Genomic DNA, 57,137 nt, shown 5'->3' on the forward strand with positions numbered 1-57,137 from the left:
AGCCGCCCCTCAGCCACAGTCTGCGCCACCGCTCCGGTCCAACCTCGGTCAGGTCGAAGCCCCCAAGTTCATGAAACGATATTCTGCCCGCGAGCGACTCCGACCCCTGGCGAAGCAACTCGGGCGATGCGCTGCCCAGGACGAGAAAGCGCGCGGGTCTCGGCCTGCGGTCCGCGAGCACCCGAAGCACGGGGAAAAGGTCCGGCCTGCGCTGGATCTCATCGATGATCACCAGACCGCGGAGCCGCTCCAGGGCGAGGGTCGGTTCATCGAGTCTGGCGAGGTCGCGCGGATCTTCCAGATCGAAGCTCGTGACGGAACGGCTCCGCTCGGCGAGGGTGCTGGCCAGCATTCCGGCGAGGGTCGTCTTACCGACCTGCCGGGCGCCGAGCAAGGCGACCACCGGGTTGGCATCCAGCTTCCGGACGAGCTCGGAGAGGTGCGCGGGGCGATTTATCATTCGTGAAATATGAACATCCAATGCTCATATTTCAAGACATTGAACTCCCGCTACGGCCCCACTACCCGCGTGGCGGGCGCTCGAAGTCGACGATGTTCTCCCACTCCTGCGCGTCCGAGCGCGCGACGACGGCTACGACCGGTTCCGTGTCGCTGAGGTTGAACACCTCGTGCGGCACCCCCGGCTCAATGAAGATGAAATCGCCCGCCTCGTTGTCGAGCGTCTTCTCCAGCCGCGGCCCGAACTCGTGCCGGACGTGTCCCTCGAGGATGTAGAGCATCACCTCGAAATCCACGTGGATGTGCGCCTTGGCGACGCCGCCCGGCGGGATCATCGCCACGTTCATGGAGAGCGCGCCGGCACCGACGTTCTCCGCCCACATCCCCGTCTTGTATTCGATCCCGTTCCAGGCCCGGTGCCGGCCGCCGCCGCGCACCGTGATGATCCCGTCGTGGCGCTCCACCACGCCGGGCGCGCTTCCGTTCTCGGTCATCGTCGTCTCCATCAGTTGCCGAAGCTGGCGGCGATTTCGGCCAGCCCCTGCTGGATCTCCTCCTCGGACTTCCACACGCCGCGCACCATGACGCCCGCGCGGTCCGCGACGTTCGCCACGTCGTCGAGCGGGTTGGCGTTCGTCAGGATGAGGTCCGCCCGCCGGCCCGCGGCCACCGTCCCGAAGGTGTCGTAGCCCTGGAAGTACTCCCCGACGTTGCGGGTGCCGCTGACGAGGATCTCGTACGGCGACATCCCGGCCTCGGCCATCGCGGCGAGCTCGCGGTGCAGCGAGAAACCGGGGACGCTGAACATCTGCGGCGAATCGGTGCCCATGAGGATGCCGACGCCGGCCTCGTTCATCATGCCGAGGAGACGCGTCCGGTTGCTCGCGTGCCGCCGCGCCTGTTCCACGTCCCATGCGTCGCGCGCCTGGACCGCCTGGAGGCGGTTCTTCCAGCCCTCGACGCCCTGCGGAGGCCAGTAGCGCATTTCCGGATAGGCCGCGAGCGCGTCCGGGTCGCCGAGGCCGATTACGCCCACTTCCCAGAGGACCATCGTGGGGACGACCCAGGCCCGGGCGCCGATCGTCAGCGCGAACAGTTCCTCCAGCTTCGCCGAGTCCATGGGGCCGCGGATGCCTCCCGCCTCCTCCATGTAGCCGTCGAGATGGTCGAAGGTCTCCTGTCCCATCAGGATCGCATGCCGGATCCCGACATCGGCCGGGACATGGCCTCCGAAGCGAATGCCGGCCTGTGCGGCGGCGGCGGCGACCGCGTCGTATTCCGCCACGGCGAGTCCGGGGTGGATCTTCAGGTGATCCCACCCTTCGCGCTTCTGCACCCACACGCGATCCGCTCCCTGCGACGGAGAAGTCACCGTGTTGCCGTTGAAGCTCGGACCCGCGAGGTAGAGCGTCGGCCCCCAGATCTCGCCGGTGTTCGTCTTCGCCTTCAACTCGAGGTCGCCGGGCAGTCCGAGCATCCCGCGCACCGTCGTCACGCCGTTCGCGGCGTACAGAAACATCACCTGCTCTCGGAACGTGTCGCTCGGGAAGCCGCCCGGCGTATGCCCGTGCATCTCCGACAGCCCCGGCATCAGGTACCTCCCGGCACCGTCGATGCGGCGGGCGCCGTCCGGCACGTCGATGTCGGCGGCCGGCCCGACGGCGACGATCCTGTCTCCGCGCACGAGGACCGTGTGTCCGGTGAGGACCCGCTCGGAATCCATCGGAATCACGTTCACGTTGACGAAGGCAATGGCGCCGGCCTGCGATGCCTGCTCGCAGGCTGCGGCGAAGGGAGCCGCGGCGCACGCGGCGAGGGCGAACCCCAGGGACAGCCGGGCGGATTTCATGTGACCTCCTCGGACACGATCGTCCTCGATCGTGTCGACCTTGACGATGATAACGATTATCGGTATTGACAGGGCGCATCCGACGTGTCGGACATGATCGCAGATTACGGCATCGTCCGCCCGATGGGACCCCCTCACCGCAAGGAAGGACGGCTTTTGACCGCACCCGATTACAGGCGCTCCGGCCTCCGCGCCCGCTTCGCCGCAGCGTGTCTGATCGTGCCGGCTTCGCTCGTGTCCCCGCAAACGGGCCAGGGCGCGCAGGCTGCGCAGGGCGCCCCGGACGGTATGGCGCTCTACGAGGCCGGGTGCGCGAGTTGCCACGGGTCGGACGGTCGCGGGGCCGCGGCGGACCGGATCGCGTTCGACGACCCGTTGCCCGACCTCACGGATTGCAGCTTCGCCTCGCGCGAGCCGGACGCCGACTGGATCATCGTCTCCAAGGCCGGCGGGCCGGTCCGCGGCTTCAGCGACGTGATGCCGGCGTTCGCCGAGGCGTTCGACGACGACCAGTTGCAGGCCGTCATGGACTACATCCGGACCTTCTGCACGGATCGCGCCTGGCCGCGCGGAGAACTCAACCTCCCCCGGCCGCTGTTTACGGAGAAGGCGTATCCGGAAGACGAATGGGTGTGGACGTCGGGAGTGAACGCAGAGGGCCCCGGCGCCGTCATCAACGAACTCCTGTACGAGAAGCGCTTCGGTTCGCGGAACCAGATCGAGATCGCGCTCCCCTTCGGCTTCACAGAGACGGTGTCCGCGCCGGCCGGACGAGACGAGGGGCTGGCGTCGGATTGGGGCGTCGGCCTCGGCGACATCGAAATCGGCTACAAGCGCGCGCTGCTGCACAACCTGCGGACGATCTTCAGCCTCGGCACGGAATTCAAGCTCCCGACCGGCGACGAGGAGCGCGGCCTCGGGAGCGCCGAGTTCCAGGTCGAACCGTTTCTCGCGCTGGGACAGATCCTTCCGGGCGACGCCTTCGTCCATCTCCAGGCAGGTGCGGGACTCCTCGCGCGCGGACACCAAGAGGCCGTGGGCGCAGGCGAGCAGGGCGAAGCCGTGCGAGAAGCGTTCTTTCACGCCGCGGTCGGGCGCACGTTCACGAGCGGCGAGTTCGGCCGTTCGTGGTCCCCCATGATCGAAGTGTTGGGGAGCACGCAGCTGGCCGAAGGTTCGCGGCCGCAATGGGACCTGGTCCCGCAGATGCAGGTCACTCTGAACACACGGCAGCACGTGATGCTCAACGTCGGGGTACGACTGCCGCTGACCGACGCCGACGTGAGGAGCACGCAATTCCTGGTCTACTTCCTGTGGGACTGGTTCGATGGAGGTCTGTTCGATGGCTGGTAGGTGGGGGCGAGACCCGGTTCTGGCGTGCGCCGTCGCGGTCGCCGTGGTCGGGACGGGCTGGACGCTCGATGGACGCGGGGCGGCGGACGCGGCCGAACCCGGCGCGATCACGGGCCGCATCGTCGTGACCGAGGGACAGGTGCGCTTCGCCGGGGAGCCGCCGGCCGGCGCCGCGATCGACATGTCCGCCGACGCCTATTGTCGAGAACAGCACGACGAGACCCTGATCGACCGTCCGGTGCGCGTCGGTTCGGATGGCGGCCTGGCGGACGTGCTGGTGCGGATCGTCAACGCGCCCGCGTCGGGTGTGGCGCCGGAGGCCGAGGCCCTCCTCGACCAGGCCGGCTGTTTGTATACGCCGCGGTCGGTGGCCGTGCGCGCGGGCCAGCCGCTCGTCATCCGCAACAGCGACGCGACCCTTCACAACGTCCGCGTCGTGCCTGCCTCGAACCCGGGATTCAACCTCGGCCAGCCGATCCGCGGGATTCAGAGCACGCGTTCTTTCGAGACCCCGGAGATCGGGATACCGGTACGCTGTGACATCCACGGCTGGATGACCGCGTCAATACATGTGCTCGACCACGAATTCTTCGACATCACCGGCGAGGACGGGACGTTCACGCTCCCGACGCTGCCGCCGGGAGACTACGAGATCGAAGCCTGGCATCCCACGCTGGGGACGGTGACGGGCCGCGTCTCGGTGACCGCCGGGGCGACGCCTCCGCTGACGCTCGAGTTCTCTTCCAGCTAGCGGATTTCGACGTAACGGGCGAGACGCTCCACTTCGTCTTCGTCCACGTATTTCCCGATCTCACGCCGGAACTCGGCCATCGACGTGTACGGCCGGTACTCCTCGAACTCGTGCTGCATGCGCGCCCCGACGCCGGGGATGCTCAGGATCGCCTCCTCGGAGGCGGTATTCAGATCGATCCGTACGTAGACGTATTGAGCCAGCCGCGCGAGTTCCTCGTCATCCACGTATTTCCCGATCTCGCGGTGGAACTGAGCCAGCGCCGCGTAGGGACGGTACTCCTCGAACTCGTGCAACATGCGGTTCCCGACACCGGGGATGAGCAGGATCTCGTCGTCCGTCACGTCGTTGAGGTCGATGGGGACGAACAGCGCACGGTACACGGCCTCGTGTCCCTCCGGCCCGACGTGCTCCGCCACGACTGCGTGCAGGTCGGCCATCCGCAGGAACGGCCGGGCTTCCATCAAGGCTCCGATTGCTGCCGCGTCCAGACCCGGTAGCGCCGCGAGTTGTTCTTCGGTGGCCAGGTTCGGGTTGAGGAGACCGAGATTTTCGCCCACCTGGGCACGCGCGGGCGCCGCGGCCATCAGGATTGCGACGAGGGCGCCGACCGTGCCGATCTGAATTCGCGATTTCATTCCGTTCCTCCGCTTTGCGGCGATCCCGGCTTCAGCAGGGCCGGGTGGCGGAGCATGACGAGAAAACCCAGCAGGCCGAGTTGGATCATGTGACCGGGCGCCAGAGCCGGCATGGCGCCCATGAGGACGTCGACCGCCAAGTCGAAGCCGCCCACGGCGGGGTTCAGTTCTCGTTCGAACTCCACGTTGGATTTCAGGTGCAGGTACATGCCGAGACCGCCTGCCGGCATGAAGAGCCACATCAGGTAACGGAACACCCGGAAGGCGCCGGGCGTGGCATGAACCGCCAGGACGACGCCGCCCGCGAAACCCGCCCCCAGGAGCGCGATCGGCGTCCATTGCCACGGATCCTCGAAATGCTCGAGCAGGAGCAGTTCCGCCGCAGTGCCGCCACAGCCTATCAGGAAGAGTCCGAGCGCAAGGCGCCGCCACAGGGGCGACAGACGATGCGCGTCGGGTGGCGTTTCGTTAGTCATGCCCAAAGCTAGCGCGTAACGCCGGGCCTTCGGAAGCCGCTGTCTACTCCGTCTCCGGCGGATTGCCGATCGACCTGTCGGGCGAGCGCCCGGACGCCGGGCGATGGCTCGACCCGGAAGGGAGCGCGGGCTGACACGAGCTCTCTCAATCCGTCCGGGAGGAGCCGCAACGAGCTTCGGACCTGGTCCCGGACCTCTTCCAGCACGGGATCCGGCCGCAGTCGTTCTCCCGCACGCATCACGGGCACCAGGAGAGCTTCTCCGGTCAGTCTTTCATCCTCGAGTCCCAGGACATCGCGGGCGAGCGATCCGTCGCTGCACGTCCGGAAGACCTGCTTGCGGCCCGGCCATGTCGCCTTCCTTCCGAGCGCTTGCGGCGGGCCCGGCCGGCGTACTCCTGGAGCTTGTAGACGCTGTCGAGCGTCGGCGCGTCGGCGGAAACCGTAAGGGCGGCGCCCACGCCGAATCCATCGATCGGGGCGTGAGCCAGCCGGGCCACGCCGTGCTCGTCGAGCGAACTGCTCGCGAAGATGCGGACGTCGGGACAGCCGCCTTCATCCAGAATCCTGCGCACGCACCGGGCGTGGGCCGCGAGATCGCCGGAATCCAGCCGCACAGCCTTGATCTCGATGCCTTCGGCGCGGAGACCGGGCGCGATCTCGACGACCTTCGCCGCCGCCGCCTCGGTGTCGTAGGTGTCGATGAGCAGCACCACGTTCTCGGGATGGGCGCGGGCGAAGCGAATGAAGGCGTCGGCCTCGCTGTCGTGCGCCTGGATGAACGAATGGGCCATCGTGCCGAAGACGGGGATCCCCCAGCGCTGTCCCGCCAGCACGGTCGCGGTGCCGTCGAAGCCGGCGATGTAGGCGGCCCGGGCGGCGAGGAGCCCGGCTTCCGAGCCGTGTGCCCGCCGCAGGCCGAAGTCCACGATCTGGGCCCCGGGAGCCGCGAGCGTGAAGCGGACTGCCCTCGAGGCGATGAGAGACGAGAAATTGAGCAGCGAGATAAGGCGTGTCTCGACGAGTTGCGCCTGTGGAAGCGGCGCGGTCACCCGCAGCAGAGGTTCTTCCGGAAAGAAGACGGTACCCTCGGGCATGGCGTCCACTTCCCCGGTGAAGCGCAAACCCGCAAGCCAGTCGACGAAGCCGGAGGGGAAGCCGGGCTGCTTGCCCAGCCACTCGAGTTCGTCCGGCTCGAAACGCAGGCCTTCCAGATAGTCCAGGGCCTGAGCGAGGCCCGCGGCCAGCAAAAAATTGCGATTCCGGGGGAGACGGCGGACGAAGAACTCGAACACCGCCGTCTCGTGCATCCCGTGTTCCCAGTACGCCTTGAGCATGGTGAGCTGGTAGAGATCCGTGAGCAGGGCCCGGTCGTCCGGATCCCGCCCCGAGGCGGCCTCGGCGTCCCCCCGTTCGGGTGACCGGATCCGCATCAGTTCTCCTTCCGCGTATTGCCGTTTGACGTCCACGGCTTCCAAGGCCTGCAATGGCGTCCGGCCTCACTTTAGCATGCGTTGCCGGGCGGTGCGAAACTGTGTTACAGGTGCCCTCCCCGGCGGGGTTCCGCGCATCGTGAATTCGCTTTCAGGAGGTAGGAAATGGGCCGTAGGGCGGTCGTCCTTCTCAGCGGTGGACTGGACTCGGCGACTGCGCTCGCGATCGCGGTGGAGCAGGAATACGAGCCTTATGCGCTCACGCTCCGCTATGGACAGAGACACGAGCGCGAGGTGGACGCCGCCTGTCGCGTGGCGAAAGCGATGCGAGTGATCCGGCACGTGGTCGCCGACGTCGATCTGCGCGCGTTCGGGGGCTCGGCGCTCACCGCCGACCTGGAGGTACCCAAGGCAGGGAGCGGAATCGCGGATTCCGAGGAGATCCCCGTCACGTACGTTCCGGCGCGGAACACGATCTTCCTCTCGATGGCTCTGGCGTGGGCGGAGGCTCTCCGGGCTTCGGACATCTTCATCGGTGTCAATGCCGTCGACTACAGCGGATATCCGGACTGCCGACCGGAGTTTCTGGATGCGTTCGAGGGACTGGCCTCCCTCGGTACCAAGGCGGGGGTCGAGGGGCGTCGGCCGTTCCGGATCCATGCACCTCTGATCGACCTGACGAAGGCGGAGATCATTCAGCGCGGGCTCGCGCTGGGCGTCGATTACGGGATGACGCGGAGTTGCTACGATCCCGATGAGTCGGACGCGGCCTGTGGAGAGTGTGACTCGTGCCGCCTGAGGCTCACGGGATTCGCGGCGGCGGGAGCCCGGGATGCGGCCCCGTATCAGCCCCGTTAGCGGGCGGCGGCGCGGCGCCTTCGGCCAGGAGTGTCCGGGCTGCGGTGGCTCCGAGTCCGGGCAGGCGCCTGTGAACCGTCTCCGCCATGCCGCGTGACCCGAACGAGCAACCGGTCGATCGTCGCCCGTTCGCCGGTCCCCTTGTTCATGGCATGGACGATCCGGCCACTCTCGCCGATCCATAACGTGTCGGCGCCGAATTCGCCGATGAACCAGCTCTGGAGCGTGTCGGCGGAGGCTTCATCGATCTCCGTGACGCGCGGTCCGTCGAGGATCCAGCAGCGCGCGCCGAAGCACACCGTGAACGCAAGCGCGATGCACGCGAGATTCACCGATTCATCGTCCCATGGGGGGCATGCGGCCCGCCTGGGCTGCGAGGAGCCAGGTTTCCCGGGCCGGAGAGAACAGGATTCGCGTCATCTTTGTCAACCTTGCAGCGACTCGTACGCGATACATCGCGGTCCAACCGCGATGTCTCAACCTAGGAGACGCCCTACGCTTTCACTAGTGCTATGTCGGAATCCGCCGGCTACCGAGAGTGCCGGGGGGAGCGCTGCCTGCAGCACCGGCGCGATGGAGGCCGGAGGAGGAAACTGCGGGGGGGATTGACTCACCTGCTTCGCAGATTCGTCGAGCTCGCGCCCGTTGGTCGCTCGGTTGGCTTTCTCCCGCTGCGCGGGACTCGCCGAGCTCGCTCCCTTCGGTCGCTCGGTTCGAACCCCTTCTTAGCGGAGAGGGGGGGATTGGCTTCCTCCCGCTGCGCGGGACTCGCCGAGCTCGCTCCCTTCGGTCGCTCGGTTCGAACCCCTTCTTAGCGGAGAGGGGGGGATTCGAACCCCCAAGCCCGTGAGGGCGCCGGTTTTCGAGACCGGTGCATTGCCGTTCTGCCACCTCTCCGAGTGCCGGGCACCGGGATGCTGGCGAAAGCTGCTGAGACACCCGATACGCGCGGCCGGGGAAGGTGCTCCGGGAGGGCTCCTGCTGTCAAACTTTCGGAGCTGCCGGGGGCTGTGCGACGGACGGGGTGTCCGTCCCTCCGCCACCGTCACAAGGGGATATCCCACGCGAATGTTCGCCGGGATGCACACGAGAACGGGAGGTCGACGTGCGCAAGGACCCTCTTCACGGCCTCTCGTCCTTGAGCGCGGCAGTTACTCGTACCGTCTTGTAGGGGTTAGACAAGTGGTTCGGCCCGGCCGGATTGGACTACGCGGTCCAGATCAGCACCAGATTGCACCTCTCATCGTATCGCGGCAGACCCGTCGGCAACAACGACGCGGGGACGGGGGCCCGGTATACTTCGACGCCGACGGCTTCGCTGGGCATGACCCGCCGCTCGATGCTCGCGCTACTCCGTCTCATGTTGTCACGGTACACGTTGAGGCAGTCGCCAACGGTCTGGAACGTCAGGCGATGGTTAGATCGCGATCTTGTCGGCAGCCCCAACTGCTGCGCTATGAGTTGACCCAGGTCAGTCGGACGCCAGCTCTCCAGATATTCGGGGGCAAGAAAATCGCCGATACCAAGCATCTCGCCCCAGTACTGCCGCTCGTAGAATCCCTGTTGCTCGAGCCTGCGCGATCGAACGGTCGTCGCGACGAGAGGCTCCATCTCGACGGGATCCGGCACGAGGCCGGTGTCCACCTGCGTGGTGAGTCCCGGCTTGACGGTGACGACGTACTGGAGGGGTTCGTACCCCATGCGGCGGACCTCAAGTCTCTTCGCCCCCGCGGGGACACCCGTGAGGATGTACCGTCCCCAGCGGTCGGTCTCGACGGCGGTCGCGCGACCGGCCACGGTCACGGCGGCGGTGGTGATCGGGTCCTTCGTTACGGCGTCGAACACGCGCCCCTCGAGGCGCCCGGCGTTTTCTTCCGCCAGGATCCGGAGTTCGACCGCACTCGTCTGGCCGGGCATCAACTCGACGGACGCCTGCTCGCTCGACCCGTCCCGGACCTCGGCCCACACCGTCGCCTCCATCGCGTCCCGCGGAGCGCAGAGCGTGACGCGGCCGTCATCGCCGGCACCTTGGCGCACAGGCCTATGGACAGCGTCGGTCCAGCGAATCCGCACGTCGGCGCCGCTCGCAGACACCATCCCCGTCGCGTCCAGCACTTCGATGCGGAGCCCAGCGCCGTCGCACTGCGTCTCCTGGCCCGCCAACGCTCCGGCTCCCGACAGGCTGTGAAGCGCCGCGAAAGCGACCCCAGCCACCACGGCCCGCGTGCTCGAAGCCGGACCCGCAACTGTCCACCGTTCCATTCCAACCCTCTCGTTCTTGCCGGCAACTCTTCGACGGCACGCGCAAATCGCTCGGTTCGAACCCACGAGGGGCAGCCTCTTCGGCCTGCCTCGTGGATACTGCTCAACGGACGGGGTGGGATTGACTCACCTGCTTCGCAGATTCGTCGAGCTCGCGCCCGTTGGTCGCTCGGTTCGAACCCACGAGAGGCAGCCTCTTCGGCCTGCCTCGTGGATACTGCTCAACGGACGGGGTGGGATTGGGTCGCTTCGCTCCCCGAGCTCGCTCCCTGCGGTCGCTCGGTTCGAACCCACGAGGGCAGGCGTTTTGGATCCCTGCCTCGTGAAACTGCTTCTACGGACGGGGTGGGATTCGAACCCACGAGGCAGGGTTGCTGCCCACACGCTCTCCAGGCGTGCGCCTTAGTCCGCTCGGCCACCCGTCCAAAAAAACGCCTCCGGGTGTGCCGGAGGTTCTGCTGCAGGCGGAGGGGGTGGGATTCCCTTCCAGGCGGAGGGGGTGGGATTGACTCACCTGCTTCGCAGATTCGTCGAGCTCGCGCCCGTTGGTCGCTCGGTTCGAACCCACGAGACTCTTTCGAGTCTCCCACACCTTCCTTCCAGGCGGAGGGGGTGGGATTCGAACCCACGAGACTCTTTCGAGTCAACGCCTTAGCAGGGCGCCGCCTTAAGCCACTCGGCCACCCCTCCGCAGGTGCTGCTGTGCTGATTGGCCCGCCAGGACTCGAACCTGGAATCTTCTGGTCCAGAGCCAGACGTGTTGCCAATTCCACCACGGGCCAACGTCCCAATGAGTTGGGTCGTCGATAATACTTGTGGCGGGTCGCGGCTTCAAGCGCGACACGCGTCTTCGGAGTGGGATGTCGGAGGTCCGGACGACTCCGGCTGGCGCAGGATGAAGCTGGGGAGGCGCTCGTCGGGGCGCTTATTCGTCGGGGCTCGAGCGTTCGCGAAGGTTGGGGAGATTGTCCAGTTCTTCCCTCACCCTTACAAGCGTCGGGTAGCCGTCCCCGGAGCGGGGAGCGTTTTCGTCGGCCGCCGGGACGAGGTACCAGCGATCTGCGCGATCGTCAGGCCGATCCATGTAGTGCCCGCGCTCGAGTCGGTACCCTGCGAGGTTGGCACGGAAGCGGAGCGCCCTCAGCATCACGCCGGGATCGAAGTTGGAGGAAGGCGCCATCGCTACACCGGGCCGGAATCTGTGGACAACATCCGGATGCGCACCTCGCACGACTTCCAGATGAATGGCACGCCGCGGCAACGCGCCGTCGTAATGCGGGCTCCACTTTCGGAATAGTCGGCCGGATGGAGCGTGTGCGTCTTTGTCATTATGGCAGGGAAGCCCGGGACGCCGGTCAGCGCATCGAGTACGAGTAGTCCTCCCACGATCAGCCAGATCTGTTTCTTTTTCACAATCCCAATAACTCCGTGGCGGGGCGACACCGGCAGTGCCGCTCCTAAACTAGGGGTTAAGGCGCGCATGGGCTATGACCGCCCCGGGTGTGCCGCCCCGTACGAGGCGGATCCGCCGTGATCGCCTGCGGGCCGGTCCGTCCTGGAGAGGTACGTGCGGAGGCGTTCCATCTCTTTGGGCGCGAGGAGTGTGATCGGCACGGCCGGAGCCATTCCGGACGTATACCGGGACATCGGGACGAGTCGGTCATGAAAGATGATCGTTGCCGCAGCCACGGCTCGCTGCACGGCCTGCGCGTCGAGGTGCGGATCGAGGGCCTTGAAGTTGATTCCGAGGGCAAAATCCCGCGCGGCGAGTTCCGCGGCGAACACGCGCACGGTCTCGCTTCGGGAGAGAAGCACGACGAATCCGCGACGTATTCGATGGCGGACAAGTTCGCGCTCGCGGGTGCCCCCGGCAAGGGAAATGGGCACGCACTCGACGGTGCCGGATCGGCGCATCCGTGACAGCAACTCTCGCCGCAGGACCACCGGGGAGTTCTCCGGTATCTTGCGGGCGGAGTCGACGGCGTGAACGACGAATCCGCAGGCATCTTCCAGTTCCGCGGCGAGTACGGCCCGCAACCCGGCGCGAGGTTCGCACAGCGTCACGGGGTACGGATCCGGGCTCCGGGCTCCGCCCACGATGCGCTCAAGTTCGTTGAGAAGCCGCCAACGCGAGAAGCCGCCCGCGTGCGCGCGCCTCAGCAGATCCAGGGCAGCCGCCCTCGGCGCCATCTGCACGGCGGGCGACGGCCGGAGGGGACGCGGCCGTATGGATACGCGGGGGCGCTGCCCCTTCCCGAGTTCGATGAGGTTCCTCCGCCGCAGTCGCGCGAGCGCGGCTCCGACCGTCCCCCTGTCGACGCCGAGTCGACGCGCCATGTCTCGGGACGACGGAAGCGGGGCCCCGGGTCGCACGTGTCCATCCCGGATCCCTGCCTCCAGATCGGCCGCGAGTTGCCGGCGGAGCGGGATGTTGTGATCCCGCGAGAGCGGTGCGAGTCCGCATCCACGCGCCATGTGTCCGAGCCTCCGTCCCTGGGGTCCCACTTGTCGGCCGTGTCGACGGGAGTATGGGGACGGGGTCTCAACGGCGGATCAAATCACCGGCTTTCCGCGAAGAGCGGCCAGGAAATCGTCCACGCCACGCGTGTTGAGGACGTGTTCCGGAGTGAGCCACGCGCGGCGCGCCTGCTCGATGCCGTAGTGCGCCAGATCCAGATCGTCCGGCCGGTGCGCGTCGGTCGTGACCACGACGGGTACGCCCAGTTCTCGCGCGCGCCAAAGGTGGCTGTCCTTCAGGTCCAGGCGGTGGGGGTGCGAGTTGACCTCGACGGCAACGCCGAACTCGGCGCAGGCGTGCAGAATATCGTCGATGTCCACATCGATCGGACCGCGCCGGTTGATGATCCGTCCGGTCGGGTGCCCGAAGATCATCGAGCGGGGGTGTGCGAGCGCCTTCAGCACGCGTGCCGTCTGCCGCGCCCGTTCCAGTCCGAAGAAGGAATGAACCGAGATGATCACGACGTCGAGTCGCTCCAGCATCTCGTCTTCGAGGTCCAGCGACCCGTCCCGGAGGATGTCGACTTCCATCCCGCGCAGGATCCGGATCTCGGGGTGCGCGGCCTGTACCTCCGCGATCTCCTCCCACTGGCGCCGGAGCTTGGCGGCATCGAGACCCTCGACCATCGCCAGCGCTTTCGAGTGATCGGTGATCGCCATGTACTCGTAACCGCGCGCCACGCACGCTCCGACCATCTTCTCCAGAGACACGCGGCCATCGGACCAGGTGCTGTGCATGTGGACGTCCCCGCGCAGGTCGGACCGCTCGACCAGATGTGGCAGTTCCCCGGCGTCGGACGCCGGGAACTCTCCCCGGTCGCGTCGTATCTCGGGCGGAAGCCATGAGAGATCGAGTGCTCGGTAGACTTCCTCTTCCGTCGCGCCCGCAACCATCTGTCCCTCGGAGGCGACGCCCCGCTCGCCGAGCGCATCGCCAAGAGACTCTTCGGGGATCGTGAACACGCCGTACTCGGACACGCGGAGCTTTCGCTCGAGGGCGCGGCGTCGCAGGCGGATGTTGTGTTCCTTCGATCCCGTGAAATAGATGAGCGCCGCTCCCCAGCTCTCGGGCGGCACGACCCGCAGGTCGACCTGCAACCCACTGCGAAGACGTACCGAGGTCTTCGTCCCGCCGGCCCCGATCACGCTCTCCACGCCGGAGAACCCGGTGAGGGCGTCGGAAGCGGCGCGCGCGTCGTCGGCGAGGACGAGGATGTCGATGTCTCCCACGGTCTCCTTCCGGCGCCGATAGCTCCCCGCGACTTCCAGGCGGGCGATGCCGGGCGTGGCCCGCAGGTGTTCGATCAACGGCGGCAGAAGTTTGTCGACTTCTCCGAGGCGGAAACGCGTCGTGTTTGTGCGGTAGTTGCGAATGCCGCTCAGGATCCGGTCCTGCGTCTTGACTCCGAAACCGGGCAGCTCGGCCACGCGCCCTTCGCTCGCCACCTCCTCCAGGTCGTCGATCGACTCGACGCCCAGTTCGTCCCACAGCTTGCGCGCCTTCTTGGGCCCGACCCCCGGGAGCCGCATCAACTCGACGAGCCCGGGGGGGATCTCGGCCGCCATCTCCTCGAGCATCGCGAGGCGCCCGCTCTCCACGAGTTCGCGAATGTTGTCCGCCATCCCCTTCCCGATCGACGGCAGCGCGGTGAGGTCGGCGCCCTGCTCGACGAGTTTGCGCAGAGGCGACGCGTGCGCGCCGATCGTGCGGACCGCATTGCGGTAGGCGCGGACGCGGAACGGGTTCGCCTGCTGGATCTCGAGCAGGTCGGCCACCTCGTCCAGGACGCGGACGATCTCGATGTTCTCCATCAGGACCCGTCGGTCTCGGGAGCGTCGCCGGCGGCCCCGGGCGCGGGAGCCGCATCGGATGCCGGAGCCGCGTCGGGTGCGGAGAGGGCCTCGGGTCCGCCGCTCAGGAGCTTGAGGAGACCCGCCTCGTCCAGAATCTCGACGCCAAGCGCCTGCGCGCGCTCGAGCTTGCGGCCCGGGTTCTCGCCCGCGACGACGTAACTCGTCTGCTTGCTCACCGATGACGTGACCTTCGCGCCCAGAGCTTCGAGCTTCTTCCCGGCCTCGGAGCGGCTCATGGACTCGATCCCTCCGGTGAGGACGATGCGGAGCCCGGCCAGGGTGTCGCCGGCGCGCGGCGGGGGCTCGGGATCAATGCAGGAGTGCAGTTGCTTCACGACCTTCCATACCTCGCCGCGGGTCAGGAAGGCGGTGATCTCCTCCGCCACCCTGGGCCCGATCCCGTCCACTTCCTGAAGCGCCTCGCCGTCCACCTGGAGCGTCTCCCCGTCCACATCCTCGAGCGTCTCCCCGGCCGCCGGCCGGCACGCCTCGAGGAACGCCTCGAAGGACAGGAAGTGGGATGCGAGTTCCCGCGCCACCGTCACCCCGACTTCGGGGATGCCGAGGCCGTAGATGAAGCGGGCGAGTTCCGTCGTTCGCGCTTTGTCGATCGCCTCGACGAGGTTCGTGGCGGACTTTTCGGCGAAGCCCTCCAGTTCCATCAGCTTCGCCGCCTTGAGTTCGAACAGGTCGGGGACGCGGCGGATCACGCCCTGCCGGACGAGGAGGTTCGCGGTCTCTTCTCCCAGTCCTTCGATGTCGAGGGCATGCCGCGACCCGAGGTGTTGAATCCGCCCGGCCAGCTGCGCGGGGCAGGCGAACAGGTTGGGGCAGAACGTGTACGGGCCGCGGGGCTCCAGGACGGTCCCGCACGAGGGACACTCGGCGGGCATGACCCAGGGCTTCGCGCGCTCGCGGTCCGGCTCCTCGATCCGCTCCAGGACCTGTGGAATCACATCTCCCGCCCGTTGCACGCGCACCCGGTCTCCCTCTCGAATGTCCTTGCGAGCGACCTCTTCCCGGTTGTGCAGGTTCGCGCGGCTCACCGTCACGCCGCCCAGTTCCACCGGGCGCATGAAGGCGATGGGCGTCACCACGCCGGTCCGCCCCACGCTGGGGAAGATGTGAAGGAGCCGGGTGACCTCCTTCCGCGGCGGGAACTTGAAGGCGAACGCCCAGCGGGGGTGGTGCGAGGTCTCGCCGACTTCGTCGCGCGCGGCGATGTCGTCGAGTTTGATGACGATGCCGTCGATCTCGTACTCGAGGTCGTCGCGGCCCTCCTCGATCTCCGCCTGGAAGGCGAGAATCTCTTCGACGTCGGCCGCGGGCCGGCACCGCTCGTTCACGGGCAGCCCCCACTCGCGCAGCGCCTCGAGCGTTGCGCGCTGGGTGGACGGCGGTCGTCCGTCGATCGCGAGGATGTCGTAGACGTAGATGTCGAGCGGGCGCGCGGCGGTGATGCGCGGGTCGAGCTGCCGCAGCGATCCGGCCGCCGCGTTGCGCGGGTTCGCGAACGGAGGGCGGTCGCTCTCGAGAAGCCGGGCGTTCAAAGCCTCGAAGTCGCCCACCCTCATGATGACCTCGGCCCGCAGCGCCAGGAGCGGCGGCACCTCGCGATCCGCGGCCCGCAGCCGGAGCGGTACCGAGTGGATCGTGCGGATGTTCGCCGTCACGCCTTCGCCGCGCATTCCATCTCCCCGGGTCACGGCCCTCGAGAACCGGCCGGATTCGTAGACGAGTTCGATCGAGGCGCCGTCCAGCTTCGGCTCGACGACGTATCCGACGTCCTCTCCGAGCGCCTTGCGCATCCGTTCGTCGAACCGCTCGAGCGGCTCCACATCGGCGGATGAATCGAGGCTGAGCATCGGCGCGGTATGCTCGATCGTCTCGAACGCGTCGAGCGGCTCCGCCCCCACGCGCTGGGTCGGCGAATCGGGGGTGACGAGTTCCGGGTGCGCCTCCTCGAGGGCCCTCAGTTCGCGGAACAGCTCGTCGAACCGCTCATCCGAGATCTCGGGCTGATCGCGGACGTAGTAGAGATACGAGTGGTGCCGCAGCGTCCTGCGCAGTTCTCGGGCCCGCCGCTCGGGCCCGCCGGGACTCGATTCGCTCATGGCGCGGAAGCTATCCGGGCCGCTGGCGGCGAGACAGAATCGTGGCGGCTGAGGTCAGACGGTGATCCCAAGCAGGACTCCGGCGATCAGGTAGCTGTCATCGGCGGTGGTGAACGCGACGTACGGTCGAACGTAAATACTGCCGACCTCGGCCGTGACGCCGCCGCGGATGACGGCGCTGGCTTCCCTGGCCCCCTCCACGATGTCGTCGTACAGCCGGTCAACCGAGTAGTTCTCGATGCTCACGGTCACCGAAGGGATGATCGCGAGGCCGGAGCCCGGCGCGCCGAAGCGTTGCCCCACGGCCACACCGACCCCGTAGACCATCTCGCTCTCGTTGGGAAGATCGTTGAAGTTTCTCGACAGAACGCCTCCGATGCCCACGGTGGCGACGGGACAAACCGAGAGCACGGGTAGCGGAAGTTCGAGGGCGACGTTCGCCCGCGCATCCTCGAAGTCGAACTCCTGGTCGAACTCGTCCGTGCCGGAGAACTTCAGGTAGTGAGCCGTCGCGGCCACTGGACCCAGGTCGAGCCCGGCGGCTCCTCCGAGGCCTCTGACGTCTTCGGACGACTCCCGCCACACGGCGCCCGAGCCGCTCAGGAATCCGCTCCCGCTGAAGCCGAGGCAGGCCTGCGCCGCAAGCGTGGACGGAGTCGCGATCACCGGCAGGACCAGCCATACGAGTCGGCGGGCCAGCATCATAAAGTTCATCTCGTTCATCCTGCCTCCCATCCTTGTCTCGATTCCGGTAGTCGCCGAAGGCTGTCCTACCCCGGTGGCCGAGTCGGGAGAACCCGGTGTCCGCGCCGTCTCGCCCGGGAGGCTCAGCGCCCTACTACCTGACCTCGAAGGTTATCCATTGGCTGACCCACACGGCCGACCGCTCGCCGTCGTGCGTCGCGGGATCGAAGCGCATCCCCCTCGCGACGGCCAGTGCGGCAGCGTCCAGGGCGTCGTAACCGCTGGACCTCCTCAGCTTACGACGCCCGACGACCCCGGATTCGTTCACGCGAAACCACACCTGGACCCGGCCGCCGATGCCCGCGGACTTCAGGTCTTCGGGATAGAACCGCACGAGGAGCCGCCGGACTTCGTCGACATTGCTGAGGACGGGCATGGTCTCCGTGCGAACTTCCCGAGGCGGGAGACCGGCAAGCTCCAGCAGCACATCGAACGCATCTTCCGCGGCACGCCGCCGGGCGGCCACGGCCTCCACCTTGGCGCGGATCTGCTCAAGCCTCCGCTGTTGGTCGTCGGACGGGCCTGTCAGCGATCCGGTCGTGGAGGGGCCGCCGTCGAACTTGCCCCGCAGGCCGGTCCACCAGTTGCGGATGTCGCTGTTGATCGACCGCCATTCGTCGGCGATCCCCTCGATCTCGGCGACAAGTTCCCGCGCGCGTTGGAGGTCCTCCGCCGCTACATCCTCGGCGCCTTCCAGCGCCTCGAGCGCTTCGGAAGCCCGGCGCTCCACGTCATAGGCGTCGCTGCCCTCCTGATAGGCCACCCTCTGGAGCTCGAAAAGAGCCATGGTGAATTCGTATCGGGCTCTGCGTTCCGCGGCCGTGGCGGGCATCTCCGGATCGGGCCGTACTTCGAGCGGCTGTTCGCGCGTCTCCGCGCCGGCGGTCAGGCGCACCGTGAACATCCCGGGCAGCACGAATGGGCCCTCCGGGCCGGCATCCAGACTGGGCACTTCGTACCGCGTGGTGTCCTGGGAGAGCGGATCGTGCCGCAAATCCCAGGTGATCCGGTTGAGCCCGGCGGCACCGGAACCCTCGAGCCTGCGAATGTCCTGTCCGACATGGTCCAGAACGTCGATCGTGACCATGCCCTGCGTCTCCATCGGAAGCCGGTAGTCGATGTTGGCGCCGAAGGCGGGGTTTTCCGCGCGAAACGACCCCTGGCCCATCGAGGGTACGTCGTTTCGATACAGGAAGAGCGTCGCCGGGCGCGGAGCGAAGAGCTGCGGGCCACCGTTCGCCTCGGCCTCGGCCGACCCCTGCGAGAGCGGCGAGATGTCGTCGAGAATCCAGATCGCGCGCCCGTGAGTGCCGAGCACGACGTCGTTATCGCGCGGGTGGATCTCGATGTCGTCGACGGGCACCGCGGGCAGCCCCGCGCCGAGCGCAGCCCAGGTCGTCCCTCGGTCAAGCGAGGCAAAGGCGCCGTTCTCCGCGCCGACGAGCAGCAGGTCCGGATTGTCCGGGTGTTCGCGGATGACGTTCACGCTCGCCATGCCGCCCCCTGTCGGCCGGCCCGTGGCCGTCAGCGCCGCCGCCCCGCTCAGGCCCTCCGCAAGCGACCGCCATGTGTCGCCGTAGTCATCTGTCACCACGGCGAGCGGCCGGTAGTCGTCGTCCCAGTGGCCGTCCAGGCTCACGTAAGCCCGGCCCGCCGCCGCGTGCGAAGTCTCGACCCAGCTCACGTAGTACGGGAACGGAAGCCCCGCCGCCGCGGCCACCCGGTCGGTCAGATCTTCCCAGGTCCCCCCGCCGTCCCGGCTCACTCGGACTGATCCGTCGTCCGCGCCGATCCAAAGCACGCCCTGCTCGACCGGCGACTCCGCCACGGCCGTGATCTCGCCGTATCCCGATGCGCCGTCGTGCTTCGACAGCGTGGTCGAATCCGGGCGCATGCCCATCAACTCGAGACTGTCCTGATGGATCTGCCGCGTGAGGTCGTCGGTCGCGAGCCAGCTCTCCCCGCGGTCGAGCGAAAGGAAGAGGCGGTTGCCCCCCAGGTACACTCGCGCCGCGTCGTGCGGAGACACGAGAATCGGCGACTTCCAGTCGAAGCGATATGAGACCGTCGTGTCCGGCGGGAAGGGTTTGAGCGCCTTGCGGTCCCCCGTGGCCAAGTTCACGCGCACGATCCCGGCGTTCTGCGACGTCACGTAGACGGTGCCGAGGTCCGACCAGTCGGTCTCCGCGTACATCCCGTCGCCGTAGTCAAGCACCTGCCAGTCGCGGTTCATGATCCCCTGATACCGCCGCGTACGGCTGGGACCCCGGTACGAGTTGTTGTCCTGCAGTCCCCCGTAGACGTGGTACGGATCCGCCAAGTCCAGATCGATGTCGTAGAACTGGGCGATGGGGATATTCCCGATGAACGTCCAGTGGTCGCCGCCATCCCACGTGGAATAGAGCCCGCCGTCGTTTCCGAGAATCATGTGGCGCGAATCCCGGGGATCGATCCACAGGTCGTGATGGTCCACATGCACGCCGGTGTTGTACTCGATCTCCATCGGCAGCGCCTCGAAGTTCTCGCCGCCGTCCTCCGATCGGTGCAGGCTCCCCGCCACGAGCCAGACGCGATCCTCATCGTTCGGATCGATGCGAAGCTGGCTGTAGTACATCGGACGCTGGTTGAGTTCGTTGACGCGGGCCCAGGTCTCGCCGCGGTCGCGCGAGAGGAAGATCCCGCCCTCTTCGGCTTCCACCACGGCCATGACCAGAGCCGGATCCCGCCCGGAGACGGCGAGCCCGATCCGCCCCTTGTTCCCGTCCGGCAGGCCCTCAGTCACCTCGCGCCACGAGTCGCCGCCGTCGGTCGACTTGTAGATGCCGCTCCCGGGCCCGCCGCCCGCGAACCCCCATGCGCGCCGCCGCCGCTGGTACGCGGCCGCGTAGACCATCGACGGGTCGCCCGGGTTGAGCGCGAGATCGACGAAGCCGGTGTCGTCGTCGATGTGGAGAACCTTCTCCCACGTCGCGCCGCGGTCGGTGGTCCGGTACACGCCGCGCTCGGGATTGGGGCCGAAGAGATGCCCCAACGCCGCCACCCACACGATGTCCGGGTCCTCGGGGTGCACGACGATGCGACCGATGTGGCGGGTCTCCTCCAGCCCGGTGAGGCGCCACGCCTTGCCGCCGTCGGAGGAGTGGTACACGCCCTCGCCCCACGGGGAACTGTTGCGGTTGTTCGGCTCGCCAGTCCCCACCCACACCTCCAGCGGGTCCGAGGGGGCGAGCGCGATGTCCCCGACGGAGAGGTTGGCCGCGTCATCGAAGATCGGCGTCCAAGTCGTCCCGTGGTTGACGCTCTTCCAGACGCCGCCGGAGGCCGCCCCCACGTAGATGTGCGACTGGGTGCCCGGCACGACCTCGAGATCGGCGATGCGGCCGCCCGAAATCGCCGGCCCGATCAGGCGCCAGGTCAGCCCGGCCGCGATTCGCTCGACAGCTCGGGCTTCGCCGGCGGGCGAGCCGGTGGCCTGGGCTTCCACGCGGGGAGGCGGCACCGCGAGGGCCACGTTCAGCGCCGCCATCGACACCAGCGCGCGGACGGAGATCCGGCACAGACCAGCCGGAGCACGATCGGGGCGCGAGATCATGGTCAGCTCACCTTCTTCTTCTTGAGGCCGTCCTTCTGCTCCAGGTAGGGGACGCCGGTGGTGATCCAGTCCGGCGCCGGTTCCCCCTTCAGATAGTGGGCGAACCACTGGAGGATGCGGCTCTGGTAGTCGCGCTGGTTCGGCTCCCTCGCGAGCCCGTGATTCTCCCCTTCGTAGACGAGCATCACCATGTGCTTCCCGGCGCGCCGGGCCGCGTTGTAGAACTCGACGCCCTGGTTGAACTCGACGGCGCCGTCCTCCGTCCCGAACTCGATGAGGAGGGGCGTGTCGAGATTCTGAATGTGATGGAGCGGAGAGTTGTTGAAGTAGGAATCCCAGTCCTCCCACCACGGCACCTGCATGCGGCCCTGGCTGATCTCGAAGATCCGGGCGTCCGTCCCCCCGCTGTTCCAGTAGAAGGAGAGATACATGCTCATCAGGTTCGTCAGCGGCGCGCCGGCCACCGCGGCCGCGAAGAGATCGTCCTGCGTGACGAAGAACGTCGTCTGATAGCCGCCCCAGGAGTGGCCGATGAGTCCGATGCGCCCGGGATCGATCATCCCGGTCTCGACCGCCGCCGCCACGGCCGGGCGCAGCGTCTCGACGTTCGACTGCCCCGGACGCCGGTCGCGGTAGACGATATCCGGCTGGAAGACGAAGTACCCCTCCTGGCTCCAGATCTGGATGTTGTAGTAGCGCGTGGGATCCGGCACGACGTACCGGTGAAGACCCTGCGAGAGCAGTTCGTAGTGATACACGATCATGGGATACGTCCGATCCGGATCATGGTCGGCCGGATAGACGAGCGCGCCCTGGAGCGGGCGTCCCCACTCGTTCTCGTAGTCGATGAGTTGCGTGCGGCCCCAGGCGTAGTCCTCCTGGAAGGGATTCGTGCGGGTGACCTGCCGCGCTTCTTCGAGATCCGGCCCCGCGACGAAGTAGTCGGGCGAGTCGTCGAACCGCTCGCGGCGGAAGGCGTACACGTCTGCATCCTCCGCCTTGAGAAGGCCGCCCGCGAAGCTGGCGTCCGCCCGGATCAGCGGCTCCGGCGTCGCTCCCCGGTGGCCGCGGGAGAACCCGGCCTGCTTGGTCCACTCGCCGTAGGTCGAGTAGTAGAGCGGTTCATCCGGAGCGAAGGCGTCGGCGTCCCGGGCGACCCGCACCACCCGGTAGCGGATCCCGTCTTCCGCTCCGGGCGTGAGCCGCCTGCCGCCCGACCCGTCCGGGTTCACCTCCCACACGTCGAAGCGGTCGTTCACGAGCAGCGCCGCGTCATCTTCCAGCCAGCCGGCAATGCCGAAGGGAGCCATCTGCTCGCGGGTCGGCGTCCGGTCGAGGTCCACGAACGTCCCGTCGAGTCCTTCGGTCGCGTTCCGGGTCTCGCCGGTCGCGAGGTCGTGCGTCCAGTAGTCCGCGCCCTCGAACCAGACCGCATAGCGTCCGCCGGGGCTCGAGCCCATGTCGATCGTCACCCGCTCCCGGACGAGTTCCCGGCGCCCGGTGCGCGCGTCGACGGCGTAGAGGTCGTGGAACTGCTGGCGGAACATCGCGTCGACGTCGTAGGGCGTCTCGTCGCGGGCCAGCACGTGGCGCCCGCCGTCGGCGATCTCGGCCTGGTCCGCGTGATCGCCCCCCAGGAGGAGGAATCCGCCGTCGGCCAGATCCCAGGCGCCGAGATCGTGCTCCTGCCGCAGCCGCGTCTCGCGCACGCGCTGCTGGGGGATCGGATCGACATCGAGCGAATGCCAGACCTCGACGCCGGGGCTCTCCTCGTCTTCCTCGCGACCGGCGCCGTTCTCGTCGTCGCCCTCCTCGTCGGCGTCCCCTTCGGCGTCCTCATCTGCGGTCGCCGTCTCGGCCGGAACTCGCTCCTGGAGGCCGAGGAAGATCGTGGCGCCGTCGTCGGACCAGGAAGGGGCGCGGTGCTCGACGATCCGGATGCCCCCGGGGAGTTCCGAGGGTTCTCGCGGGTCGAGCGCGAACGCCCGGGGACTGTCGGAATCCAGATCGCGCCACGCCAGAGCCACATGGGCGGTGTCCTCGTGCGTTTCGTCCTCGAACGTCTTGAGGACGGCGAGGTCCGGAGCGTCCTCGCGCCACGACAGTTCCCGGTACGTCGCCTCGTCCGCGTCGAGCGAGCGGATGCGGCCGGATGCCGGGTCGTAGAGCCGGACACCGTTGCCGACCCGATCCTCGGCGTCGACGGTCATGGCCAGCAGGCTCCCCTCCTCCTGCCAGGCGAATTCCGAAACGTTGCCGAAGCTCATCGACTCGCCCCGGGTCAGATTCCGAACCAGGACATCGGCGCCGTCGCTCTCGCTCTCCTCGGGGCCGTAGCGGCGGAGCGCCAGGTACCGCCCATCATCGGAGAAGGAGAAAGATTGCATCGCTTCGATCTCCTCCCGTTCTCCCGTCCCCAGGTTGAGGAGGCCGACGCCGTTGCGCACGGGGTCCCCCCTCTCGCCGAGCCGTTCCCGCTCGTCCGGGGAGACGCCGATCGTGTACGCGAGCCAGTTTCCGTCCGCGCTGAACTCGGGGCGCGAGCCTTCCGCGACGATGACGACGGAATCTGAGTCCGTGCGGTGGATGCGAAGCTCCGAGGTCTCGTCCACCCGACGGACCGCAACGGCGAGCCAGAGCCCGTCCGGCGCGAGCGACGCCGGGCCCAGGCTCTCCCAGCGGTCGTAGTCGTCCGCGCCGAGCGTGGGTTTGTCCTGCGCGGCCGCACCCTCCGGATACAGGCCGGAGGCGGCGACGAGCGCGACGGCGAGGATGGTCCTGATTCCTCGGAGGATGTTCCTCATCTCTCTATCTCCTGGCTTGCGGGCGCCGCTCCACGGAGCGTCCGGCGGGCGGCGAGGGATCCGCGACCCCGCAACATGCACCGGAAACGGCTGTTCCGGGCAAGGGTAGGCAGTCAGTCGGCGTCTGAGGCGCGGCGCGAGGGCCGGTTTGCCGCGGGTCTTGGCACGAGGTAGGGTAGAATCGCGGGGACAGTTTCTACCATCTGTGTTGAGAGGTGGATGATGAGCCTCAACATCAAGAACGAGGAGACGTGCCGGCTGGCGGACGAACTGGCACGGCTGACCGGAGACACGAAAACGGGAGCCATCACCATCGCCCTGAAGGAACGCCTGGAACGCGAGAAGAGACTGCGCGACGCGGATGCGCTCATGCGGGACCTGCGCGCCATCGGCGAGCGGTGCGCCGCAAGGCTCAAGCCCGGCCCCTCCGCGATCGAGCACGGGGATTTCCTCTATGACGAGCACGGCCTCCCGAAGTGATCGTCGACACCTCCGCCATCCTGGCGATCCTGTTTCGTGAAGAGGACGCACGCCGGTTCGAGCGGGCGCTCGCGAGCGCCTCCGCTCCTCAGATCTCGGCCGCGACGTTGGTGGAAGCGGCGATGGTGGCCGAGGCCAGGGGCGGACTCGGTGCCGGACAAGACCTCGATGACCTTCTCGAGAGAGTGCCGATCCAGGTGATTCCAGTCACGCGGCAGCACGCCGAGGCGGCTCGGAACGCGTGGCGGTGCTACGGAAAGGGGAACCATCCCGCCGCGCTGAACCTGGGAGACTGCTTCGTCTATGCCCTGGCGCGCACCGCCGGCGAGCCGCTGCTCTTCAAGGGCAAGGACTTCGCGCTCACAGATATCGAGGTCGCCTGAAGATTCACCCGGTGCCAGGCAGGGACTTGACCCATCGATATGGCTAGAATAATAATCTAGCCATACACGTTGGACATGGAGGATCCGATGACCGAGTGGCCGCTCTACGATGCAAAGAACCGCTTCAGCGCAGTCGTTGACGCTGCCGTGGCCGGCGAGCCGCAGCGTGTTACTCGCCGTGGTAAGCCGGCCGTGGTCGTGATCGCGGCGGGGGAGTACGAACGCCTGCGGCGGTTGGAAAAGGCGAAGGCACCCAGCTTTGCGGAGTTGTTGCTCTCGATGCCCGATCGGGGCGAGGAACTGGAACGGCTCAAGGTGGTCCCGCGACCCGTGGAATTCTGATGTTCCTGCTCGATACGGACGTGCTGTCGGCCCATCGCAGACCGGATCGAGCGCAGCCCGTCGCGAACTGGCTCGCCCGCCAGAGGACGGTAGATCTCCACTTGAGTGTCATATCCGTTGGGGAAATCGAACGAGGGATAGCTCGGCAGCGGGATCGAGACCCGTCATTCGCCGCGGCTCTCGCCGCCTGGCTGGACCGCGTACTCCTGTTGTACGGGGAACGTCTCCTCGGCGTCGACGCGGCGACGGCTCGACGCTGGGGTCAGCTCTCGGCTGCAATCGGCCATGGAGGCGCGGACCTGTTGATCGCGGCCACCGCTCTGGAGCACGGCCTGACCGTGGTGACGCGCAACGTTCGCCACTTCGAGCCGACGGGCGTGCGGGTGCTGAATCCCGCCACGCACGGCTGAGTCCATCCCGCGTTGGCTCAGCGCGGGACGCCGGCCAGTTCGGCCGCGCGGGTCCATACGGCGTCGAACATGGGCTCGGTGAGCGTGCCCGTGAAGGTGTTCTGCTGGCTCGGGTGATAGGAGCCGATCAGCAGACGGCGCCCGATCTCGACCTCCACGCCATGGCCGAATTTGGGCGCCGGCCGCGGGACCGCCTCCCCGCGTTCACGGAAGATCCTCAGTAGCGCCGAGAAGGAGAACCCGCCCAGCGCGACGATGACGGGAGCGTCGGCGAAGAAGTCCAGTTCGCGCTCGAGGTAGCCCCGGCACCGTTCGCGCTCCCCGGCGGTCGGTTTGTTGGCGGGCGGGGCGCAGCGCACGGCGGCGGTCACCCAAGCTCCGCGGAGCACCAGCCCGTCGTCGCGGGCGGTCGAGTCGGGCTGCGAGGCGAACCCGGCGCGGTGAAGGGCGCGGTAGAGCCAGTCGCCCGACCGGTCGCCGGTGAACATGCGCCCAGTCCGGTTGGCGCCGTGCGCGGCCGGGGCGAGCCCGACGATGAGGAGGCGCGCGGCCGGATCGCCGAACCCCGGAACCGGACGCCCCCAGTACGTGTCGTCGCGGAAGGCGGCCCGGCGTTCCCGCGCCACCCGCTCGCGCCATTCGACGAGCCGCGGACACTTCCGGCAGGCCGTAACCTCCCGCTCGATCGCGGCGAGAGCCGGGTCCGTCAAGCGCCGCCTGGCCGCGGAAGGCCGTACTTCAGCCGGTAGAGCACGGCCTCGAGCCGCTGTGACGAGCGGACCGGGGCCGGGAAGCTGGCCCGGTGCAGCGTGGGCACCTTCACCGAGCGGACCCCGGCCAGGTTCGCCGACGCGATGTCCGTGAAGTACTGGTCCCCCACCATCAGCGCCGCCTGCGGACGATCCGCGAGGTCCAGTTCGTCGAGCGCCGCCCGTACGAGCCGGCCGCTCGGCTTGCGGATCGGCCGCAAGTCTCCGGGAGCCTCAACACCATCGGACGAAGCCGCGGCCGCGCCCGGGCAGCGCCACGACTCCGCCGGCCCGCGCCGCACCCGAAACGCCGCACCCGCCCCGGTCTCGTATCCGAGGATCACCGGGATCGCGGGGAAAATCTCCCCCAACTCGGCGAAACGTGCCTCCTGGCAGTTGGAGACGATGGCGTGCCGCAGCCCCGGCGCGCGGAGCAGATCCTCGAACGCGTCCGCGAGCGCCGGATCCACCCGCCGCGCGTGGTGCGCCATCAGCGTCCCATCCACGTCCCACAGGACGGCCTCGACGCCCAGGTCGCGCAGGCGCCCGGCGCTCAAGTCGTTCACCGAGTCGAGATGGAGCGTCGGCCGGATCTCGCGCGAGAGTCTTGCAAATCGCGGAAGGAGCCGCCGCGCCGTCTGCATCCAGGTTGCGCTCATCAGGTCGCCCTCAGGCGGCGTCCGGTGCCACCGGCCGCGTCAGTTCGCCGCCAGGATGGGATCCTTCTCCCCCGTCATCTCCCAGCGGGTGAGGACGATGGGGATGACCCCGACATCGTAGAAGGCATCGAAGAATCGCTTCACGCTGAATTCCTCGCCTTCCTGGATGGCGAACTCCGCGAGCAGTTCCTCGATCTGGACCTTGCCGGTCACGTAGCTCGTCCCGTACCCCGGCTGCCGCAGGTAGAGGCTCTGCTCGCCGCGCACGAGGTCGCCGTCAGGCAGCCAGCCCTTCGGCGTCCATTTCATGGCGTGGGCCACCGCCTCCTCCATGTCGAACACGCCTCCGTGCAGGTAGAGGCCGCTCAGCGCCCGCGCGGCCCGCTGCGCCAGCATGATCCAGGTGAGTTCGCGCGACCGCGGGGATTCTTCGAGCAGCCCCAGGTGCATGAACATCTCCTCCACACCCGTGGCGAGTCCTTCCGAACGCGAGTCGAAGATGTTGTAGAGGGACGGCGTGGCCCGGATCGGGCTGGCGTGCGGATCCACGCGCATGCGCGCGAGTTCGATCCAGTGGTGCATGTGCGGCCGGAAGGAGTCCGGGTCGCGGTAGTTCACTTCGGAGAAGAAGTTCCGGATCTCGCCCGGATCGGCTGGCGTGAAGCTCCCGTTCACGGCGCGGAGGGCCGGGTCCATCCACTCCGCCGTCGTCTGTACCTCCTCCTCGTCCAGAAAGCGCATGTAGCGGTCTACGGACTCGTTCAGCCTTCGGTCGTATTCCTCCGCCGAGGCGATGCGCTCGAGTTCCGGCAGGTTTCGGTTGCGGTTCTCCTCCAGCCGCATCGAGGCGTGGGCGCGGGCGAGTTCGCGCCGCATGATCGTGACCTGTTCCTCCCACGAATACGGGACGAGGTGCACGTTCTGCATGTACCAGGTGTAGTTCTCCCGTCCGACCCCCGACGGCCCGGTGCGGGAGGGCGCCTCATCCTCGAGCCAGGCGATGAACGCCTCCGAAGCGGTGCGCGCGTCGGCGATGGACTGGTCGAGCGCGGCGCTGGTCCCGGCCACCCGCACCGCAAGGTCGTCGAGATCCCGCACCTGGCCCCGAAAGGCCCGGAGGCCGCCCAGCCACAGGTCACGGGCGTTCGAGTCCGCGAGGTTGTCGCGCGCCTGTTGCAGGAGCGCCGGGACCGCGCCGATGCGCCCGGCGAGTTCTGCGGCATCCGCCTCCGATAGCGGATAGCCGTACGTCCAGAGGTCGATCCAGCCATGGATGACCGGGCCCTCGTGGGCCGGCACGTCGCTCTCCGCGGCGAAGATCGTGACGTAGAAGGCGGGGTCCCGCGCCCAGGGGCGGCGCACGCGGTGATCGAAGTCGAGTCCGTTCATCTCCGCGCGGACCAGGTGCCAGTCGATCTGTTCCGCCGCGGACCAGTCGGCAGGGGCGACATTGCCCAGCCGCACCTGCCACTGCGGAAGCTCGCGCTGCTGGCGCGCCATTGCCGCCGCCGAGTAGTCGGGCACGCCCTCCACGAACTCCGGGCGCTCGAATCCCCGCCATTCGTCGAACAATGCGACGAGGTCGGCGTGCGAGCCCGGACCCGCCGTTTCGGCCGGGTCGACCGGGCCCACCGGATCCGGCGCCACTTGCACGAGTAGGAAAGCGATGGCGAGAACCGCGATTCCCGTAAGGATGAACGATGGACGGAGTCGGCTGCGAGCCATGGTGCCTCCTGGACGGTTTAACCCGCGGATCTCGTGACGCATTATGATACCTGGTGTCGCGTCCCGGAAATCCGCGGGCTACCGAGAGCGCCGTTGGGCCGGGTCGGGGACCCCCCCCGGGGAAAGGCGCTCCGACGAAGGAATGGTGACCATGAACGCTTCGGCATTTTTCGATTCTCTTGTCCGCCCGGCCGTCCGCCCGGCTTCGTTCCTCGCGGCGGCGGTCCTCGCAACGCTCGCTTCGGCCGGCCCGACGGCGGCCCAGGAACCGCCGGACACCGTCGTCGTGGTCCAGGAGCTCGAGGTCGTGGTGGGGTCGCGGGCGGGGGTCGCGGATCCCGCAACGCTTTCCGTCCCCGTGGACATCTACAGCGCCGAGGAAATCGCGCGGCTCGGCGAAGTCGATCTCGCAGAGGTCCTGGGCAGCATCGCGCCGTCCTTCAATTCCACGCGGTTGTCCGCCGGCGATGGCGCGGCGCTCCACGTGGCGACGTTGCGCGGCATGAACGGCGACCAGGTACTCGTCCTCGTCAACGGCAAGCGACGGCACGGAGTCGCGTTCGCGAAGCTGCTCGCGGCGGCGGGCCAGGGGACGACGGGCACGGACCTGCGTGCCATTCCGGTCCACGCCATCAAGCGAATCGAAGTCCTCCGCGAGGGAGCGGCGTCGCAGTACGGCTCGGATGCCATCGCCGGCGTCATCAACATTGTGCTCAAGGACGACGCGAGCGGCGTCAGCGCGGCCACCCTCCTCGGCCGAACATCGCGTGGCGACGGCTTGAGGCTGTTCACTTCGGCCAACGCCGGGGTTCCGCTCGGAGACGGCTTCTTCAACCTCACGATGGAGGTCGCGCGGCAGGAGGTCACGAACCGGGCGGGCGAGGCGCCCACCTGCTTCGGTCCCGACCCGTCCTACGGTCCCTGCGCGGACGGCGGGAAGGTCATCCAGCTGCAGCGAAACGGCGAGCCCGACTACAGGGGCGCGGCTTTCATGGCCAATGCCGCGATTCCCGTCGGCGGGTCGGCCGAGTTCTATGCCTTCGGGGGATACTCCGGACGCGAGGCGGTTTCGGACGGCCTGTACCGCAAGGCGGACTGGGTGCCTCGCTCGGTCAGCTACGTCTACCCGGATGGCTTCTTCCCCATCGAGGAGTCGGACCTCATGGACAAGTCCGCGGTGGCGGGGCTGCGCGGCGACATGGGCGAGTGGTCGGGAGATCTCAGTCTCGGGTTCGGGCACGGCCGATTTGCCTTCGGCGCGGCGAATTCGATCAACCCGTCGTACGCGGCCGAGTTTCTGGCGAGGAACCCCGGGGCCGACGGAGCCTCCATCGCTGCCAACGCTGGACCCAGAGACACGTTCAGCGGCGGGCTCAACGTGCGCCAGTGGACGCTGAACGCCGACGCGACGCGGGAACTCGAGGTGGGTTCGACCCCGGCGTTTCTGGCCGTCGGCGGAGCGTTCCGGAGGGATTCGTACTGGATGGAAGCCGGCGACCGGGCCTCGTGGGCGTGTGGACCGAGCGATACGCCCGGCAGCTTTCCGGCCGCCCATCACCAGAACGACGGGACGGCGTACGCGAGCTGCGGGATACAGGGCTACCCCGGCTACAGCCCGGCCTCGGCCCGGCTGAGCGAGCAGGATCGGAACAGCGTCGGGGCGTATGCGGACATGGAGTTGCGCTCGCCGAGCGGGCGGACGCTGGGTGGCGCCCTTCGTTATGAGCACTACACCGACGCGGGAAGTTCGCTGACCGGCAAGCTGGCGGGCCGCGTGGAGTTGGGCGAAACGGGCGCCGCGCTCCGCGCCGCGGTCTCCACGGGCTTCCGGGCGCCGCGGCTGCCGCAGCGGGGCTTCAACACGATCGGTTTCGTGGGCGGCAGCGAGGGTCTGGTGAGCGCCGGATTCCTGCCCGAGGGCGATCCGATCGCGTGCTCCGACTTCGGGGCCTGTGCGCTGAGCCACGAGACATCGGTCAGCTTCACGGGCGGACTCGTCTATTCCCACGACGCCGGCCTGCTGGTGACGGCGGACTACTACCGTGTCGCCGTCAAGGATGCGATCGCCCTGACACAGAGCCTGAATCCGAGCCACGGGCTTCGGCCCGGCGCGCAATTCCAGGGTCGGCCCGTGGATGCCGTGGCGTTCTGGACCAACGCGATCGACACGCGCACGCAGGGGTTCGACGTGACGGCGAGCTGGCGCTTCCGCGGCATGGACTGGGGGGCCGCGGACCTGTCGGCCAGCCTGCACCGGAACCGCACGAAGATCACCGCCAACCGCAACGCGGACTTCATCGGAGACACCCAGCGGACGCTCATCGAGGACTCCCAACCCGGACGGCGAATCGGCGTCAGCGCCGACCTGCGTTTCGCACAGGGGTTGGGCGCGAGGTTCGGCTTGAACCACATCGGCTCCGTCACCACGCCGTTCATCTTCGAAGAGAACGTCACGATCGACGCCGCGGCCATCGCCGACCTGGAGGTCAGCTTCCGGGTGGGCGGCCGCATCCAGGTGGGCGTCGGGGCCAACAACCTGTTCGACCGTCTGCCGAACCGGCTCCCGGACGACGCCGTGGCTCAACTCTGGACGATGGAGTACCCCTCGGAATCGCCCTACGGCGTGGCGGGACGAATCTGGTACATGCGGGTGAACGTGATCGGGAACTGAGAGCGGCGGCCGGCGGCGGCGGATCACCGCCCGGGCAGGCAGGGAGAGTGACCCCGGCTGGACTCGAACCAGCGGCCTCGGGATTAGGAATCCCGCGCTCTATCCACCTGAGCTACGGGGCCGGATCGGCACCGAGTCGCCACGACGCATGCACCGGGCTTCGGAAGCCGCGCCGGGAATCTAGCGGCCGGGCCGGAGGGCGGCCAAGCGATCCGGACACCGCGACGGGGCGCACCGTTTGAAATCCCCCTTTCGGGGAGAGAGATTGCGCCCACCCGGCCGCGCCAAACCGTCCGCCTCCCCGGAATCATCACATGCAATCTGCAGATACGCTCATCCTCGGCCCGCTTCTCGTCACGATGGACGCCGAAGAACGGATCCTCGACCCGGGCGCCGTCGCGGTGCGGGACGGTGTGATTGTCGCGGTGGGAGCGCGCGGGGACCTCGAAGGCGTCACCGCCGCCGAGACGATCGACGCCACCGGGAAGCTGGTCATGCCCGGGCTGGTGAACGCGCACACGCACCTGGGCGACTCCCTCTTCCGGAGTCTGGTGGAGGAGTTGCCGCTCGAGGCGTGGCTGGAGCGGTTGTGGATCTCCGAGCGCGCGTTCGTCAGCCGCGAGAGCGTCGAACTGGGGGCACGGCTCTCGATGGCGGAGATGCTCCGAGGCGGCACCACATGCGCGCTCGACATGTTCTGGTTCCCGGAGGCGGCCGCCGACGCGGCGCTCGGAGCCGGCTTCCGGCTCGTCACCGGCCCGATCTTTTTCGACTTCGACGGACCTGACGGCGTCTCCGTGGACGCTCGGATTGCGACCGGAGAACGCTGGCTTGAGCGCTACGCGACCGAACCGCTGATTACTCCGTGCGTCCAGCCGCACAATGCGCTCACGGTGTCGCCGGACGGTCTCCGGGCGGCGCGAGATCTCGCTGGCCGCGCCGGGGCGCTCTTTCACACGCACTGCTCGGAGACGGCGACCGAGGTCCGGCAGACGATCGAACGTTTCGGGCACACACCCGTCGCCCACCTCGATGAACTCGGCATCCTGGACGGCCCCACCGTACTTGCGCACTGCGTCCACCTGGCGGACGACGATTTCGCACGTCTCCGGCGCTCCGGGGCGGCGGTGCTCCACAACCCGCTCTCCAACCTCAAGCTCGGGTCGGGGGTCGCGCCGGTCGCACGCCTGCTGGAGGAGGGCATTCCCGTGGCCCTCGGCACGGACGGGCCGGTGAGTTCGAACGATCTCGACATGTGGACCGCGATGCGCTTCGCGGGGCTACTGCAGCGGGGCGTTCACATGGATCCTGTGCTCACGCCGGCGCGCGACGTCGTCCGCATGGCGACGACGGTCGGGGCGGAGGCGCTGGGGCTGGGAGATCAGGTGGGGCGGCTGGCGGAAGGCTACCGGGCCGACCTCATCCTCATCGACCTCGCCCGCCCTCACCTGATGCCGATGTACGACGTGTACGGACATCTCGTCTACGCGGTGGGCCGCGACGATGTCCGCTCGGTGATGGTCGACGGCCGCTGGGCCATGCGCGACCGGACCCTCGAGACGATCGACGAGGCCGCCGTCCTGGCGGACATGGGGCAACTGGCCGCCGAAATCGAGCACCACGCCGCCCGCCTCGAACCCGCCTGAGTCAGAGAGAGAAGACGAGTCCCGCCATAACGGAAAGGACACGGGTCTTCGCGTCCTCCAGATCCTTCAGACCCAGGTCGTACAGGGCCTCGATCGACACTCCCATGCCGTCCGAAACACCGACTTCCAGGCCGGCGCCGCCGGACACTCCGAAATCTGTGCCCGGCCAGTCGAGATCGGCTTCGTCGCAGTCGGCGCCTATGCTCATGTCTTGTGCCTCGACGGACATGCTGCAGCCGGAATTGAATCCCACGAACGGTCCGGCGAGGAGATAGGCCGCCACCCGACGGCCTTCCATGGGCAACGCGGCCCTGGCAAGAGCCGAGAAACGGAGGTAGTCGAGATCAAGCCCGGCTTTGATCCTCGCGTCTGGCGGCACGCCGTCCTGATCCAGGCCGGGGACGAACCCGGACAGGTCGAGTGCAAAGCCACCCCCCGCCTGAACGTAGTCCCCGCTGAACCGGATCCCGAGGCCGCCTGTGACCGGGGCGGTCGCGGACACTCCGAAACGGGCCCGCGATCGCGATTCTTGAAGTACCGGTATTGGCGTGTCTCCGAACGAGAGCGTGCCGCGGGTGAGGCCGGCGCGGAAACCCACCACGGTCTGTCCAGCCAGAACGGGAAACCCGTGCCTCGTGTCCGCAGCAAGGAAGATTCGGCCCGCCAAATGCTCCGGCGAAGGCCCCACGCGCCGAAGCCCGCCGTTCAAGGGGAGGCGTCGTTCGCGGGGACGATCGCGGGGAGGATGCGGTCCTGAAGCGCGGTCCAGCTGGAGAGTTCGGGTTGTTCGTGCAGCGTCCAGCCGTTGAACACGGAGATGAGATCGTGTTCGGGGACGACGTGGATGAACTGCCCTCCGTATCCGTTCCCGGCGAATACCCGCGTTTCGCCATTCTCGTGCACAGGCACCCACCACTGGTATCCGTAGCCCGTGTCGGGCCGGTCGTTATCGGGCGCCACGTCGGGGACGACGGGTGAGGTCGACGCTTCGACCCATTGCCGGGAAACGATCTGACGGCCGTCCCATTCCCCGCCCCGCAGCATGAGGTATCCGATCCGGGCCAGGTCGTGCGTGGAAAGGTAGAGGCCGCCCTCGCTGTCCACCTCGCCGCCGGGGGTGATCTTCCAGTAGTACTCTTCGATCCCGATGGGACTGAAGAGGCGTTCCTCCGCCCAGGCGTCCAGCCGTTGCCTCGTGGCCTGGCGCACGATCTGCCCGAGCAGGACGCTCACTCCGTCGTTGTAGTCGAAGCGCGTGCCTGGCTTGGTACCCACCGGCTGCGCGACGACGTAGTCGATCCACCGGTCGCTCGCCTCAAGGATCGTCGTGGGGTGCGTGTCATCGTCGTACGTCTGGCCGGGGACCGCCCAGTCGATCCCGCTCCGCATGGTCAGGAAGTCCTCCAGCGAGGCGGCGGCGCGGCGCGGATCCGCGAGATCGACGTCATACATTTCGAAGTACGGCCAGACCGGCGCCTCGACATCCGGGATGTGGCCCTCGTCCACTGCGATCCCCAACGCGACCGAGGTCACGCTCTTGGTCACGGACTGGAGCGAGTGCAGGTCGGTGTCTCGGTAATACGGGTGCCACGACGGGTGATCGTAGTTGTACTGATGGTCGGCCGTGTCCTGCTGCGCGGCGAGGAGTTCGGCGTACGCCTCGGAGCGGTCCCAGTGCCGGTCGGCGATGACGCGGCCGTTGCGGATGAGAAGGAAGTGGTCGATGAGGCCGTACCGACCCGCGTCGATATCGGCGATGAGCGAGTCGATCGCGGCAGGGTCGACGCCTTCGGCCTCCGCAGTGGAAACGGGCCACGTTTCTCCCGGCCAGCCGGGGCCATCGGTTTCGATGTTCGGGGTGCAGCCCGCGAGGGCGAGCATCCCCCCGCAGAGGAAGGCCTTCATGATCGTCCGCGTCATCGGAGGGCAGCGGCGACGTTGCCGCCGTCCACGGTGAGGATCGCACCTGTCGTCGCGCGGGCGAGTGCCAGGGAGACGAACGCCTGCGCGACGTCCCCGGCTCGGACCTCGCGGCCGAGGAGGTTGCCGCGCATGTAGGTATCCTCCGTCACGCCGCGCGCTTCGGAGCGGGACGCGATCATCTCGTCGGTGAGCACGCCGCTTCGGATGCGGTCCGCGTTGACCCCGTTCGATCGGATGCCCTCCCACCCGTGTTCGATGGCGTACTGGCGCACCAGTCCGAGGGTCGCCGCCTTCGGTAAACCGTACGGGCCGAAGTCCGGGCCCGGGTTGACCGCCTGCTTCGAGACGTTGAAGAGGAGGCAGCCGCCCGTCCGCTGGGCGCGCATCATGCGCACGGCCGCCCGCGTGACGCGCTGGTGGGCGAAGAAGTTCAACTCGAAGCTCTCTCGAAGCACGTCGTCCGACACGTCGGCCATGGGACCGCGCCAGGCCGCCCCGGCGTTCGAGACGAGGATGTCGACGCCGCCAAAGCGGGCGGCGACGGTGGCGAACGCGCCGTCGACGGACGCGTCGTCCGTCACGTCGCATGGGACGGCGAGCCCCGCACCGGCCGCGCCGGCGGCGTCGAGCGAGCGACCCGGCAGGTCGAAGAGGGCCACCTCGGCGCCGGCGGCCCGGAACGCCGCGGCCGTGGCCCGGCCGATCGCGCCGGCGCCGCCCGTGACGGCCACGACGTGACGGGCCAGCGCCTTCTCCTTCGCGCCGGCCAGTTTCGCCTGTTCGAGCGACCAGTACTCGATGTCGAACAGTTCGGCCTCGGTGATGCTCTCGAAGCGGTCCATGCTCTCCACGTCCGTGATCACATCGACGGTGGTCTCGGCGAGGTCGGCCGCCGCGGCCGCGGCCCGCGCGTCGCGGCCGCTCGCGAACAGCCCCACGCCCGGCACCAGGACCACGCGCGGACTCGGGTCGAGCATGCGCTTCGTCCCGCCGTAGCGCGGGTTGTGGCGCCTGAAATAGGCCGCGTAGGCCTTCCGGTAGGCGTCCACCGCGGCCCGCGCCTCCCCGGTCCAGGCGGCAAGGTCGCCGGCGCGTGGAGCGGGGAGCACGACGGGGAGCGGCTTCGTGCGGATCGCGTGGTCGGGCGTGACCGTGCCGACCTGACTGTAGCGCGACAGGTCAGCGCCGCCGACGTAGGCGAGCACGGCCGGGCTGGCCCGGTGCTCGAGGATGAAGCGCTCGTACTCCGTGGCGTCGCCCTCCCGCGGGTTCGCCAGCATGCCGCGGATGGCGGGCGCGACCTCGCTCGCGGAGGCCACCGCGCCAGATCCCGCGCCAGACGCCGCACGAGGCGCCGCACCACGTGCCTCGGCGGGGGCGAACACGGTCCTGCGCCCTCCCTCGATGCGCGCTTCGGCGAGGCTGACGAACTCGATCATGAGTTCGTACGCCTCGTGCGCCGTGTCCCCGAAGGTGAACAGCCCGTGCTTCAGAAGGACAAGCCCCTCCGCTCCAGGGTCCGCATCGAAGGCGGCCTTCGCGGCCTTCGCGAGATCGAAGCCGGGCATGATGTAGGGGACGATCGCGGCGCGGTCGCCGTAGACCTCGCGGCAGATCTCCTCCCCGCCGGGCTGGTCCGTGAGCACGAGGGCCGCGTTCGCGTGCGTGTGGTCGATGAACGTGCGCGGCACCCATGCGTGCAGGAGCGTCTCGACCGAGGGGTTCGGCGCCTTCGAATCGAGCAGATTGCGGCGCTGCAGGTTCACCATGTCCTCGTCGGACAGGACGTCGATCTCCGCCAGCTCCAGGAGCGGGTCGAGTTGCACCGCCGGGAGGCCGGGCGGCTCGATCGTCCCCATGTCCCACCCGCTCCCCTTCACGTACAGCACGTCCAGTTCGGCGCCCGTCACGTCGCGCGCCCTCGACTTGACCGATGTGTTTCCGCCCCCGTGCAGCACGAGCCGCGGCTCGGATCCGAGGAGCCGTGTCGTGTAGACCCGCAGCGCGAGGTCCTCCCCCACGCCTTCGGCGGCGTACCGCTCGACGAGGGCCGCGGCCTCGCGGTCGTTCCACATGCTTTTCATCTCATGCTCCCCGTCGTCGTGGGACTCCCCCGCCACCCGGCAGGGTCTGGTCCGCCACCGGCAGAGACGGTACCGACCTCCCCGGAACTCGTCCAGCAGCGTAGGATGGCGCGGTTCCGGCGCCTACGGCCTCACGCGCCTGTCGCTCGTCGGCACGCTCACCGGACTGCCCGTGACGCGGAGCGCGGAACCGGCAACGCCTCGTTCGACGAGGAACTCCAGGGGGGCCGAACTATTCGTTCAATCCCTGGACGCAGTCTCACCCTCAAGATGACCCGAATGTTTGCCTTCCGAGACGGCGAGGAAGGCGAGGGATCACCAGAGAACCGGCGCCGGATACGCCGAGATCGCCTCGTCCGGGGTGACGATCGTCAGCCCGTTCACGATGGCTTGGGCGACGAGTCCGCGATCGAACGGATCGGAGTGCAGGGGGGGCAGCAGCACATCGTGAGCGGCCGAGGGCTCGTCGAAGGCGAGCGGCTCCAGCCGCAGCCACTCGCGCCGGCTGGACACATAGCGGACGGGGGTCTCGGGGAGCGGGAGGCGGCCGAGCCGATGCTTGATCGCAATCTCCCAGGCCGAGAGCGCGCTCAGGTAGACCGTGTTTTCCGGGCTCCGGCAGGCCGACCGCGCGGTGTCCGTCAACTGGGGATCGGCGGCGGCCAGCCACAGGAACGTGCACGTATCGACGAGCAGCTTCACGGTTCGCCGGCGGCTCCCTCGAACGCCCGCAAGACTTCATCCGGAAGAGGCTCGAAGAAACTCGCCGGCACCGTCATGCCCCGGTCGATCCCGATCGGGCGCTCGCGCTCGGGCGCCGCACGCAAGGGACGGATCTCCGCAATCGGCACGTTCCGACGGCACAACGTGACCGTCTCCCCACGCTCGACCCGGGCCAGGTATCGCGACAGGCCGGCTCGAGCTTCGGCGATGTTGACCTTGATCATGTACAAGAACCTATACAACTACCTGTACAGGTTCAAGGTCCCGGAGTCCTCGGGCTACCCGCCGGCCGTGGTGACGGCCTCTTTCTTGTCCGGGTGGACGGGGGACGTCTCCCACTCGTACTCCTCGCCCAGCACCCAGCGGTAGTACCAGTCCAGTTCGACGTTCGCCTTGAACAGGCGCTGCTGGAGTTCGACCCAGCCGTGTCCCTGCTCCGGCGCCACGTAGAGGTGGGTCGGGACGCCGTTGTGCTTCAGTCCCTGGTACAGTTCGACGGACTGCGGCATCGGTACGCGCTCGTCGTTCTCCCCGACGAGCACGAGGGTCGGGGTCACGACCTTGTGGAGGTCGAAGAGCGGCGAGTCGGCCATGTACTGCTCGATCGGGGCGTCCTCCGACCACGGGGTGCCCCCGAACCACGGCGTGCGATAGATGCGGACGTCGGACTGCGCGTACATCGACATCCAGTTCACGGCCCCCGCGCCGGAGGACGCCGCCTTGAAGCGGTCCGTCCAGGTGATGATCTTGTTCGTCATGTGGCCGCCGGCGCTCCAGCCCATCTTCGCCATGCGGTCGCCGTCCACGAGTCCGCGCTCGATGAGATGGTCCACCCCGGCCATCACGTCCTTGTGCGCCTGGTCGAAATAGTTGCCGATCATGTTGCGCAGGAAGGCGTCGCCATATCCCGTGGACCCGCGATAGTTGGGCTTGAAGACGAACCATCCACGCGCGGCGAGCACGGTCTCGTAATTGCTCGAGCGCGCGAAGCGGAACTTGTCGGAGGACGGAGGGCCTCCGTGCGTCTGCACGACGAGCGGGTAGCGCACGCCCTCCTGATAGTCGATGGGATAGAAGATGAGACCTTCGACTTCGACGCCATCCTCGCCGGCGTACTGCACGGCTTCCATGCGCGGGAGGAGGAACTCTTCGGCGAGATAATCGAAGAGGTGGGTGACCTGCCGTGGCTGCCCCGCTCCGGCCATCGCCCACAGGTCCCCGGCGTTGGTCGGACTGCTGACGGAATAGAGGTGCGTGCCCGATGAAGGGTGATAGTCCCAGGCGCCGACCGAGTGGTCCCCCTCGGTGACCGCTTCGGCCCGCCCCGCATCCGAGGCATCGGCGGGCACGGAGTAGACCTGCTGGCGAACGCCGGTATTCGCGCGGAAGTAGATCGAGCGTCCGTCGCGCGACCATACTGCGGCGTTGACGTCGAAGCTCCCTCCCGGCACCACGGAGACGGGGTCGCCGCCATCGGTCGGGACGACGAACAGGCGCTGGTTGAAGTAGAAGTCGCTGAGTTCGTCGTTCGTGTTCGCGACGAAGAGCGCGTGGCGGTTGTCCGGGGAGAGGGACGCGCCAACCTCGCCCACGTGATTGTCGGTGATCCGGCGCGCGCCCGCCCCATCGGGGTTCATCACCCACAGTTCCGAGTTGAGCAGGTCGTCGAAGAGGGCCGTGGGCGCCAACTGCACGAGGAGCAGCGTGCCATCGCGCGAGGGCGAATACCCTCGCACCATCAGGCCGGGCTCCGTTACGCGCTCCGCGGGCCCGCCCTCGCTCGAAACGCGCCACAATCCGGTCGGCCGCTTGTCTTCTTCGTAGCGGAACACGTTGTCGTTGACGGCTTCGCGCGCCCTCTCGGCCTCCGACTTCTCGTCGACCGCCGTGAAGTAGATCCAGGCGCCATCGCCGGACCACGAGATCGAACTCACGGGCGTCAGGTGCTCGCTCACGGCGCCGGCCTCGCCGCCTCGGGTCGGCATCACGAACACCTGGTTGTGCTCCGTGCCATGCCGGTTCGCGACGAAGGCGATGCGCGAGCCATCGGGAGACCAGCGCGGGCTCGATTCGCCGCCCTCGCCGTTCGTCATGCGCGTCGTGCCGGAGCCGTCCATCGCGACGCGCCAGATGTGGGAAACCGTGCCGTTGGCTTCCCAGTCGGTGTCCGTCCTCACGTACAGCACTTCCGATCCGTCCGGCGAGATCCGCGGATCGGCGAGACCCGGGATGTCGATCAGATCCACGATCGTCATCGCGCGGCGTTGGCCGGAGACGGGGGCGGTGGAGACGAGAACGGCGAGGATTCCGAGTCCGAGAATGCGGCGAGACATGGGCAGACTCCTGCGGTTGGCGGTGGCCCGTCGCGGTACATCGATGTTGGTAGGGTCGTCGGCGGGTGACAAGAGCCCGACCCCGCACCCGGAAGGTCCCGCCTGTGGCGCCGGGCGTGCAGCCGGCGGCGGCCCGCGACTAGATCGTGGTGTCGAGAAGGGCGGCGAGATGTTCATCCGTGAGACCGTCCATCTCGAACAGCGACACGCCGGCCGCGCCCGCCTCCCGCGCGGTCGCGACGGCCTCCGCCAGCCCGGAAGGATCGAGCGCCGGCAGGTAGAGTCCGGCATTCAGCGGCGTGGCGGCTCCCCCCCGCACGTCACGGCCCGCGGCCTCGAGGGCCGCGATGCCCTCGCGCACGCCTTCGCCGATCCAGGGGATGTCCTCAAGGTAGAAACTCTGGTAGAGCATCGGGAAGAAGCGGTCGAGAGGCCACCGGTCCCAGTCCTGGCGGACCAGCGTGCGAGCGATGGAAGGGGTCGGAAAGACGGCGGCCGTGATGGGCTTCCCGTGCTCGTGGGCCGCCTCGGCGAGTTCGCGCACGACGCCCGTCACGGAGTCCCACCGGAAGCGGCGCCAGGCCTCGTCGGCGGGCGGATCGGGGATCTGCAGCGGATCCCTCCCGTCCAGGGCGCGAAACTGCTCGCGGCAGACGCCACAGTAGCAGAAATCGAACTCCGGGTGCTCGACATCCTGTACGAGGTCATAGGTCTCCCAGAGCGCGCGCGGGAGGATGACGTCGCAGTGGCGCACGTAGTCGAGGTGGACGCCGTCCACCGCCGGGTGGGCGGCGAGGTCCGCGATGCGTCCGCGCAGGTATTCGCGCACGGGGCCGCGCGAGGGGCAGACCCACTTGTAGTACCCGACGTACGGGGGGTGATCGAGCGAACTCTCCAGGTTGCGGCTCACCGTGAACCACTCCGGGTGGTTCTCCTGCACCCAGGCGTCGCCGTTGCGGTTCATCGTCCAGAACCAGCGGTGATACTCGAGTCCCTCCGCGCGGGCGGCTCCCGAGACCAGATCGACATCGCCGCCACCCACGAGGACCGCGTGGAAGCCGGCCTCGCGCAGGCGGGCAAACCTCTCGCGCCAGGCGGCGGTGTCACGGTCGCGGTTCCCGTGCACCCACGTCCACAGCGTGAAGGGCGCTTCCGGATCGGGCGGGAAGGCGCAGGCGGGGAGCGCCGCCCCCAGCGCCGCCGCGCCGCCGGCGGCCCGGACGAACTCTCTGCGCCTCACGGCGACACGTCCCGGGCGGCGACGAAGCGCACGACGCCCCACTTCTCCGGTATGTGCATGTCGATCTCACCCTGCGGGGACCACACCCAGTTCTCCTCTGGATGGTCGCTCCAGTCCTCGGGTTCCCGCTCCTTCCGGTATTCGCCGTCGGCGACCGCGAGGGGCCACTGCACGCGCGAGAAGTTGACGCGCCAGACGTCGCCGGGCCGGGGAGCCGCGACCGCGGCGTCGGCGGGTGCGCCGGGGGGGCGGAGCGCCGACCAGGGGATCGCGATCTCCATCGACCAGCCGGTGTCCTGGTCGGAAGGGTCGTTCAGCGTGCCATCGAGTTGCACCGCGGTACGCAGACCTTCGATGTCCCACGCGATGTCCGCCTTTCCCTTTCGGCGGTACGGCTTGTCGAGGAAGAGATCGAACTCTGTCCCGAGCGCGTTGATCTCGAGTTCGTAGTAGGCGAGACCGTCGCCGTCCGGATCGAGGAAGACCTCGAAGTCGTGTTCCCGGTAGACGATGGCGTCGCGGTCCGCGAGCGTCGCCCAGAGGTGCGGTTCCTCGAGTTCGGCACCCACGTAGAGGAAGCGCTCATCCCAAACGATTTTGGCGCGCGTCCCGAGGTGGGGATCGCGCCAATCCCCGCCGCGAATGTCGACGAAGGGTTCCGTCCAGGACGCGCCGCGCCAGGCCGCGTCGTCCAGCGATCCGTCGATCGCGGGCGGGGAGACGGCGGGCGGCGCCTCGTATTCGCGCACCGCCGCCGGTGTCTGGCCCGACGCGGAGAGGCCCGACGCGGCGAGCGCGACCGGCGCAACGAGCGCGCTCAGGAACGCCCGTCGGGCCGGCGCGGTTCGCGCGGCGACCCGGAGGCGGCGAACGGCGCGGAGCCTGCCGGCTATCCGCTTACGGATGGAAATACCTGGAAGATCCCGCTGGTCGCCGGCGTCTCCACCGCAAGATTCCCTTCCGAATCCAGGATCCACACGTTCACGCGGTACCAGCCCTGGAAGGCGAACGACGTGAGTCGCAGCGTGTCCGTCGCCGATTCTCCCGGATCGAGTTCGACCATGCGTTCGACGATATCCGCCTTCTCGACCGCGGGACCACAATGCAGACGCGGGTTGTAGAGGGCTTCGAACTCCACCTCGAGGTTCGTCACGCCCACGGCCTTGGTCGCGCAGGAGTCCTTGAAGACCGGAGCGCCGGAGACGTTCCGCGTGGTGACGGCGATCGATCCCGAGGGTCCGTACTCGGGCCGGTCCACGCAGACTTCGAGACCGTGTTGCGTCGCGCACAGAGAGGCGGTCGGTCCGGTCGTGTCCTCACCGCATGAGAGGACGAGGGCGGCGGCAAGCACGGACATGGGGAGCCTGCGTGACATCTTCGGTCTCCGGAGGTTCACGGGTTTGCGATCCCTCGGAATCTATGGGAAGGGGGGGCGTGGCGGCACATTTTTCGACGGGTTCATTCGACGGGTTCAGTTGTTGGCTCCCGGGAAGATGACAAAGACGCCGCTCGTGGCCGGCGTGTCGAAAGCCAGGGCCCCGTCCGGCGTCAGAAGCCACACGGTCACGCGATAGAAGTCCTGCGGAGAGTAACCCAATCGCAGGGTGTCCCGGGTCGATGCTCCGGGTTCGAGCCTCACCATGCGCTCGACGACCGCTGCCCGCGTGACCGCTTGGCCGCAGTTCCGCTGCGGATTGTAGGTCGGCCTGAAATCCTCCTCGGAAACCGGCACGGGCTCCGTGGTCGTGCCGCACGCATCCTTGAAGACGGGACGGTCGGACAGGTTGCGCGCGGTGATGAGGATGGACTCGTTGGACCGGTACTCGGGCCGGTCCACGCACACCTCGACGCCGTGCCGTGTGTCGCACAGACTGCCCCGGGGCCCGGTCGCCTCCCCGCTACACGACAGGACAGGCGCGATCGCCGCTGTCAGCACCGCCAAGCCTCGAATCCTCATGGATCTCCCGCGCGTTCGATACCGCGAAATCTAGAGTCGGAGAAGGGTTTCGGCACAGGTGAACTGTTGCCCGTCGGAGCATCGCATCGGACTGTAGGGCGTTGCCGGGGAAAGCCCCGGGGGTCGCTTGGAGCTTCGCACAAGTCACGTGGAGTGGACGGATGAGGGGAAGCCACAGGTGTTCCAACCGGCTGGGCAGTCTGGCCCTGCTCGGCGCGGGACTCGTCGCCGGGCCTGTTCCGTTGATCGCGCAGTCCGGTACGGCGGACGGGGAATGGCGCTACTGGGCCGGAGATGCCGGGTCCACGCGCTACGCGCCGCTTGACCAGATCGACGCCTCGAACGTGGAGGACCTGGAGATCGCGTGGCGCTGGCAGGCGCGCAACTTCGGTCCGACCCCCGAGGGCTATTACCGCGTGACCCCGCTGTACGCGAACGGGACCCTCTATGCCACGGCGGGATTCCGGCGGGCGGCGGTCGCGATCGATCCGGAGACGGGCGAGACGCTCTGGATGTATCGGCTCGACGAGGGCGAGCGCGGCAGGAACGCGCCGCGCGGCAACTCCGGGCGCGGCGTCGGTTACTGGACGGATGGCGTCGAAGAGAGGGTGCTTCTCATCACGCCCGCCTATCACATGGTCTCGCTGGATGCGAAGACCGGCCTCCCCGACCCGGCCTTCGGCGACGGCGGGATCCTGGATCTCAAGCTGGGTCTCGGGCGGGAACTGGATCTGGTGAACGACCGCATCGGCTCGAGTTCTCCCCCGGTCGTCGTCGGAGACGTGATCGTCGTCGGGGCCGCGCTCCCGCAGGGAGGACGTCCTCCGACCAAAGAGATGCCGCCGGGTCACGTGCGGGGGTTCGACGCGCGGACGGGCGAGCAACTATGGACGTTCCACACCATCCCCCAGCCGGGCGATCCCGGCCACGAGACGTGGGAAGGCGAATCCTGGGACTACACCGGCAACGCCGCCGTCTGGACGCCGTTCACCGCGGATCTCGACCTGGGCTACGTCTATCTGCCGGTGGAGGCGGGAACGGGCGACTACTACGGGGGCCATCGCCCCGGCGACAACCTCTACTCGCAGAGCCTCGTGTGCGTGGACGCAAGGACGGGCGAAGTCGTGTGGTATTTCCAGACCGTGCATCATGGCATCTGGGACTTCGATCCGCCGGCCGCGCCCGTTCTGATGGACATTACGGTGGACGGGCGGGAGATCCAGGCTGTCGCGCAGGTGACGAAGCAGGCGTTCACGTACGTATTCGACCGCGTGACGGGCGCGCCGGTGTGGCCGATCGAGGAACGGCCCGTGCCCGCCGGCGACGTGCCGGGGGAATGGTACGCACCCACGCAGCCCTTCCCGACGCTCCCCGTGCCGTTCGACATGCAGGGCGCGACCGAGGATGATCTGATCGACCTCACGCCGGAACTGAAGGCGGAGGCGCTCGAGATCGCGAAGAACCTCACGCTCGGCGAGTTGTTCACGCCGCCGACCGTGCTCGTCGAGGGAGGCAACCAGGGAACCCTCATCACGCCCGGAAGCCTTGGCGGGGCGAACTGGCCGGGCGCGGCGTACGACCCGGAGACACAGCGGCTCTTCGTGGGGTCCGCGACGCGCGGCTCCGTGATCGGACTCGTGAACGATCCCGAATCGTCGAACATGCGCTACATCGCCGGACGTCCCCGGGGCGTCGGCGGCCCCCGGGGCCTGCCCATCCTGAAGCCGCCGTGGGGACGGATCACGGCGCTCGACATGAACACGGGACGGAAGGTGTGGCAGATCGCGAACGACCACACGCCGTCGTTCGTGGAGGAACACCCGGCACTCGAGGGCGTCGACATCCCGCGCACCGGGAGGCCCAGCCGGGCGGGACTCCTCGCGACGAGCACGCTGCTCTTTGCGGGAACGGGCGGGGGGACGATGTCGCCGGATCTCACCGGCCTCCTGCGCGCCCACGACAAGGAGACGGGCGAGATCCTGGCCGAGATCGAACTGCCGTCGCACCAGACCGGCGTCCCGATGACGTACATGCACGAAGGGAAGCAATACATCGTCGCCGCCGTGGCGGGGCGGGGCGTGCCCGGGGAACTCGTCGCCCTGCGGCTCCCCGGCTAGCCAGCCGATCCGGCAACCGGCCAACCGCGAAAAGCCACGGTGCCAGCGCCTTCCGTCGTCCGGGGAACGCCATTTCACGAACGGACCGGTCCGCTCTGCCAGGCCGGCAACTGGCGGCGCTGGGCCGGGCATCTCTCGGCGGGTTCGTACGAGCCCGGTCACGAGCACGAGTACCAGGCCATCCGCTCGGCGTGCGCGGTCATCGATGTCTCGCCGCTCTACAAGTACCGGATCTCGGGCCCGGGCGCGGCGACGCTCGCGAACCGCGTCGTCACCCGGGATGTCGACCGACAGGACGTGGGGCAGGTGTACTACACGCCCTGGTGCGACGCGGCCGGCAAGGTGCGGGACGACGGCACCCTGCACCGGCTTCGCGCCTCCGATTTCCGCCTTACCTCCGCCGAGCCGACGCTGAAGTGGCTGCACGAGAACTCCCGGGGACTCGACGTGGGAATAGAGGAAGAGACGGAGCAGGTGGCCGCGCTCGCCCTCCAGGGGCCTCGTTCGCGCGATTTGCTCCGGCAAATCACCGACGGTGACGTGGCGGAACTCCGCTATTTCCGCGTGATGTCGGCGCGGATCGCCGGGATCGACGCAGAAATCTCACGCACGGGCTACACCGGCGACCTCGGCTACGAGATCTGGGTGGGCGCCGCGGACGCGATTCCGCTGTGGGACGCCATCACGGCCACAGGAGAACCGTTCGGCCTCGCCCCGGCGGGCATGCTCGCCCTGGATATGGCACGCCTCGAGGCCGGCCTGCTCCTCGTCGATGTCGACTTCATCCCGGCCCACCGTGCGGTCATCGAGGACCGGAAGTCGTCTCCGTACGAACTCGGCCTCGGCTGGACCGTGTCGCTCGAGGCGTCGAACTTCGTGGGCCGGGCGGCCCTCCGCGCCGAACGGGCTCGCCCGCCCGCCTGGCGCTGCCGGGGGATCGCCCTCGACTGGGAGTCGCTCGAGGCGGCGTACGCGACCGTCGGCCTCCCGCCGCAACTCCCCGGCACGACCCTGCGCGACAGCGTGCCGCTTTACGCGGGCGGGCGACAGGTGGGATACGCCACGAGCCGGGGCTGGTCGCCGACCCTCAAGACCTATCTGGGACTCGCGCACCTCGAAGCGGCCTCCGCGGCCGTCGGAACCGAACTCGAGATCGAAGTCACCGTCGAGCACCGGCGGCGCCGGGCCCGCGCCGTAGTGGCGAAGACCCCGTTCTTCGACCCCGAGAGGAAACGGGCCACGCCGTGAGTGCAACGAATACGTACGACGCGATCATCGTCGGCGGGGGCCACAACGGCCTCATCAACGCCGCCTATCTTGCCCGGGCGGGACTGCGCGTGGTCGTGCTCGAGCGCCGGCACCTGGTGGGCGGGGCCGCCGTGACGGAGGAGATCTTTCCGGGCTTCAAGTATTCCGTCGCCTCCTACGTCGTAAGCCTGCTGAGGCCCGAGATCATCCGCGATCTGCGACTCGCCCGGCACGGGCTGGAGATCCTCCCTCTCGAGAGCACGGTCACTCCGCTCCCGAACGGCGACTACCTCGGGCGCTGGGCCGACCACGACCAGACGCGACGCGACCTCTATCGCCATTCTCCGAAGGACGCCGAGGCGTACGATGACTTTGCGACGCTCATGTACCAGCTCGCGTGGGCCGTGAAACCCCTCCTCGGCATCGTGCCGCCCGACCCGCTCTCCCCGGGGCCGCGCGATCTGAAGACACTGCTCATGCTGTGGCGGCACGCGCGCGGTCTCGACGAGCAGCAGTTCCACGCGCTCTTCAAACTTGGGACCATGAGCGCGGCCGACTATCTCGACGAGTGGTTCGAATCGGATCCGCTGAAGGCGACGATGTCCGCGAGCGGAATCATCGGAACCTTCCTCGGCCCTCGGTCTCCGGGGACGGCGTACGTCCTTCTCCATCACTACATGGGGGAGATCGACGGCGTGTTCCGCGCGTGGGGATTCGCCCGGGGCGGGAACGGGATGGTCAGCGAGTCCATCGCCTCCTCGGCCAGATCCCGCGGCGCCGAGATCCGGACCGGGGCCACGGTCGAGCGGGTGCTCACGGCGAACGGACGGGCGACGGGCGTCGTCCTGGAGGATGGCGAGGAACTGCGGGCGAAGACCATCGTCTCGGGGGTCGATCCGAAGCGCACCTTCCTCGGCCTGCTCGACCCGGCGGAGCTGCCGGACGATCTCGTGGAGGCGATCCGGCGCTTCCGGATCCGCGGCTCCTCCGGGAAGGTCAACCTCTCGCTGTCGGAGGCGCCGGAGTTCTCCTGCCTGCCCGGCGGCGGCCCCCACCTGCGCGGCGCCTTCTCCATCAGTCCGGGCATCGACTACCTGGAGCGCGCCTACGACGACGCGAAGTACGGAGGATTTTCGCGGCAGCCCTACATGGACATCGTGATTCCGTCCATGATCGACCCGGGGATGGCGCCGCCGGGGCGGCACGTGATGTCGATCTTCGTCCAGTATGCCGCCTTCGACATCGACGGCGGCTGGGACGACGCGAAGCGGGAGGCGTTCGGGGATGCGGTCATCGACACGCTCTCGGAGTACGCGCCGAACCTCAAGGACGCCATCCTCCACCGGCAGGTACTCACGCCGCTGGACATGCAGGAGCAACTCGGGCTCACCGAAGGCAACATCTTCCACGGCGAGCTGACGCCGCAGCAGCTCTTCTTCTTCCGTCCCTCCCCCGCCTGGGCCGACTATCGGACACCCGTGCGGGGATTCTACCAGTGCGGCTCGGGCACGCATCCGGGAGGCGGGGTGTGCGGGGCCTCGGGGCGGCTCGCCGCGCTCGAGATCCTCCGGGACCTGCGGCGGAGAGGCCGGTGAAAGCCTGCGACGCCGTCGTCATCGGAGCGGGCCACAACGGCCTCATCGCCGCCACGTATCTGGCCCGGGCCGGTCTCCGCGTGGTCGTCGTCGAGCGGGGCGAGGCCGCGGGCGGGTGCGCCGCCACGGAGGAGCTTTGGCCCGGGTACCGCGTCGACACGGGCGCGCACAGCCTGACCGGGATCGACCGGCGCGTCACAGCGGACCTCGGTCTCGAGAAGGCGGGACCGGGGGGCGCCGGGCTGGAGATCATGTCTCCCGCTCCCTGCGCCGTGTCGCCGCAGCCGGAGGGGGAGGCGCTCGTCCTGGAGGCGGACCCGGGGCGGACGGCGGATCGGATTCGGCCCTTCTCCGCGCGGGATGCCGCTCGCTGGCCGGAGTTCGTGGGCGCGATGTCGCGGGCGAGCCGAGTCCTCGGCGTGTTGTACGGCGCCCTGCCGCCGCGACTCGCGGGCGCGGATCGTGGCGACCTGTGGGAGCTTTTTCGCCTCGGCGTGAAGATGAACCGGGTGGGCCGGCGGGATGCGCTCGAACTCATGCGGCTTCTCCCGATGACCGTGGAGGAACTGCTCTACGAGTGGTTCGAGAGCGAGGCGCTCAAGGGCGCGCTCGCGGCGGACGGGGTGCGGGGGATCTGTCAGGGGCCGCTCGCTTCGGGTACCGGCTACATGTTCCTGCACCACATGGTGGGCGCGGGCGGGGTCGTCCGGCGAAGGCGCCAGGTGCGCGGCGGCATGGGCGCGCTGGGGGCCGCCCTTCAGCGCGTCGCCGCCGCGGCGGGGGCGGAGGTCCGCCTCGGCCGCGAGGTGGCCTCGATCCGCGTTGAAGATGGGCGCGCGACGGGCATCTCCCTCGCCGGAGGCGGCGAGATTACGGCGTCCCGCATCGTGTCCTCCGCCGATCCCGGCCGCACGTTGCTCGGCCTCGTCGACCCCGGCGAACTGGCCCCCGAGTTCCTCCGCGCGCTGGACAACATCAGGTACCGGGGCGTCGTCGCGAAGGTGCATCTCGCGCTGGGCGAGCCTCCGCGCCTGCGGTCCGGCGACGACGCGGCCCGGGACGCCCTGCTTGCCGGCGCCGCCATCACGGTCGCGCCGAGCATCCACTACATCGAGCGCGCGTACGACCATGCGAAGTACGGCCAGCCCTCGGAGCGGCCGGTCCTCGACGCCGCCCTCACGACCGCGCTCGATCCGTCGCTCGCGCCGGACGGCCGTCACATCCTGTCCGTAGCGGCCCAGTACGCCCCCTTCCGACTGGCCGATGGATCATGGAATGACGAGCGCCGCGCGGCGCTCGGAGACGCGGTCGTCGCGACGCTGGCGGAGCACTTCCCCAACCTCGAAGCGGCGATCCTGCGCCGGCACGTGATGACGCCGGCCGACCTCGCTGCCCGGTTCGCGCTGCCCGAGGGGAACATCCATCACGGCGAGATGACGCTCGACCAGGTCTTCTTCGGACGCCCGACCGCAGGCTGCGCCCGATACCGTACGCCGGTCGACGGACTCTACCTGTGCGGGGCCGGCACGCACCCCGGAGGCGGGCTCAACGGGCGGCCGGGCGCCGCAGCCGCCGCCCGGATCCTCCGCGACAGCAGGTAGTACTGCCTCCTCGACCCGCCCCGGCTTGGCACGAAGTCCGCGCCGACCCCAACTTGCCGGTGCGGCGGATCACCAACGGCACGGCGGGGCCGGAGACGAAACATGCACCATTTCAAGGATTTCAAGAGTTTCCGCGACGCGGAGATCGACTTGTTCCGCCCGCTCACGATCCTCATCGGCCCCAATGGTTCGGGAAAAACCAACGCGCTTGAGGCTATTGAAGTACTCTCGACGATCGCGTCCGGGCAGCCCCTGCACGAGATCGCCGACCTGGGCCGGGAGGCTGCCCTCAATGTTCGCGGAGGCCTCCAAGGCTGCGTGCGACGCGGCAGCGACACGTTTTCGTTGTCCTTCAACGCAAGAATACGATGGCAGCGGCGAGTCCGTGGAATTCGGTATTCCGTATCTGTTAAGCCGCGTCCCGAACCCCGCATCGCCTCCGAGTCTCTGTGGCTCACGAATGACGACATGATGTTGTTCGACACACTCGGAACCGACAGCCCGAGCTCCGCCGACATACGGGTCCGCTACAACAACTTCGCGCAAGGCGGGCGGAAGCCCCAAGCGAGCGCGTCCGCGACGCGTTCCGTGCTCTCTCAGTACGAGCAGTTTGCTGTGAAGAACCGCATGTTGGACGCCTCCCTTCGGCCGATCTCGGCGCTGCGCCGCCATTTGGCCGCTTCCTTCGTGTTCGACCCAAAGCCGCACGTATTGCGCGGGTATGAGCGGATCGGAGACACCGTCCTGCGTCGCGACGGCTCCAACCTCTCCTCGGTCCTCTTCGGCCTCCAAAGCAACGGCTCGGAGGGGCGAGAGATTCTGGATTCGTTATTCGAATCCATCCGCCATGTTCCGGAAGAGCCCTACAGTGAATTCAAGTTCATCGAGACCTCGGCACACGACGTAATGCTTGGATTGCGGGAGCGGGGTTCCGACGCGCCGACCGACGCCCGAGTTCTCTCCGATGGCACGCTTCGCGCTCTCGCCGTGCTCACAGCGGTAGCAACCAGCCCGGAGGGGTCGCGCGTGGTGGTCGAGGAGTTTGACAACGGCCTCCATCCGAGCCGCGTCTCGGCGCTCGTCGCGGCCGTCGCGGACATGGGCGACCAGCGTAGCGTCAACGTGGTGCTCACCACTCACAATCCGGTCACGCTCGACTCCCTGACCGAGGATCAGCAACAGGGCGTGGTCGTTGCGTTTCGATCTTTGAAGGACGGGAGTAGCCAACTACGTCGGCTGGTGAACCTCCCTCGCCACGACGAGTTGCTTGAGCGGGGCACGCTGGGCGGCCTGGTGACGCGCCGAATCATCGATCAGTACCTCGGCGACGACCTCGACCAGGTCCGCGCCAGGCAAATGCGACGCTGGCTGGAGGACCTCGAGTAGTGCGGACCGTCTTCGTCCTCGACACCAGCTATCTTTGCGAGTTGTATCGGGTCCCCGGCTTCCACCGGCCGGAGTTGTCGAAGCAGATCAAGGAACGTATACGGAAACATGAGACGAGCCAGTTCTACGTGCCGCTGGCGTGCCTGTACGAGCTTTGTGATCACATCGGTGACGTCGCCGATGGCGGGCGGAGGCACGAGATCGCCCTCAAGGTCGTTGCCCATGTCGAGACCAGTGCGGCGGACGCTGGGCCGTGGCTCATCGTCCCGGTGGTGGATGTCAAGGCTAAACTGCCGCAATTGTTGCGGGATTTCTCGGCGGACCCCCTCCGTCTACAAATGGGCTTGACGGACTCCACGATTGTGAGCGAGGCACATCGCCTCAAGGAGAAGTACTCCGCTTCTCTCGACTACCGCGTCCACATCTGGACTACGGACACGATACTCAAGGCACACGAGCCAGATCAGGAACCCGACCCGCTGCTTTAGAGAAGCCCCACCTTAGTCTTAGTCCAGGTTGACGCCGCGGCTGATGCGGAAGACGTGACCATCCGGATGGCGGACGTGCATTTCGCGCACGCCCCACGGCATGTCCGTGGGCGGCCATGTGACGTCGAGGCCCCGCTCGACGCACCGCTCATGCACCGCGTCGACATCGTCCACCCACACCGACATCCAGACGCCTTTGTCGGCGGCATCGTCGCCGCCGGGGCCGAACGTTCTTTCGACATCGCTACGGCCCCGGCCGCCCTGGGCGTTCTGGCACAGGAAGATCTGGCAATCCCCGGAGGTGACGCCCCCGAAGTCCGGCGGATCGCCCCAGTCCCAACTCTTCTTCCATCCCAACCGCTCGAACCACGCGAAGCTCTCCTGCAGGTCCGAGACGTTGAGGATCGGGGTCAACCCCTTGGCCAACCAGTCCATCGGCTCCATTGGCCGCCTACCCCAGCAGTGTCGCGACGGCCTCGCGCTCCTGCCGTAGTTCGGCGTCGGTGAGGTCCATGCGTTCGCGGCTGAAATCGTCGATATCGAGGCCGTCCACGACGGAGTAGTCGCCGTCCGAGCAGGTCACGGGATGCGAGTAGACGACGCCTTCCGCCACGCCGTAGCGGCCATCCGCGTGGACCGCCATGCTCGTCCAATCCCCCTCCGGCGTGCCGTGTACCCACGTCCGCACGTGGTCGATCGCGGCCGACGCCGCCGAAGCCGCGGACGAGGCGCCGCGCGCCTGGATGATCTCGGCGCCTCGCTTCTGCACCTTCGGGATGAACGTGTCCCGATACCAGGTCTCGTCGACGAGATCGAGCGCCGGCGCGCCCGCCACCGTACACCGGCTGATGTCGGGGTACTGCGTGGCGGAGTGGTTGCCCCAGATCGTCATGCGCCGGATCTCCGTCGCGTGCGTCCCCGTCTTCTCGGCCAACTGGCTGATCGCGCGGTTGTGGTCGAGGCGGGTCATGGCCGCGAACTGCCGGCGGTCGAGCTTCGGTGCGTTCGCCGCAGCAATCAGGCAGTTCGTGTTCGCCGGGTTCCCGACCACGAGGACGCGCACGTCGGGCGAGGCGCGGTCGCTCAGCGCGCGCCCCTGCGGGCCGAAGATTCTCCCGTTGTCGGCCAGGAGGTCCCCGCGTTCCATCCCCGGTCCGCGCGGCTTGGCGCCCACGAGCAGTGCGTAGTCGACGCCCTCGAACCCCTCGTTCGCATCCGCGGTCCCGACGATGCCGCGCAGGAGCGGGAAGGCGCAGTCGTTGAGTTCCATTTCGACACCCCGCAGCGCATCGAGCGCGGGCGGGATCTCCAGGAGTTGCAGGGTGACGGGCCGGTCCGGCCCCAGCATGTCGCCAGCCGCGATCCGGAAGGCGAGGGCGTATCCGATATTTCCTGCGGCCCCCGTGATGGCGACCCGCGCTGGTGCAGTCATGTCGTCTCCGCACGTTGTGTTTGAAGTTGTGTTTGAAGTTGTGTTTGAATCTGTCCCCGGCGCCGATACGCTCGGGGGAGCGCCAAACTCACAGGAGCGACTCCTCAAGTCCAGCGCGAATCCGGGCGGGCGCGGCGGAAGCGGTGTGCGCGGTCTCGCGTCGGGGCCCATGGCGTGGCAACTTCGGCGCTTCTCGAACCCCGGGGGGCATTTTCATCCGCGAACTCGTGCGCGACCTCATCGCGAACTCATGAGCGACAACGCTCACATGACTCGCCTCATGGCGGTACTGCTCGCGCTTTGCATCGTCCTGCTCGGCCTGCTCCTGGTGGCGGTCGTCGCGGGGGCCGGCCGCGCCGCCGCGCTCCCCCATCCGGAGCACGCCCCCATGCTGGTCGGGGTCGACGCGGGCGCACTCGGCACGCCGGCGTGGGCCGCGTATGTCGCCGGCGTCGTCATGCTCGGGACCATGTGGGTCACGATGCTGATCGGGTTCCGCCGCGGGCACTGGATCCACCGCGCGGTCAACGCGTGGATGGTCGGCTACGTCCTCCTCTTCGTCATCCTCATGTGGTCCTTCGACGCCTATGCCGCCGGCCGCACGACGATCGTCCTGGGTTTCACGGCTCCGACTTCCCTGCTGGTGTACGGGCTCACGCTCGCGCCGTGGATCCCTCTGCTGGCGATCACCTGGAAGTTCGAGGACGCCTACTTCGGCCCCCGGGAGCAGGCGCGTTTCGACGAGATCCTCGCGGAGGCGAAGGGCCGGCGCCATCCCGCTCGCGGCGACTCCGACCACCGCGACGGCGGTAAATAGCGGCCGTGGAGGCGAATCGCGCCCTGATCACGCTGCTCGCGGTCATCGCGTACCTGGCGCTCTGCGTCGGCATCGGACTGTGGTCGCTCCGGCGCACGAAGTCGGCCGGCGATTTCTTCGTGGCGGGACGCAGGCTGGGAGTGTTCGTCACCGCGTTCGCGATCTTTTCGAGCACGATGAGCGGGTTCGGCTTCGTAGGCGGCCCCGGGCTCATGTACTCGATGGGGACGAGTTCGATCTGGATTCTCGGCACGATCGTCATCTCCAACATCATCGTGCTGAACCTGGTGGCGAAGCGGATCCGCATGGTGTCCGAGCTTCGCGAGTGCGTGTCGCTGCCGGACGTGGCGGCCGCCCGCTACGGCAAACGGTCCGTGCGCGCGTCCGTGGCGGTCGTGATCCTGCTCGGCGTGCTGGGATACCTCGCGACGCAGATCCTGGCGATGTCGATCGTGCTGCAGGGCGTGCTGTCCGACGCGGGCGTGTTCCAGCAGCCCAGCCTCGCGCTCTGCGTCGCCATCTCCTGCTCCGTCCTCATCTTCTATTCGGTCACCGGAGGGATCGTCGCGTCGGTCTATACGGACGTGATCCAGGGCGCGATCATGATCGTCGCCTCCTCGCTCGTGTTCATCACCGTGCTCGGCACGTTCGAGGGCGGGCTGGGCGAGATCAGCCGGATCGTGGCAGCGGACGATCGCGCGGCGGGCGGGCCCTGGGGCACGATCGGCATCATGGGCGCGCTCGCCTGGTTCTTCGTGTTCGGCATCGGCGTGGGCGGGCAGCCCCACATCATCACGAAGTTCATGATGCTCAAGAGCCTGAAGGAACTGCGCTACGTGATCCCGCTCGGCGTCCTCGCCTACAGCTTCGCGGCGCTGCTCTGGATCGGGATCGGCTTCGCGATGCGCGCGCTGGTGATTACGGGCGCGCATCCCGCGCTCGCGACCCCGGACGCCGCCTCCGCGGAGTTCCTTCAGACCTTCACCCACCCGTTGCTCGCAGGCGTCGTCTTCGCAGCGCTGCTCGCGGCGATCATGTCCACCGCGGACGCGTTCCTGAACATCGGCGCCGCCGCCGTCATGCACGATCTGCCGATCGCGATCCGGGGGCGTTCGCTCGGGAACGAACTCGTGTGGGCGCGGGTCATCACGGCCGTACTCGCGCTCGCGGCCGCGCTCATCGCGCTCTATTCGGGCGATCTCGTGGCGCTTCTCGGCGCCTTCGGCTGGGGGACGTTCGCGGCCGGCCTCCTCCCGGTCCTCGCGATCGGGCTGAACTGGAAGCGGGCCAATGCGCTCGCCGCCAACGTCGCGATCATCAGCAGCCTCCTCGTCAACTTCGGCCTCCGCGGCCTCGGCATCCGCCTTCCCTACGGCGTCGACCACGGCGCCGCCGCGCTCGTCGTGTCCCTCGTCCTCTTCCTCTCCATCTCCTTCCTCACCAGACCCGAACCCATGCCCCAGGACATCCGGCGCGTGATGGACCTCTGACCGCGGCGTCCCGAAACCTCCGGCCGAGAGGCCCGTAGACTCTGCGGAAGGCCCGGTCCGCGCCGGGCCGTCCAGGACGACGAGGGGTCGGCGAAGGATGTCCAAGAACACCGTAGCTCATCTTTCCGGCGTGACCCATCGATACGGGTCCGTGGTCGCTTTGGAGGAGGTGGATCTCGAGGTTCGGCGCGGCGAGGTGCTGGCAGTGCTGGGTCCCAACGGGGCGGGCAAGACGACCGCGATCCATCTGCTGCTCGGGAGCCTGCCCGTGCAGACCGGAGCAGCAACCGTCTTCGGGCGGCGACCCGACGCTCCCGGGGTTCGAGCGCGGCGCGGCGCGATGCTCCAGATCTCCGGGGTACCCGACACGCTGACCGTAGGCGAACACATCGACCTGTTCCGCGCCTACTATCCCGCTCCGCTCCCGGCTTCCCGTCTGCTCGCCATGGCTGGGATCGAGGGGCTGGAGAGACGGAGGTTCGGCAAGCTCTCCGGGGGACAGAAGCAGCGGGTCCTGTTCGCCCTCGCCCTGTGTGGCGACCCGGAGCTTGTATTCCTCGATGAACCCACCGCGGGCCTCGATGTGGAAGTCCGGCGCGGGCTGTGGGAGGAGATTCGCCGGCACCGCGAGTCCGGCCGGACCACCGTTCTGACGACGCACTATCTCGAGGAGGCCGACGCGCTCGCGGATCGCATCGTCGTCCTCCATCGCGGGCGCGTCATCGCGGAAGGCGCGCCGTCGACGATCAAGTCCCGCACCGCCGCGCGCCGGGTCCGCTGCGTGACCCGCGTTACGGCAGACACCGTGAGGTCGGTGCCCGGCGTCGTCAGATCCGAGACCAGAGGCCAGCACCTCGAGGTCCTGACCTCCCGCCCCGAGGCGCTGGTTCGCGAACTCCTCGACGGGGATCCGGACCTCCACGACCTGACCGTGGTCGGCGCCGGACTGGAAGAGGCCTTCCTCGCTCTCACACGAGAGTCCGACGAACCGGAACCGGTCCAGTGACGGCGGCGAGACTGGCCCGTCGCTGGCGCATCTACGTGCTGGAGGCCCGGTACCAGTTCCTGATGGTGCTGCGGGAGCCCGGCTTCGCGATCCCGACGCTGCTCTTCCCGCTGATCTTCTACCTGTTCTTCGGCGTGGTCATGGGCGCGGGGAGCTTTTCCGTCGCCGCGCCCACGTACATGCTGGCGACGTACAGCGTTTTCGGCGTCATGGGCCCTTCGTTGTTCGGTTTCGGCGCCGGGCTCGCCATGGAACGCGACTCGGGCGTCCTCCTCCTCAAACGGACCACGCCAATGCCGGCGGGGGCCTATCTGCTCGCCAAGGTGGCGATGGCGATCGCCTTCGGAGCGGCCGTCGTGCTGGGGATCTTCCTTCTCGGTGCCTATGGGGCCGGCGTGGTGCTGTACCGCTGGCAATGGTTCGCGCTCGCCGGAGTCGTGCTCGCCGGAGTGATCCCCTTCTGCGCTCTGGGGCTCGCCGTCGGGGCGTGGTCGAGGGGGCGGGCCGCAGTGGCCATCACCAACCTCGTGTTCCTTCCCATGGCGATGCTGTCCGGACTTTGGATCCCGATCACGGTCTTTCCGGCGGCCCTGCAGGACATCGCCAACGCGTTGCCGGCCTACCACCAGGCGCAGCTTGCGCTCAAGATCATCGCCATGGATGGGGGACAGCCCACGCTGCTTCACGTCTCGGTGCTCGGCCTTCAATCGCTCGTCTTTCTCGCCGTCGCCGCATTCGGGTTCCGGCGGGCGGGGACCGGCGCCGTCTCGATTCGCCCGGGAGGAATGTCATGAAGGCAGAGAACCGATCCGGTATCCGAAGCCTGTGGATTCTTGTAGCCGCCGTCGGGGGATTCGTCGCCGCATTGGCCACGCTCCCGGTTCCGGGTGACGCGGCCGCCCCGGGACAGGAGGCGCCGGAGGAGAGCT

The 57,137-nt window shown here is 68.2% G+C and carries 49 protein-coding genes, 5 tRNA genes and 1 pseudogene (2 of these 55 only partly in view); 20 read left to right on the plus strand and 35 right to left on the minus strand.

The features are described 5' to 3' along the window. From ACOGXI_RS09355 to ACOGXI_RS09365, 3 genes are all read right to left on the minus strand, one after another. A protein-coding gene (locus ACOGXI_RS09355; protein WP_419938593.1) for an ATP-binding protein crosses the window boundary here: on the minus strand, positions 1-460 show its start. Its footprint begins 707 nt before the window's first position; only the first 460 of its 1,167 coding nucleotides appear in the window; the start codon lies at positions 458-460; its stop codon lies beyond the left edge, outside the window. 61 nt (positions 461-521) lie between these two features. After that, complete coding sequence (locus ACOGXI_RS09360; RefSeq protein WP_419938594.1) at positions 522-953, minus strand: cupin domain-containing protein; 432 nt, start codon at positions 951-953, stop codon at positions 522-524. An 11-nt stretch (positions 954-964) separates the two neighbouring features. Then, the gene (locus ACOGXI_RS09365; RefSeq protein WP_419938595.1) at positions 965-2,308 is read right to left on the minus strand and encodes an amidohydrolase family protein; all 1,344 of its coding nucleotides are present in this window, start codon (positions 2,306-2,308) and stop codon (positions 965-967) included. Positions 2,309-2,464: 156 nt separating this feature from the next. Between ACOGXI_RS09365 and ACOGXI_RS09370 the strand changes: the two genes are divergently transcribed. Continuing rightward, on the plus strand, positions 2,465-3,661 hold the full coding sequence (locus ACOGXI_RS09370; RefSeq protein ID WP_419938596.1) for a c-type cytochrome: 1,197 nt from the start codon (positions 2,465-2,467) through the stop codon (positions 3,659-3,661). Continuing rightward, complete coding sequence (locus ACOGXI_RS09375; RefSeq protein WP_419938597.1) at positions 3,651-4,412, plus strand: TonB-dependent receptor; 762 nt, start codon at positions 3,651-3,653, stop codon at positions 4,410-4,412. The genes ACOGXI_RS09370 and ACOGXI_RS09375 overlap by 11 nt, the downstream gene beginning before the upstream one ends. Here the strand turns inward: ACOGXI_RS09375 and ACOGXI_RS09380 are convergent. From ACOGXI_RS09380 to ACOGXI_RS09390, 3 genes and pseudogenes are all read right to left on the minus strand, one after another. Further along, complete coding sequence (locus ACOGXI_RS09380) at positions 4,409-5,050, minus strand: hypothetical protein (RefSeq protein ID WP_419938598.1); 642 nt, start codon at positions 5,048-5,050, stop codon at positions 4,409-4,411. The genes ACOGXI_RS09375 and ACOGXI_RS09380 overlap by 4 nt on opposite strands. Beyond that, positions 5,047-5,526, minus strand: a complete 480-nt coding sequence (locus tag ACOGXI_RS09385) for a hypothetical protein (protein WP_419938599.1) — start codon at positions 5,524-5,526, stop codon at positions 5,047-5,049. Before ACOGXI_RS09385 ends, ACOGXI_RS09380 begins: the two co-directional genes overlap by 4 nt. 8 nt (positions 5,527-5,534) lie before the next feature. Continuing rightward, positions 5,535-6,862 (minus strand): annotated as a pseudogene (locus ACOGXI_RS09390) (nicotinate phosphoribosyltransferase). Between the two features lie 261 nt (positions 6,863-7,123). Between ACOGXI_RS09390 and queC the strand changes: the two are divergent. Beyond that, positions 7,124-7,816 (plus strand): 7-cyano-7-deazaguanine synthase QueC, encoded by a 693-nt coding sequence (queC, locus tag ACOGXI_RS09395; RefSeq protein WP_419938600.1) that lies wholly within the window; start codon positions 7,124-7,126, stop codon positions 7,814-7,816. Here queC and ACOGXI_RS09400 read toward each other — a convergent pair. The 13 genes from ACOGXI_RS09400 to ACOGXI_RS09460 form a co-directional block, all read right to left on the minus strand. Beyond that, the gene (locus ACOGXI_RS09400) at positions 7,813-8,148 is read right to left on the minus strand and encodes a hypothetical protein (protein WP_419938601.1); all 336 of its coding nucleotides are present in this window, start codon (positions 8,146-8,148) and stop codon (positions 7,813-7,815) included. The genes queC and ACOGXI_RS09400 overlap by 4 nt on opposite strands. 483 nt (positions 8,149-8,631) lie before the next feature. Next, positions 8,632-8,713: transfer RNA gene (locus ACOGXI_RS09405), tRNA-Ser, on the minus strand. Positions 8,714-9,022: 309 nt separating this feature from the next. Then, positions 9,023-10,078 (minus strand): carboxypeptidase regulatory-like domain-containing protein, encoded by a 1,056-nt coding sequence (locus ACOGXI_RS09410; protein ID WP_419938602.1) that lies wholly within the window; start codon positions 10,076-10,078, stop codon positions 9,023-9,025. Positions 10,079-10,415: 337 nt separating this feature from the next. After that, positions 10,416-10,503, minus strand: a tRNA-Ser gene (locus ACOGXI_RS09415). A 179-nt stretch (positions 10,504-10,682) separates the two neighbouring features. Beyond that, positions 10,683-10,768 (minus strand) — tRNA-Ser (locus ACOGXI_RS09420). Positions 10,769-10,787: 19 nt separating this feature from the next. After that, positions 10,788-10,860: transfer RNA gene (locus tag ACOGXI_RS09425), tRNA-Gln, on the minus strand. Between the two features lie 143 nt (positions 10,861-11,003). Then, positions 11,004-11,258, minus strand: coding sequence for a hypothetical protein (locus ACOGXI_RS09430; protein ID WP_419938603.1), 255 nt, complete (start codon positions 11,256-11,258; stop codon positions 11,004-11,006). A 305-nt stretch (positions 11,259-11,563) separates the two neighbouring features. Continuing rightward, on the minus strand, positions 11,564-12,553 hold the full coding sequence (locus ACOGXI_RS09435) for a GntR family transcriptional regulator (RefSeq protein WP_419938604.1): 990 nt from the start codon (positions 12,551-12,553) through the stop codon (positions 11,564-11,566). Positions 12,554-12,631: 78 nt separating this feature from the next. Further along, complete coding sequence (polX, locus tag ACOGXI_RS09440; protein ID WP_419938605.1) at positions 12,632-14,407, minus strand: DNA polymerase/3'-5' exonuclease PolX; 1,776 nt, start codon at positions 14,405-14,407, stop codon at positions 12,632-12,634. Next, positions 14,407-16,563: an NAD-dependent DNA ligase LigA gene (ligA, locus tag ACOGXI_RS09445; protein WP_419938606.1), complete on the minus strand. Its 2,157-nt coding sequence runs from the start codon at positions 16,561-16,563 to the stop codon at positions 14,407-14,409. Before ligA ends, polX begins: the two co-directional genes overlap by 1 nt. Positions 16,564-16,617: 54 nt before the next feature. Next, complete coding sequence (locus tag ACOGXI_RS09450; protein WP_419938607.1) at positions 16,618-17,277, minus strand: hypothetical protein; 660 nt, start codon at positions 17,275-17,277, stop codon at positions 16,618-16,620. Positions 17,278-17,401: 124 nt separating this feature from the next. Beyond that, the gene (locus ACOGXI_RS09455; RefSeq protein ID WP_419938608.1) at positions 17,402-20,899 is read right to left on the minus strand and encodes a TonB family protein; all 3,498 of its coding nucleotides are present in this window, start codon (positions 20,897-20,899) and stop codon (positions 17,402-17,404) included. Positions 20,900-20,901: 2 nt separating this feature from the next. Then, positions 20,902-23,703, minus strand: coding sequence for a prolyl oligopeptidase family serine peptidase (locus tag ACOGXI_RS09460; protein ID WP_419938609.1), 2,802 nt, complete (start codon positions 23,701-23,703; stop codon positions 20,902-20,904). 222 nt (positions 23,704-23,925) lie between these two features. On the opposite strand from ACOGXI_RS09460, the gene ACOGXI_RS09465 reads away from it, so the two are divergent. The 4 genes from ACOGXI_RS09465 (at position 23,926) to ACOGXI_RS09480 (ending at position 25,318) form a co-directional block, all read left to right on the plus strand. After that, positions 23,926-24,183 carry a type II toxin-antitoxin system VapB family antitoxin gene (locus tag ACOGXI_RS09465; protein ID WP_419938610.1) on the plus strand — a complete coding sequence of 86 codons (258 nt, stop codon included), beginning with the start codon at positions 23,926-23,928 and terminating at the stop codon, positions 24,181-24,183. Next, positions 24,180-24,566, plus strand: coding sequence for a type II toxin-antitoxin system VapC family toxin (locus ACOGXI_RS09470; protein ID WP_419938611.1), 387 nt, complete (start codon positions 24,180-24,182; stop codon positions 24,564-24,566). The genes ACOGXI_RS09465 and ACOGXI_RS09470 overlap by 4 nt, the downstream gene beginning before the upstream one ends. Positions 24,567-24,653: 87 nt before the next feature. Next, entirely contained in the window at positions 24,654-24,908 is a 255-nt protein-coding gene (locus ACOGXI_RS09475) for a type II toxin-antitoxin system Phd/YefM family antitoxin (RefSeq protein WP_419938612.1), read from the plus strand. Next, a complete protein-coding gene (locus ACOGXI_RS09480) occupies positions 24,908-25,318 on the plus strand; it encodes a type II toxin-antitoxin system VapC family toxin (protein WP_419938613.1) in 411 nt (136 codons plus the stop codon). Before ACOGXI_RS09475 ends, ACOGXI_RS09480 begins: the two co-directional genes overlap by 1 nt. Positions 25,319-25,335: 17 nt before the next feature. Here ACOGXI_RS09480 and ACOGXI_RS09485 read toward each other — a convergent pair whose 3' ends face one another. The 3 genes from ACOGXI_RS09485 to ACOGXI_RS09495 are packed head-to-tail and all read right to left on the minus strand — an operon-like array spanning position 25,336 to position 28,451. Next, a complete protein-coding gene (locus ACOGXI_RS09485) occupies positions 25,336-26,028 on the minus strand; it encodes a uracil-DNA glycosylase (protein ID WP_419938614.1) in 693 nt (230 codons plus the stop codon). Continuing rightward, complete coding sequence (locus tag ACOGXI_RS09490; RefSeq protein WP_419938615.1) at positions 26,025-26,726, minus strand: HAD hydrolase-like protein; 702 nt, start codon at positions 26,724-26,726, stop codon at positions 26,025-26,027. The genes ACOGXI_RS09485 and ACOGXI_RS09490 overlap by 4 nt, the downstream gene beginning before the upstream one ends. Before the next feature lie 39 nt (positions 26,727-26,765). Beyond that, the gene (locus ACOGXI_RS09495) at positions 26,766-28,451 is read right to left on the minus strand and encodes a DUF885 family protein (RefSeq protein WP_419938616.1); all 1,686 of its coding nucleotides are present in this window, start codon (positions 28,449-28,451) and stop codon (positions 26,766-26,768) included. Positions 28,452-28,602: 151 nt separating this feature from the next. Here ACOGXI_RS09495 and ACOGXI_RS09500 point away from each other — a divergent pair, with 151 nt between their 5' ends. Continuing rightward, positions 28,603-31,122: a TonB-dependent receptor plug domain-containing protein gene (locus ACOGXI_RS09500; protein WP_419938617.1), complete on the plus strand. Its 2,520-nt coding sequence runs from the start codon at positions 28,603-28,605 to the stop codon at positions 31,120-31,122. A gap of 48 nt (positions 31,123-31,170) precedes the next feature. On the opposite strand, the gene ACOGXI_RS09505 is transcribed toward ACOGXI_RS09500, so the two are convergent. After that, positions 31,171-31,244, minus strand: a tRNA-Arg gene (locus ACOGXI_RS09505). Positions 31,245-31,436: 192 nt separating this feature from the next. On the opposite strand from ACOGXI_RS09505, the gene ACOGXI_RS09510 reads away from it, so the two are divergent. Next, positions 31,437-32,768 (plus strand): amidohydrolase, encoded by a 1,332-nt coding sequence (locus ACOGXI_RS09510; RefSeq protein WP_419938618.1) that lies wholly within the window; start codon positions 31,437-31,439, stop codon positions 32,766-32,768. A gap of 1 nt (position 32,769) precedes the next feature. Here the strand turns inward: ACOGXI_RS09510 and ACOGXI_RS09515 are convergent, their stop codons facing one another. From ACOGXI_RS09515 to ACOGXI_RS09560, 10 genes are all read right to left on the minus strand, one after another. Continuing rightward, positions 32,770-33,435, minus strand: a complete 666-nt coding sequence (locus ACOGXI_RS09515; RefSeq protein ID WP_419938619.1) for an outer membrane beta-barrel protein — start codon at positions 33,433-33,435, stop codon at positions 32,770-32,772. A gap of 38 nt (positions 33,436-33,473) precedes the next feature. Then, positions 33,474-34,688, minus strand: coding sequence for a serine hydrolase domain-containing protein (locus tag ACOGXI_RS09520; RefSeq protein ID WP_419938620.1), 1,215 nt, complete (start codon positions 34,686-34,688; stop codon positions 33,474-33,476). After that, on the minus strand, positions 34,685-36,775 hold the full coding sequence (locus tag ACOGXI_RS09525) for a bifunctional aldolase/short-chain dehydrogenase (RefSeq protein WP_419938621.1): 2,091 nt from the start codon (positions 36,773-36,775) through the stop codon (positions 34,685-34,687). Before ACOGXI_RS09525 ends, ACOGXI_RS09520 begins: the two co-directional genes overlap by 4 nt. A 315-nt stretch (positions 36,776-37,090) precedes the next feature. Beyond that, positions 37,091-37,477 (minus strand): type II toxin-antitoxin system VapC family toxin, encoded by a 387-nt coding sequence (locus ACOGXI_RS09530; protein WP_419938622.1) that lies wholly within the window; start codon positions 37,475-37,477, stop codon positions 37,091-37,093. After that, positions 37,474-37,722: a type II toxin-antitoxin system Phd/YefM family antitoxin gene (locus ACOGXI_RS09535; protein WP_419938623.1), complete on the minus strand. Its 249-nt coding sequence runs from the start codon at positions 37,720-37,722 to the stop codon at positions 37,474-37,476. The genes ACOGXI_RS09530 and ACOGXI_RS09535 overlap by 4 nt, the downstream gene beginning before the upstream one ends. Positions 37,723-37,776: 54 nt before the next feature. After that, the gene (locus ACOGXI_RS09540) at positions 37,777-39,831 is read right to left on the minus strand and encodes a S9 family peptidase (protein ID WP_419938624.1); all 2,055 of its coding nucleotides are present in this window, start codon (positions 39,829-39,831) and stop codon (positions 37,777-37,779) included. 139 nt (positions 39,832-39,970) lie between these two features. After that, positions 39,971-41,071, minus strand: a complete 1,101-nt coding sequence (locus tag ACOGXI_RS09545) for a Tat pathway signal protein (protein WP_419938625.1) — start codon at positions 41,069-41,071, stop codon at positions 39,971-39,973. Further along, positions 41,068-41,820: a carbohydrate-binding family 9-like protein gene (locus ACOGXI_RS09550; protein ID WP_419938626.1), complete on the minus strand. Its 753-nt coding sequence runs from the start codon at positions 41,818-41,820 to the stop codon at positions 41,068-41,070. The genes ACOGXI_RS09545 and ACOGXI_RS09550 overlap by 4 nt, the downstream gene beginning before the upstream one ends. A gap of 140 nt (positions 41,821-41,960) precedes the next feature. After that, positions 41,961-42,446: a hypothetical protein gene (locus ACOGXI_RS09555; RefSeq protein ID WP_419938627.1), complete on the minus strand. Its 486-nt coding sequence runs from the start codon at positions 42,444-42,446 to the stop codon at positions 41,961-41,963. Between the two features lie 96 nt (positions 42,447-42,542). After that, positions 42,543-43,028, minus strand: coding sequence for a hypothetical protein (locus ACOGXI_RS09560; protein ID WP_419938628.1), 486 nt, complete (start codon positions 43,026-43,028; stop codon positions 42,543-42,545). A 161-nt stretch (positions 43,029-43,189) separates the two neighbouring features. Between ACOGXI_RS09560 and ACOGXI_RS09565 the strand changes: the two genes are divergently transcribed. The 6 genes from ACOGXI_RS09565 (at position 43,190) to ACOGXI_RS09590 (ending at position 51,463) form a co-directional block, all read left to right on the plus strand. Continuing rightward, positions 43,190-45,145: a PQQ-binding-like beta-propeller repeat protein gene (locus ACOGXI_RS09565; RefSeq protein WP_419938629.1), complete on the plus strand. Its 1,956-nt coding sequence runs from the start codon at positions 43,190-43,192 to the stop codon at positions 45,143-45,145. 39 nt (positions 45,146-45,184) lie between these two features. Beyond that, positions 45,185-46,393: an aminomethyltransferase family protein gene (locus ACOGXI_RS09570; protein ID WP_419938630.1), complete on the plus strand. Its 1,209-nt coding sequence runs from the start codon at positions 45,185-45,187 to the stop codon at positions 46,391-46,393. Further along, entirely contained in the window at positions 46,390-47,988 is a 1,599-nt protein-coding gene (locus tag ACOGXI_RS09575) for a phytoene desaturase family protein (RefSeq protein ID WP_419938631.1), read from the plus strand. Before ACOGXI_RS09570 ends, ACOGXI_RS09575 begins: the two co-directional genes overlap by 4 nt. Further along, positions 47,985-49,589 carry a phytoene desaturase family protein gene (locus ACOGXI_RS09580; RefSeq protein WP_419938632.1) on the plus strand — a complete coding sequence of 535 codons (1,605 nt, stop codon included), beginning with the start codon at positions 47,985-47,987 and terminating at the stop codon, positions 49,587-49,589. The genes ACOGXI_RS09575 and ACOGXI_RS09580 overlap by 4 nt, the downstream gene beginning before the upstream one ends. A 102-nt stretch (positions 49,590-49,691) precedes the next feature. Further along, on the plus strand, positions 49,692-50,975 hold the full coding sequence (locus tag ACOGXI_RS09585) for an AAA family ATPase (protein WP_419938633.1): 1,284 nt from the start codon (positions 49,692-49,694) through the stop codon (positions 50,973-50,975). After that, a complete protein-coding gene (locus ACOGXI_RS09590; RefSeq protein WP_419938634.1) occupies positions 50,975-51,463 on the plus strand; it encodes a hypothetical protein in 489 nt (162 codons plus the stop codon). The genes ACOGXI_RS09585 and ACOGXI_RS09590 overlap by 1 nt, the downstream gene beginning before the upstream one ends. Positions 51,464-51,481: 18 nt before the next feature. Here ACOGXI_RS09590 and ACOGXI_RS09595 read toward each other — a convergent pair whose 3' ends face one another. Both ACOGXI_RS09595 and ACOGXI_RS09600 read right to left on the minus strand, forming a co-directional pair. Next, complete coding sequence (locus ACOGXI_RS09595) at positions 51,482-51,907, minus strand: bleomycin resistance family protein (RefSeq protein ID WP_419938635.1); 426 nt, start codon at positions 51,905-51,907, stop codon at positions 51,482-51,484. Positions 51,908-51,914: 7 nt separating this feature from the next. After that, entirely contained in the window at positions 51,915-52,895 is a 981-nt protein-coding gene (locus ACOGXI_RS09600) for a malate dehydrogenase (protein ID WP_419938636.1), read from the minus strand. A gap of 250 nt (positions 52,896-53,145) precedes the next feature. On the opposite strand from ACOGXI_RS09600, the gene ACOGXI_RS09605 reads away from it, so the two are divergent. The 5 genes from ACOGXI_RS09605 to ACOGXI_RS09625 all read left to right on the plus strand — a co-directional run. Further along, a complete protein-coding gene (locus ACOGXI_RS09605; protein WP_419938637.1) occupies positions 53,146-53,712 on the plus strand; it encodes a hypothetical protein in 567 nt (188 codons plus the stop codon). A 5-nt stretch (positions 53,713-53,717) separates the two neighbouring features. Further along, positions 53,718-55,202 (plus strand): sodium:solute symporter family transporter, encoded by a 1,485-nt coding sequence (locus ACOGXI_RS09610; RefSeq protein WP_419938638.1) that lies wholly within the window; start codon positions 53,718-53,720, stop codon positions 55,200-55,202. A 97-nt stretch (positions 55,203-55,299) separates the two neighbouring features. Beyond that, the gene (locus ACOGXI_RS09615) at positions 55,300-56,208 is read left to right on the plus strand and encodes an ABC transporter ATP-binding protein (protein WP_419938639.1); all 909 of its coding nucleotides are present in this window, start codon (positions 55,300-55,302) and stop codon (positions 56,206-56,208) included. After that, on the plus strand, positions 56,205-57,002 hold the full coding sequence (locus ACOGXI_RS09620; RefSeq protein ID WP_419938640.1) for an ABC transporter permease: 798 nt from the start codon (positions 56,205-56,207) through the stop codon (positions 57,000-57,002). The genes ACOGXI_RS09615 and ACOGXI_RS09620 overlap by 4 nt, the downstream gene beginning before the upstream one ends. Next, positions 56,999-57,137: the start of a CIA30 family protein gene (locus ACOGXI_RS09625; protein ID WP_419938641.1), read on the plus strand. The gene runs 1,682 nt beyond the window's last position; 139 of the gene's 1,821 nt are visible here — the first part of the coding sequence; the start codon lies at positions 56,999-57,001; its stop codon lies beyond the right edge, outside the window. Before ACOGXI_RS09620 ends, ACOGXI_RS09625 begins: the two co-directional genes overlap by 4 nt.

The organism is Candidatus Palauibacter sp. (assembly GCF_965208055.1).
Lineage (GTDB): Bacteria > Gemmatimonadota > Gemmatimonadetes > Palauibacterales > Palauibacteraceae > Palauibacter.

What these genes read in the sequence shown, in the direction of transcription:
- ACOGXI_RS09360 (WP_419938594.1), bottom strand. Translation starts at nt 953, where the DNA reads ATGACCGAGAACGGAAGCGCGCCCGGCGTGGTGGAGCGCCACGACGGG.
- ACOGXI_RS09365 (WP_419938595.1), bottom strand. Translation starts at nt 2,308, where the DNA reads ATGAAATCCGCCCGGCTGTCCCTGGGGTTCGCCCTCGCCGCGTGCGCC.
- ACOGXI_RS09375 (WP_419938597.1), top strand. Translation starts at nt 3,651, where the DNA reads ATGGCTGGTAGGTGGGGGCGAGACCCGGTTCTGGCGTGCGCCGTCGCG.
- ACOGXI_RS09380 (WP_419938598.1), bottom strand. Translation starts at nt 5,050, where the DNA reads ATGAAATCGCGAATTCAGATCGGCACGGTCGGCGCCCTCGTCGCAATC.
- ACOGXI_RS09385 (WP_419938599.1), bottom strand. Translation starts at nt 5,526, where the DNA reads ATGACTAACGAAACGCCACCCGACGCGCATCGTCTGTCGCCCCTGTGG.
- queC (WP_419938600.1), top strand. Translation starts at nt 7,124, where the DNA reads ATGGGCCGTAGGGCGGTCGTCCTTCTCAGCGGTGGACTGGACTCGGCG.
- ACOGXI_RS09410 (WP_419938602.1), bottom strand. Translation starts at nt 10,078, where the DNA reads ATGGAACGGTGGACAGTTGCGGGTCCGGCTTCGAGCACGCGGGCCGTG.
- ACOGXI_RS09430 (WP_419938603.1), bottom strand. Translation starts at nt 11,258, where the DNA reads ATGGCGCCTTCCTCCAACTTCGATCCCGGCGTGATGCTGAGGGCGCTC.
- ACOGXI_RS09435 (WP_419938604.1), bottom strand. Translation starts at nt 12,553, where the DNA reads ATGGCGCGTGGATGCGGACTCGCACCGCTCTCGCGGGATCACAACATC.
- polX (WP_419938605.1), bottom strand. Translation starts at nt 14,407, where the DNA reads ATGGAGAACATCGAGATCGTCCGCGTCCTGGACGAGGTGGCCGACCTG.
- ligA (WP_419938606.1), bottom strand. Translation starts at nt 16,563, where the DNA reads ATGAGCGAATCGAGTCCCGGCGGGCCCGAGCGGCGGGCCCGAGAACTG.
- ACOGXI_RS09450 (WP_419938607.1), bottom strand. Translation starts at nt 17,277, where the DNA reads ATGAACTTTATGATGCTGGCCCGCCGACTCGTATGGCTGGTCCTGCCG.
- ACOGXI_RS09455 (WP_419938608.1), bottom strand. Translation starts at nt 20,899, where the DNA reads ATGATCTCGCGCCCCGATCGTGCTCCGGCTGGTCTGTGCCGGATCTCC.
- ACOGXI_RS09460 (WP_419938609.1), bottom strand. Translation starts at nt 23,703, where the DNA reads ATGAGGAACATCCTCCGAGGAATCAGGACCATCCTCGCCGTCGCGCTC.
- ACOGXI_RS09465 (WP_419938610.1), top strand. Translation starts at nt 23,926, where the DNA reads ATGAGCCTCAACATCAAGAACGAGGAGACGTGCCGGCTGGCGGACGAA.
- ACOGXI_RS09475 (WP_419938612.1), top strand. Translation starts at nt 24,654, where the DNA reads ATGACCGAGTGGCCGCTCTACGATGCAAAGAACCGCTTCAGCGCAGTC.
- ACOGXI_RS09480 (WP_419938613.1), top strand. Translation starts at nt 24,908, where the DNA reads ATGTTCCTGCTCGATACGGACGTGCTGTCGGCCCATCGCAGACCGGAT.
- ACOGXI_RS09490 (WP_419938615.1), bottom strand. Translation starts at nt 26,726, where the DNA reads ATGAGCGCAACCTGGATGCAGACGGCGCGGCGGCTCCTTCCGCGATTT.
- ACOGXI_RS09495 (WP_419938616.1), bottom strand. Translation starts at nt 28,451, where the DNA reads ATGGCTCGCAGCCGACTCCGTCCATCGTTCATCCTTACGGGAATCGCG.
- ACOGXI_RS09500 (WP_419938617.1), top strand. Translation starts at nt 28,603, where the DNA reads ATGAACGCTTCGGCATTTTTCGATTCTCTTGTCCGCCCGGCCGTCCGC.
- ACOGXI_RS09510 (WP_419938618.1), top strand. Translation starts at nt 31,437, where the DNA reads ATGCAATCTGCAGATACGCTCATCCTCGGCCCGCTTCTCGTCACGATG.
- ACOGXI_RS09520 (WP_419938620.1), bottom strand. Translation starts at nt 34,688, where the DNA reads ATGACGCGGACGATCATGAAGGCCTTCCTCTGCGGGGGGATGCTCGCC.
- ACOGXI_RS09525 (WP_419938621.1), bottom strand. Translation starts at nt 36,775, where the DNA reads ATGAAAAGCATGTGGAACGACCGCGAGGCCGCGGCCCTCGTCGAGCGG.
- ACOGXI_RS09535 (WP_419938623.1), bottom strand. Translation starts at nt 37,722, where the DNA reads ATGATCAAGGTCAACATCGCCGAAGCTCGAGCCGGCCTGTCGCGATAC.
- ACOGXI_RS09540 (WP_419938624.1), bottom strand. Translation starts at nt 39,831, where the DNA reads ATGTCTCGCCGCATTCTCGGACTCGGAATCCTCGCCGTTCTCGTCTCC.
- ACOGXI_RS09555 (WP_419938627.1), bottom strand. Translation starts at nt 42,446, where the DNA reads ATGTCACGCAGGCTCCCCATGTCCGTGCTTGCCGCCGCCCTCGTCCTC.
- ACOGXI_RS09560 (WP_419938628.1), bottom strand. Translation starts at nt 43,028, where the DNA reads ATGAGGATTCGAGGCTTGGCGGTGCTGACAGCGGCGATCGCGCCTGTC.
- ACOGXI_RS09565 (WP_419938629.1), top strand. Translation starts at nt 43,190, where the DNA reads ATGAGGGGAAGCCACAGGTGTTCCAACCGGCTGGGCAGTCTGGCCCTG.
- ACOGXI_RS09585 (WP_419938633.1), top strand. Translation starts at nt 49,692, where the DNA reads ATGCACCATTTCAAGGATTTCAAGAGTTTCCGCGACGCGGAGATCGAC.
- ACOGXI_RS09595 (WP_419938635.1), bottom strand. Translation starts at nt 51,907, where the DNA reads ATGGAGCCGATGGACTGGTTGGCCAAGGGGTTGACCCCGATCCTCAAC.
- ACOGXI_RS09600 (WP_419938636.1), bottom strand. Translation starts at nt 52,895, where the DNA reads ATGACTGCACCAGCGCGGGTCGCCATCACGGGGGCCGCAGGAAATATC.
- ACOGXI_RS09605 (WP_419938637.1), top strand. Translation starts at nt 53,146, where the DNA reads ATGAGCGACAACGCTCACATGACTCGCCTCATGGCGGTACTGCTCGCG.
- ACOGXI_RS09615 (WP_419938639.1), top strand. Translation starts at nt 55,300, where the DNA reads ATGTCCAAGAACACCGTAGCTCATCTTTCCGGCGTGACCCATCGATAC.